The sequence below is a fragment of the Klebsiella sp. A52 genome, assembly GCF_018388785.1.
Taxonomy (GTDB): domain Bacteria; phylum Pseudomonadota; class Gammaproteobacteria; order Enterobacterales; family Enterobacteriaceae; genus Klebsiella; species Klebsiella aerogenes.
The window spans coordinates 516,005-573,675 of record NZ_CP074437.1 but is presented as its reverse complement, the minus strand read 5'-3'; the positions used below and the strand labels follow the sequence as shown (position 1 = coordinate 573,675).

Annotated in this window: 48 protein-coding genes (2 of these 48 running past the window's edge); 37 read left to right on the top strand and 11 right to left on the bottom strand. The window is 54.2% G+C overall.

The annotated features are described in order from the left end of the window. Positions 1-300 carry the 5' portion of a winged helix-turn-helix domain-containing protein gene (locus KGA69_RS02595; protein ID WP_045395843.1) on the bottom strand. Its footprint begins 144 nt before the window's first position, so 300 of the gene's 444 nt are visible here — the first part of the coding sequence; its start codon is at positions 298-300; its stop codon lies beyond the left edge, outside the window. Between the two features lie 390 nt (positions 301-690). On the opposite strand from KGA69_RS02595, the gene KGA69_RS02590 reads away from it, so the two are divergent. The 14 genes from KGA69_RS02590 to nhaR all read left to right on the top strand — a co-directional run bounded on the left by KGA69_RS02590 (position 691) and on the right by nhaR (position 17,459). Then, a complete protein-coding gene (locus KGA69_RS02590) occupies positions 691-2,808 on the top strand; it encodes a glycoside hydrolase family 18 protein (protein ID WP_045395842.1) in 2,118 nt (705 codons plus the stop codon). A gap of 88 nt (positions 2,809-2,896) precedes the next feature. Continuing rightward, positions 2,897-5,962 (top strand): procyclic acidic repetitive family protein, encoded by a 3,066-nt coding sequence (locus KGA69_RS02585; protein WP_213292778.1) that lies wholly within the window; start codon positions 2,897-2,899, stop codon positions 5,960-5,962. A 318-nt stretch (positions 5,963-6,280) separates the two neighbouring features. Further along, positions 6,281-6,973, top strand: a complete 693-nt coding sequence (locus KGA69_RS02580; RefSeq protein WP_045395837.1) for a winged helix-turn-helix transcriptional regulator — start codon at positions 6,281-6,283, stop codon at positions 6,971-6,973. A 315-nt stretch (positions 6,974-7,288) separates the two neighbouring features. After that, positions 7,289-7,831 carry a fimbrial protein BcfA gene (locus KGA69_RS02575; protein ID WP_045395834.1) on the top strand — a complete coding sequence of 181 codons (543 nt, stop codon included), beginning with the start codon at positions 7,289-7,291 and terminating at the stop codon, positions 7,829-7,831. A gap of 70 nt (positions 7,832-7,901) precedes the next feature. Further along, positions 7,902-8,588, top strand: coding sequence for a fimbria/pilus periplasmic chaperone (locus KGA69_RS02570; protein WP_045395831.1), 687 nt, complete (start codon positions 7,902-7,904; stop codon positions 8,586-8,588). Between the two features lie 7 nt (positions 8,589-8,595). Then, positions 8,596-11,199: a fimbrial biogenesis usher protein gene (locus KGA69_RS02565; RefSeq protein WP_161801881.1), complete on the top strand. Its 2,604-nt coding sequence runs from the start codon at positions 8,596-8,598 to the stop codon at positions 11,197-11,199. Positions 11,200-11,229: 30 nt separating this feature from the next. Then, entirely contained in the window at positions 11,230-12,207 is a 978-nt protein-coding gene (locus tag KGA69_RS02560) for a fimbrial protein BcfD (RefSeq protein WP_396280117.1), read from the top strand. Then, the gene (locus KGA69_RS02555; RefSeq protein WP_045395822.1) at positions 12,207-12,743 is read left to right on the top strand and encodes a fimbrial protein BcfE; all 537 of its coding nucleotides are present in this window, start codon (positions 12,207-12,209) and stop codon (positions 12,741-12,743) included. Before KGA69_RS02560 ends, KGA69_RS02555 begins: the two co-directional genes overlap by 1 nt. A 10-nt stretch (positions 12,744-12,753) precedes the next feature. Continuing rightward, a complete protein-coding gene (locus tag KGA69_RS02550) occupies positions 12,754-13,272 on the top strand; it encodes a fimbrial protein BcfF (protein ID WP_045395819.1) in 519 nt (172 codons plus the stop codon). Further along, complete coding sequence (locus KGA69_RS02545; RefSeq protein WP_045395816.1) at positions 13,265-13,963, top strand: pili/flagellar-assembly chaperone; 699 nt, start codon at positions 13,265-13,267, stop codon at positions 13,961-13,963. Before KGA69_RS02550 ends, KGA69_RS02545 begins: the two co-directional genes overlap by 8 nt. Positions 13,964-14,021: 58 nt before the next feature. Further along, positions 14,022-14,861 carry a DsbA family protein gene (locus tag KGA69_RS02540; protein ID WP_045395813.1) on the top strand — a complete coding sequence of 280 codons (840 nt, stop codon included), beginning with the start codon at positions 14,022-14,024 and terminating at the stop codon, positions 14,859-14,861. A 60-nt stretch (positions 14,862-14,921) separates the two neighbouring features. Beyond that, complete coding sequence (locus tag KGA69_RS02535) at positions 14,922-15,212, top strand: hypothetical protein (RefSeq protein ID WP_045395811.1); 291 nt, start codon at positions 14,922-14,924, stop codon at positions 15,210-15,212. Between the two features lie 121 nt (positions 15,213-15,333). Further along, positions 15,334-16,509, top strand: coding sequence for a Na+/H+ antiporter NhaA (nhaA, locus tag KGA69_RS02530; protein ID WP_045395807.1), 1,176 nt, complete (start codon positions 15,334-15,336; stop codon positions 16,507-16,509). Between the two features lie 50 nt (positions 16,510-16,559). After that, complete coding sequence (gene nhaR, locus KGA69_RS02525; RefSeq protein ID WP_045395806.1) at positions 16,560-17,459, top strand: transcriptional activator NhaR; 900 nt, start codon at positions 16,560-16,562, stop codon at positions 17,457-17,459. A 97-nt stretch (positions 17,460-17,556) separates the two neighbouring features. Here the strand turns inward: nhaR and rpsT are convergent, their stop codons facing one another. Then, entirely contained in the window at positions 17,557-17,820 is a 264-nt protein-coding gene (rpsT, locus tag KGA69_RS02520) for a 30S ribosomal protein S20 (RefSeq protein WP_001518655.1), read from the bottom strand. Positions 17,821-18,150: 330 nt separating this feature from the next. Between rpsT and ribF the strand changes: the two genes are divergently transcribed. The 6 genes from ribF to rihC all read left to right on the top strand — a co-directional run bounded on the left by ribF (position 18,151) and on the right by rihC (position 24,956). Continuing rightward, positions 18,151-19,089, top strand: a complete 939-nt coding sequence (gene ribF, locus KGA69_RS02515; protein ID WP_045378895.1) for a bifunctional riboflavin kinase/FAD synthetase — start codon at positions 18,151-18,153, stop codon at positions 19,087-19,089. A 45-nt stretch (positions 19,090-19,134) separates the two neighbouring features. Then, positions 19,135-21,951 (top strand): isoleucine--tRNA ligase, encoded by a 2,817-nt coding sequence (ileS, locus tag KGA69_RS02510; protein ID WP_213292777.1) that lies wholly within the window; start codon positions 19,135-19,137, stop codon positions 21,949-21,951. Further along, positions 21,951-22,448, top strand: a complete 498-nt coding sequence (gene lspA, locus KGA69_RS02505) for a signal peptidase II (RefSeq protein WP_213292776.1) — start codon at positions 21,951-21,953, stop codon at positions 22,446-22,448. Before ileS ends, lspA begins: the two co-directional genes overlap by 1 nt. A gap of 124 nt (positions 22,449-22,572) precedes the next feature. Then, positions 22,573-23,022: an FKBP-type peptidyl-prolyl cis-trans isomerase gene (fkpB, locus tag KGA69_RS02500; RefSeq protein WP_015368326.1), complete on the top strand. Its 450-nt coding sequence runs from the start codon at positions 22,573-22,575 to the stop codon at positions 23,020-23,022. 1 nt (position 23,023) lies between these two features. After that, positions 23,024-23,974, top strand: coding sequence for a 4-hydroxy-3-methylbut-2-enyl diphosphate reductase (gene ispH / locus KGA69_RS02495; protein WP_015368325.1), 951 nt, complete (start codon positions 23,024-23,026; stop codon positions 23,972-23,974). A 67-nt stretch (positions 23,975-24,041) separates the two neighbouring features. Continuing rightward, positions 24,042-24,956, top strand: a complete 915-nt coding sequence (gene rihC / locus KGA69_RS02490) for a ribonucleoside hydrolase RihC (RefSeq protein ID WP_045395797.1) — start codon at positions 24,042-24,044, stop codon at positions 24,954-24,956. Between the two features lie 9 nt (positions 24,957-24,965). On the opposite strand, the gene KGA69_RS02485 is transcribed toward rihC, so the two are convergent. After that, positions 24,966-25,895, bottom strand: a complete 930-nt coding sequence (locus tag KGA69_RS02485) for a LysR family transcriptional regulator (RefSeq protein ID WP_045395794.1) — start codon at positions 25,893-25,895, stop codon at positions 24,966-24,968. A gap of 270 nt (positions 25,896-26,165) precedes the next feature. Between KGA69_RS02485 and KGA69_RS02480 the strand changes: the two genes are divergently transcribed. From KGA69_RS02480 to KGA69_RS02460, 5 genes are all read left to right on the top strand, one after another. Next, on the top strand, positions 26,166-27,221 hold the full coding sequence (locus KGA69_RS02480) for a 4-oxalomesaconate tautomerase (RefSeq protein ID WP_045395792.1): 1,056 nt from the start codon (positions 26,166-26,168) through the stop codon (positions 27,219-27,221). 45 nt (positions 27,222-27,266) lie between these two features. Beyond that, positions 27,267-28,700, top strand: a complete 1,434-nt coding sequence (locus tag KGA69_RS02475; protein ID WP_045395790.1) for an anion permease — start codon at positions 27,267-27,269, stop codon at positions 28,698-28,700. Between the two features lie 91 nt (positions 28,701-28,791). Next, positions 28,792-30,054 carry an SLC13 family permease gene (locus KGA69_RS02470; RefSeq protein ID WP_047065171.1) on the top strand — a complete coding sequence of 421 codons (1,263 nt, stop codon included), beginning with the start codon at positions 28,792-28,794 and terminating at the stop codon, positions 30,052-30,054. A gap of 54 nt (positions 30,055-30,108) precedes the next feature. Beyond that, positions 30,109-32,394 carry a hydratase gene (locus tag KGA69_RS02465; protein WP_045395784.1) on the top strand — a complete coding sequence of 762 codons (2,286 nt, stop codon included), beginning with the start codon at positions 30,109-30,111 and terminating at the stop codon, positions 32,392-32,394. Between the two features lie 176 nt (positions 32,395-32,570). Continuing rightward, on the top strand, positions 32,571-32,936 hold the full coding sequence (locus tag KGA69_RS02460) for a DUF805 domain-containing protein (protein ID WP_047050152.1): 366 nt from the start codon (positions 32,571-32,573) through the stop codon (positions 32,934-32,936). On the opposite strand, the gene KGA69_RS02455 is transcribed toward KGA69_RS02460, so the two are convergent. Then, complete coding sequence (locus KGA69_RS02455) at positions 32,881-33,813, bottom strand: LysR family transcriptional regulator (RefSeq protein ID WP_045395780.1); 933 nt, start codon at positions 33,811-33,813, stop codon at positions 32,881-32,883. The two genes, KGA69_RS02460 and KGA69_RS02455, sit on opposite strands and share 56 nt — an antisense overlap. 92 nt (positions 33,814-33,905) lie before the next feature. Between KGA69_RS02455 and KGA69_RS02450 the strand changes: the two genes are divergently transcribed. Further along, complete coding sequence (locus tag KGA69_RS02450) at positions 33,906-34,535, top strand: alanyl-tRNA editing protein (protein ID WP_045395776.1); 630 nt, start codon at positions 33,906-33,908, stop codon at positions 34,533-34,535. A gap of 5 nt (positions 34,536-34,540) precedes the next feature. Here KGA69_RS02450 and KGA69_RS02445 read toward each other — a convergent pair whose 3' ends face one another. The 6 genes from KGA69_RS02445 to citS form a co-directional block, all read right to left on the bottom strand. Then, entirely contained in the window at positions 34,541-35,245 is a 705-nt protein-coding gene (locus tag KGA69_RS02445; RefSeq protein WP_045395773.1) for a citrate response regulator transcription factor CitB, read from the bottom strand. Next, complete coding sequence (locus KGA69_RS02440) at positions 35,238-36,866, bottom strand: citrate sensor histidine kinase CitA (protein WP_045395770.1); 1,629 nt, start codon at positions 36,864-36,866, stop codon at positions 35,238-35,240. The genes KGA69_RS02445 and KGA69_RS02440 overlap by 8 nt, the downstream gene beginning before the upstream one ends. Before the next feature lie 256 nt (positions 36,867-37,122). Continuing rightward, positions 37,123-38,424: an oxaloacetate decarboxylase subunit beta gene (locus tag KGA69_RS02435; protein ID WP_049047902.1), complete on the bottom strand. Its 1,302-nt coding sequence runs from the start codon at positions 38,422-38,424 to the stop codon at positions 37,123-37,125. 15 nt (positions 38,425-38,439) lie between these two features. Continuing rightward, positions 38,440-40,212 (bottom strand): sodium-extruding oxaloacetate decarboxylase subunit alpha, encoded by a 1,773-nt coding sequence (oadA, locus tag KGA69_RS02430; RefSeq protein ID WP_213292775.1) that lies wholly within the window; start codon positions 40,210-40,212, stop codon positions 38,440-38,442. Positions 40,213-40,227: 15 nt separating this feature from the next. Continuing rightward, positions 40,228-40,476 carry an oxaloacetate decarboxylase subunit gamma gene (locus KGA69_RS02425; RefSeq protein ID WP_045398376.1) on the bottom strand — a complete coding sequence of 83 codons (249 nt, stop codon included), beginning with the start codon at positions 40,474-40,476 and terminating at the stop codon, positions 40,228-40,230. A 157-nt stretch (positions 40,477-40,633) separates the two neighbouring features. Beyond that, positions 40,634-41,974 carry a citrate/sodium symporter CitS gene (gene citS / locus KGA69_RS02420; RefSeq protein ID WP_045397262.1) on the bottom strand — a complete coding sequence of 447 codons (1,341 nt, stop codon included), beginning with the start codon at positions 41,972-41,974 and terminating at the stop codon, positions 40,634-40,636. A gap of 256 nt (positions 41,975-42,230) precedes the next feature. On the opposite strand from citS, the gene citC reads away from it, so the two are divergent. The 9 genes from citC to KGA69_RS02375 all read left to right on the top strand — a co-directional run bounded on the left by citC (position 42,231) and on the right by KGA69_RS02375 (position 53,210). Then, positions 42,231-43,259 (top strand): [citrate (pro-3S)-lyase] ligase, encoded by a 1,029-nt coding sequence (gene citC, locus KGA69_RS02415; RefSeq protein WP_047078153.1) that lies wholly within the window; start codon positions 42,231-42,233, stop codon positions 43,257-43,259. Positions 43,260-43,289: 30 nt separating this feature from the next. Further along, the gene (gene citD / locus KGA69_RS02410; RefSeq protein ID WP_045397268.1) at positions 43,290-43,583 is read left to right on the top strand and encodes a citrate lyase acyl carrier protein; all 294 of its coding nucleotides are present in this window, start codon (positions 43,290-43,292) and stop codon (positions 43,581-43,583) included. Continuing rightward, on the top strand, positions 43,580-44,449 hold the full coding sequence (gene citE, locus KGA69_RS02405) for a citrate (pro-3S)-lyase subunit beta (protein WP_015368307.1): 870 nt from the start codon (positions 43,580-43,582) through the stop codon (positions 44,447-44,449). Before citD ends, citE begins: the two co-directional genes overlap by 4 nt. Positions 44,450-44,459: 10 nt before the next feature. Then, positions 44,460-45,986, top strand: a complete 1,527-nt coding sequence (gene citF, locus KGA69_RS02400) for a citrate lyase subunit alpha (RefSeq protein ID WP_045397271.1) — start codon at positions 44,460-44,462, stop codon at positions 45,984-45,986. Positions 45,987-46,005: 19 nt separating this feature from the next. Next, on the top strand, positions 46,006-46,914 hold the full coding sequence (gene citG / locus KGA69_RS02395; RefSeq protein ID WP_045397274.1) for a triphosphoribosyl-dephospho-CoA synthase CitG: 909 nt from the start codon (positions 46,006-46,008) through the stop codon (positions 46,912-46,914). Positions 46,915-47,140: 226 nt separating this feature from the next. Continuing rightward, on the top strand, positions 47,141-47,962 hold the full coding sequence (gene dapB, locus KGA69_RS02390; RefSeq protein WP_045397277.1) for a 4-hydroxy-tetrahydrodipicolinate reductase: 822 nt from the start codon (positions 47,141-47,143) through the stop codon (positions 47,960-47,962). Positions 47,963-48,417: 455 nt separating this feature from the next. Next, positions 48,418-49,566 (top strand): glutamine-hydrolyzing carbamoyl-phosphate synthase small subunit, encoded by a 1,149-nt coding sequence (gene carA / locus KGA69_RS02385; RefSeq protein ID WP_213292774.1) that lies wholly within the window; start codon positions 48,418-48,420, stop codon positions 49,564-49,566. A gap of 17 nt (positions 49,567-49,583) precedes the next feature. Beyond that, entirely contained in the window at positions 49,584-52,808 is a 3,225-nt protein-coding gene (carB, locus tag KGA69_RS02380) for a carbamoyl-phosphate synthase large subunit (protein ID WP_045397278.1), read from the top strand. Positions 52,809-52,976: 168 nt separating this feature from the next. Then, positions 52,977-53,210 carry a YgdI/YgdR family lipoprotein gene (locus tag KGA69_RS02375; protein WP_015704368.1) on the top strand — a complete coding sequence of 78 codons (234 nt, stop codon included), beginning with the start codon at positions 52,977-52,979 and terminating at the stop codon, positions 53,208-53,210. Between the two features lie 50 nt (positions 53,211-53,260). On the opposite strand, the gene KGA69_RS02370 is transcribed toward KGA69_RS02375, so the two are convergent. Then, a complete protein-coding gene (locus KGA69_RS02370; RefSeq protein ID WP_213292773.1) occupies positions 53,261-56,167 on the bottom strand; it encodes an autotransporter family protein in 2,907 nt (968 codons plus the stop codon). Positions 56,168-56,548: 381 nt separating this feature from the next. Between KGA69_RS02370 and kefF the strand changes: the two genes are divergently transcribed. Next, entirely contained in the window at positions 56,549-57,082 is a 534-nt protein-coding gene (kefF, locus tag KGA69_RS02365; RefSeq protein WP_015704370.1) for a glutathione-regulated potassium-efflux system oxidoreductase KefF, read from the top strand. Beyond that, positions 57,075-57,671, top strand: the beginning of a protein-coding gene (gene kefC, locus KGA69_RS02360; RefSeq protein WP_032715999.1) for a glutathione-regulated potassium-efflux system protein KefC. It continues 1,269 nt past the right edge of the window; the window shows 597 of its 1,866 coding nt (coding positions 1-597); its start codon is at positions 57,075-57,077; its stop codon lies beyond the right edge, outside the window. Before kefF ends, kefC begins: the two co-directional genes overlap by 8 nt.

The window sequence follows — 57,671 nt, the reverse complement described above, 5'->3', positions numbered from 1 at the left end:
TAATCCCTGGCGCGGGATGGTAATGAAGAGATCGTTTATGCCCAACGCCTTGAGGTCTCGTCTGATTAAATACAGTATCTGCGTTAGATTGGCATCATTCACAAAATGACTTCTGCTACCCCATAGCTCATTAGTGATTTTCTGGCGTTCGATAATCTCCAGATGAGCGTTTTCAATAATGAAGCTAAGACATTTAGAACGCATTGCTGTCATTCTAATAACTTGCGAGTTTGAGCTCGTTCTTAGTTCATATTTCTGTTCATTGTAGATGCAGTTGTTATTGATGAGATAAGTTTTCATAACGTCTTCCTTTAGATTTGCACATCCTGATTGTCGTTGGTGAATATATTGCACAAGAAATGGCTCAATCCATTTTTTGTCATCGATTTTATTGTATTGCCATTTGTTGGGGAGACCTTCGTCACATAATCTCATGTAAATTAAATGACGGTTAATTACTACCTAAATTATATTTAATATGCTGTCTGTTTTTTATCTTTCCTGCTGGAAGGCGGGCCTCATTTGCCCAATGATTCCACGTTGATGTTTCCTGAGTAGACATCATTAAAATAATTTTTTAGTGCTGATGAATTGCTGAGGTTTTGTGATTAGCTAATTTGGGGTGAGTAATGGATTATTGGTCTCGCAGAACGAACTGCGATAAATTTTAAACTTAAAAGGAAATTTAAAATGGCTACCAGCAAACTGATTAAAGGCGATACTCTTACCGAAACCAGCAACGCCGCTGATGGTTTTAACCCAGCAACTGAAGTTAGCAACTATAGCTATACATCAGCTCGTGTCGCAAAGCCGGTCTATAACAAATATAAAGCAGCAACCACTAAGCCGAAGGTATTTGGCTATTATACCGACTGGTCTCAGTATGATGGTCGCCTGCAAGGGGACGATTCTAAAGATAACCGCGGTCGCGGCTACGACCTGACCAATATATCCCCGACGGCTTACGATAAAATTATTTTCGGCTTCGTTGGCGTGACCGGTTTCCATAAAAATGATGGCCAATATCGTGACGTCGTGGCTGAAGGCGCGGAACAGTGCGGTAAAGTTAAGTACGAACCGACTTTCCTTGATCCATGGGGTGATTTCCAGTCTTACGTCAACGTTGGACATAGCGTTAGCGGCTGGGATGTTGATCCGAAGACCGTGACTCAAGAAAATTGTAAAGGTCTGCTTGGCGGTCTGCGCGATCTGCAGGCGAAAGCGAAACAGCAGGGCCATAACCTGGTGCTGTCCATGAGCATCGGCGGCTGGACCATGAGTAACGGCTTCCATGAAACCGCAGCGTCTGATTCCGCACGTAAAACCTTCGCCAAAGGCGTGGTGAAACTGTTCAAACAGTTCCCGATGTTCAGCGAAGTGGATATCGATTGGGAATACCCGAACGCCGAAGGCGCTGGCAACCCATTCGGCCCGGAAGATGGTGAAAACTATGCGTTGCTTATTGGCGAACTGCGTAAGCAACTGGATTCCGCCAGCCTGAGCAATGTGAAAATCTCCATCGCCAGCTCCGCGGTCGTGAAGACCTTTGATTACTCCAACGTGAAAGCGCTGATTAAAGCAGGTCTGTATGGCATCAACCTGATGACCTATGACTTCTTCGGTACCCCGTGGGCGGAAAGCGTTGCCCATCACACCAACCTGAATGCGCTGGAAGAGGGCGGTTGGGGTGTCAACACTATCGTGGAGCATCTGCTGTCTGAAGGTTTCCCTGCTGAAAATATCAACATTGGTTATGCCGGCTATACCCGTAATGGCCGTAACGTTGAGCTGGAGTCGCTGTCTCCGCTGAAAGGCACCTATAACCCAGGTAACGGCGATACCACCGGTACTTTCGAATCCGGCACTAATGAATGGTATGACGTGATCTACAACTACCTGGATCTGGAAAACCAGAAAGGCCGTAACGGTTTCAACGTCTACACCGACCAGGTCGCTGATGCTGATTACCTGTATAACCCGGAATCCAAGCTGTTCATGTCTCTGGATACTCCACGTTCAGTAAAAGCGAAGGGCGAATATGCAGCAAGCCTGGGTCTGGGTGGTATGTTTACCTGGACTATCGATCAGGACAATGGCGTGTTGCTGAACGCGGCTCGTGAAGGTCTGGGTTATGAAATTGAATCTGAAGTCATCGATATGGAACCGTTCTACTTCGAAGGCATCAACGTAGAAAAAGATGAATCTGAAGAAGACGATAAGGCAACTGATGTCAATCATGCGCCAAAAGCCGCTATCGAGCTGCTGGTTGTCGGCGGTTCTACCGTCCAGCTGTCAGGCGCGAATTCTTCTGATGAAGATGATGATGAACTGAGCTACAGCTGGGGCGTACCGTCTGAAATTACCGTCGCGGATAAAACTGCGGAAGTGATTGAGTTTGTGGTGCCTGAAGTGAGCGCGAAAACGGCCTTCCAGTTCACTCTGTTTGTGCGTGACTGCTACAACGAACCTTCCACTCAGCAACGTTTTGTGCTGACGGCGGTGCCAGCATTAGCATCTCAGGGCGAACCTGAACCGGCTGATGAAGAAGAAGATGAAACCGACATTATTCCGGTTCCAGACGAAGATACTACACCGGCTGAAGATGACGCCTCTACCGATGATGCGGCAGACCAGGATGCGCCACACGCGCTGTGGGATGCTAACACCGTATACGGCGCAAGCTGGGGTACCTTCGAAACCGTGAGCTGGAAAGGTCACAACTACCAGGTGAAATGGTGGTCCCAGGGCGACCAGCCTGACCTGAACTGCGGTCAGAGCGGCGCATGGACTGACTTAGGCGCTTACTAATACTTCTGCGCTTAACGAGGTATGGGCTCCATGACAAAGCCCCGGTTTTCCGGGGCTTTTTTCCACCAGGGAATGAGGAATCGCGTTGATGACCATTGCAATTAAAAATAGCCAGATTGATGTGAATAGCTGGTACCAGAAAGTCACTTTAACCTTCACAAACGAAAGTAACCGCCCGCTAGATCTGAATCTGGCGACAATTAGCTTTACCGCCTCCGGGCATCCGGATCCGTGGGGCAATACGGGAGGCACGCTAAAAGGAGATCGTTCGTTAACTTTGCGTGACACCGCCCAGGGAACCCTGGAATTCAATGAAATCATCATTAACAACAGTAGTGAACTGCTGCTGCAGGCAGGGGAAAGCGGTACCCTGTTTTTTAGCCTGGCTGCCACCCAGGTACCGGTAAAAATGTCCACCTTTACGTTAACTCTGGCTGACGATACCGCTGATGAAGTTGAGCCAGAACCTGAAGTACCAGCGGATGACACCGCTGATGAGGTTGAACCAGAACCTGAAGTACCGGCGGATGACACCGCTGATGAGGTTGAACCAGAACCTGAAGTACCGGCGGATGATACCGCTGATGAAGTTGAACCTGAAGCGCCCGCCGATGAGGCGATTACCGGCGCAGGACTGACCCTGGTTTCCGGGGAGGTGAAAGCCGCCAGCTGGTATCAACGCATAGCCCTGACGCTGACGAATCAGTATTCGCAGTCCGTCGATATTAATCAGTTGAAATTAGGCTTCACGGCGACAGCGCATCCCGATCCGTACAGCCCATTTAGCGGCACCATGCTGGGGAATCAGGCGGTAACGCTGGCCAGCGATGGCGGTTGGCCGATTGAAAAAAATACCATCACAATCAATAACGACGGCGAGTATCTGTTGGCTTCCGGTAAATCGGCGGTGCTGGAGTTTTATCTTTCGGCCACGCAAACGCCCGTCGCGCTTAGCGATCTGACGGCGACGCTGGCCCATGATCCTGGACGCCAGGGGCAAATCATTGTGCAATTCCCGACGCAGGCGCAGAGCACCTCGCTGAAGCCGGAGATTGAGCTGCAGTATCCGGATGGCCGCCAGCAGCGCTTTGCCGGCGAATGGGGCGCTTCGCTAACCATCGGCGATCTGAGCGCTGGTCGTTATGGTATGACGGTACTGGAGTTGTGTAACGATGAAATGAGGATTTCACCTGTTACTGAAAACTATGCGTTGACACTCTCGTCCGGTAACGCCGTTGAACGGTGCCCGATTGCTTATCAGCCAGCGGTGCTCTTTGCCGCGATCGAGCTGCTGCTTGCGGATGATGAACTGGAAGGCGCGGAAGTCGTCGTTGAGCTGTGGTCGGAAGCAGGTGTACGCGAACGTACCCTGACGCTGATGGCGAACCAACCGCAGCGCGTCACTCGGCTATTAGCAAATCATCAATATGCTATTTGCCTGCAGCCGACGACGATGAACAACCAGTTGCTGACAACGTCTGCGCAGCCTGCGACCTTCGTGCCGAAGGTAGGCACGACGGCTCAGGCAGACGTTGCGCTACAAAAAACGCCCGTTGCGAGCGACAACTTTGTTGAAGTCGCGGTGACGGTATTAGGCTTACCGCAGGGCGCAGCTGCTCAACGCTATCGTTTCTGCTGCGGCAGCTACCAGTACAGTTTCGTGCTGGCAAGCGATACTCGTCAGCAGAAATTACCGCTGCGTTTATCTGCCGGGGAATATAGCGTGCAGGTCGCGGATGTGTATATCGCCGGTACGCCGTGGCGCTGTGATGTCAGCGCGCCATTGCGTTTGCTGCAAAGCGTTAATAATGCCGCGCTTGAGTTTATCCAGGGCGTTCCGCTGCAGGTAAAAGGATGGCCGAATTATCTGGCGCACGGCGGCGTGACGGTGAATGCAGCGGAGACTGTCGATCTTTATCGTGGCGTGCCGTTCAGCGCGCTGTTTAAATATGATGGTTTTGATGGCGGCGGCGATCCGATTCCGGCGGCGGAAGTGGACACTAACGGCGATGGCTTCCTTGATTATGCCTCACTACCGATCCATAAAACCGTGCCTTTGGTTCGCGAGATCGAGGCCGACGCCGGCCGTGCGGTGATGCCGGTGATGGTGGTCTATACCGCCAATGCCAGCGGCGGCAGCGCGGTATCGGACCTGCAGGACGAACAGCGTCTACGCAATCACTTTGGTAGCTTCATTACCCAGTGTCTGGCGGCGCAATCCTGGAAAGATGACCAGCATCCGGTTCCGGCAACCTTTGTCCTGAATCCAGACTTCCTTGGCGCCATGCAGCAGGAGCCTTATGGCTATACCGCGCTGCGTAAGGCCAATAACGTACAGGTCAATGTCCAACTGGCGGCGGCGATTAATGCGCTTCCTTCGATGCCAGGGTTCAGCGCGCCGACGCTGCCGACTTTCAGCAACGATTTGTACGGCTACGTACAGGCGATTAACTATATCGTTCGCCAGTTCGCGCCGGACATCGCTTTCGGCTGGCAGACCAACGTCTGGGCGACGGGCACGGCAGATTGGCTGCTGCGCGCCAATGCCGCGCCGCGGGAACAAGGGGCGGCGATCGCTGACTTCATTAATGAACTGGGCGTGTACGGCGGCGACTATGCGCCAGACTTTATCGCATTTGATAAATTTGAACGCGACTGCTTCAGCCCGGATGCCTTAGCCCACTACGGCTGGAACGCTACCTGCTGGATGAACTATCTGGGCATGGTGAAGGAGACCGCCAGAGCATTGCAGAAACCGGCGATGTTGTGGCAGATCCCCGGCGGCCATATGCCGACGGTTGCGGAAGGGACCAGTAAAATCGCTGCGGCGCATTTTGCGTCAGGCGGTACTTTCTTCATGGGGGATTCGCGGATTGGCAGCGATATCGACACCATTACCCCGGCGCTGTTAAATACCGAGGTGAACAGCACGACCTATGGCGTCGCGACGGTGGGTGATTTTCTGCGCCGCGATGGCGGATACGATTGGAGCCAGATGCAGGCGTTAAATCTGCCGGACTATAACGTTTTTGCCGTGCTGTGGGGCGGCGGTTCGACCGTCAGTATCACCACTATTCATTCCAACGGTGAAGATGGCGGTTGGTTGGCGGAGAAAATAGTGGAGTACTACGCGGCGCCCCGCTACTTTAGTTAATTCCCTGTATTTCATGTAGCGTTAAGGCGGTGATTCAGAAGAGGTACTATTCTGGATCGCCGCCTTTTCACTTTCTTGTTATATCATAAAAAATAATTTCATTTGTAATAGTGTGCGATGTTAAAAATAGTTATTGATATTTTGAGATCTTTGTTGGTTATTTGTTTGAGAATTACCTTATTCAATAAATGATTGATTATTTGTGCTTTCATCATACATTTATTCTATATTTAGTATTTATTTATTATTAATTGAAGGCTAACTAATGTGCGTATATCTTTATTTCTCATATGATTATGGATATTTAATGAAGATATAATGAAATTAACTAGTTTCGAAAATGATAATGAGAATGTCTTGCACTCATATATTTTCTCTCAGCAGGCTAAACCGCATGCAGCGATTGACGCCTTATTTTCAGCGCTCTTGCCCTTTGGTAAATCTTTCGTCGTGCAGTCGGGTGAAGAATTTTCACTATACACAGAGCAGAGCAGCCGCATTGTGTTGCTGGAGTCCGGTATCTTCTCAATTTGCCGCAGTGATCGAGGCTTGAACGTGCTATCGGTTTTCGCCCCGTCAATTGCTGGACTGATAGATAGCTACGGTGTGACATACGATGTTCCCACCCGCCCGGAGCATTTTTTGATTGCTGAAACAGAATGCCGTGGTCGTGCCGTCTCGTTAGCGGATTTTATTAAGGTGACGGATGAGTGCAATCTTTGGCACGACGTAGCTCGTTTTCTCGCTTATCGTCTGATGGTGATGAACGTTCGCGACCGGGAGCTGGTTGGCGTTGATTCTTATCTTAAGGTTCGTGCGTTATTAATCGAAATTGCCGCCTACAACGACGAATATCGCCAGAGCATTAATGTTCTGAACTTTATTCAACGTCGTACCGGAATATCGCGGAGTCGTACCATGAAGCTTCTTTCTGAATTGCGAAAGGGCGGATATATCAATATTGATGGTGGACGTCTGTTAGGGATTAAAAAACTGCCACTGGCTTACTAGTTGCTGTATCTAAATAACAGCTATAACGATTTATTTACTGTAAAAACAGTCAGTTAATGGTGGTCCTATAAAAACAGTTTTTGTCGATTGCAACTCTCTGGCCAATTTATAATAATTAAATAACGGCAGAAATTAATTATCTATCGGCGCTTATAAATAAGCGCTGGTTTGCTATTCATTGAATATAGTATTTCTGTACGCTACAAACTTTAACGTTTTTGCGCCCGGTACCAGCAAGAGATCTCTGTGAAGAGAGCTCGGTACTAAAATTCGTTATTAATTCTATTTTCGACTTGTGTATTTAAAAGGTTATTTATGAAAAAACATCTTTTAGTGATGGCCATGACTGCCATGACGGCGGGCGGTATGAGCTGCGCGGCGAATGCGGATACCGCGACGGTCTCCGGTGGTACGGTGAATTTTACGGGACAGGTTGTGAATGCCGCATGCTCCGTTTCTGCTGACTCTATCGATCAAACCGTTACCCTGAGCCAGGTTCGCACCAGCAAACTGACTGCAGCCGGAATGGTAGCTAATCAGAAAGAAGATTTCTCAATCAAACTGGAAGATTGCGATACCACCGTCAGCCAGAATGCGGCGGTGATTTTTAATGGTCAGCAGGACAGCACGCTCGCGGGTTCGCTGGCGAACACCGCTGGCGCGGGTGCGGCGACTAACGTTGCGCTGCAGTTATACGGACCGGATGGGCAGGTTCTGAATATCGGCGATACCTCCGGCACCATCACCCTGATTGATGGTGAAAACACCGTGCCGCTGAGCGTGGATTATGTCGCTACCGGCGCGGCCACGGCGGGTAACGTCGCAGCGACCGCGACCTTCAGCATGGTCTATTCCTGATTGGTATCCGCATCTCCTCCGTTGTTGTCAGCGGAGGGATGCATTTCATCTTCTCCCTGGTTATCAAATAATGAGTACGCGAATTACCCCGATTTTATTTTCGTTCTTGCTGCTGGCGGCGTTGGGAATGACTCAACTGGCCCATGCGGGTGGCATAGCGCTGGGTTCGACCCGGGTTATTTATCCGCAGGGCGATAAACAGGTTTCTCTGCCGGTGATTAACTCTTCCAGCAATAATGTATTTTTAATCCAGTCGTGGGTGGCGAACGCCGATGGCGGCAGAAGCGCCGATTTTGTCGTTACCCCGCCGCTGTTCGTCATTCAGCCGGGGAAAGAAAATCTGCTGCGTATTATGTACGTTGGCCCCTCCCTGCCGACAGATCGGGAAAGCGTTTTTTATCTCAACAGTAAGGCCATTCCCTCGGTTAATAAAAGTAAACTGGCGGCGAATTCGCTGCAAATCGCCACGCAAAGCGTCATTAAACTGTTTATTCGCCCTAAACACTTGTCTGTTGCCTCGGTAGACGCGCCGGGAATGTTACGCTGTCAGCGTGCCGGTGACCGCCTCAGTATCGCCAATCCTTCCCCGTATTATGTCTCGCTGGTTGATATTCATGTGGGCGGGCAGAAATTAGCCAATGCGATGGTGCCGCCGAAAAGCGAGATAAACTTGCACGGCGGAACAGGGCAGGTGACTTTCCAGTCGATTAACGATTTCGGCGCCACCACGCCGCAGCAAACCTGTCTGAGCCAGTAAGATTGTGTTGAAACTCGATGTCGCCGCTCGCCAGTTGACGGTGGGTAGACTACCTGCGCTTATCAGCCTGGCTCTAATCTCGGCAAGCGTATGTACGCTGCCGCGCGGCTGGGCGGAAAACTATTTTAACCCTGCCTTTTTATCTGACGACCCGTCGAAAATCGCTGACCTGTCGCATTTTGAGGGTAACGGTCAGGCGCCGGGAGTTTATCGGGTCGATGTCTACCTTAATGGCGCATTGCTGACGACGCGCGATATCGCTTTTCGCGCGAACCCGCAAGCTACCGATGGCTCAGGTCTACGCGCCTGCCTGACGCCCGAAATGCTCAACGGCATGAACGTGAATATCAGCGCGTTTCCACCGTTGGCGAAGGCAAGCGTGGGGGACTGCGTCGATCTCGCGGCGGCGATCCCTGCCGCCTCCAGCGCTTTTGACTTTAATCAGCAGCGGCTGAATATCAGCATTCCGCAGGCGGCGCTGAACACCCGGGCGCGGGGCTATATTCCGCCGCAAAACTGGGATGAAGGTATCAATGCATTGCTGCTCAACTATACGTTTACCGGCGCGAATAGCCGGGACCGTAGCGCTGGCGGCACCAATAGCGACAGCTACTTCCTGGGGCTTAACAGCGGCTTAAATCTTGGCGCCTGGCGTTTACGTGATTACTCGACATGGAACTACAACAGCGGTAATCAGCAGAATAAAAGCGACTTGCAGCACATCAGCACCTACGTTGAACGTGATGTAGCGAAGTTAAAAGGCGAACTGACGGCAGGCGACAGCTATACCCCTGCAGGCGTTTTCGATAGCCTGCCGTTTCGCGGGCTACAGCTGGCGTCTGATGACAATATGCTGCCGGACAGCATGAAAGGCTTCGCGCCGACTATCCACGGCATCGCGAAAAGCAATGCCCAGGTGACGATTCGCCAGAATGGCTACACCATCGACCAGCGCTATGTACCGCCTGGCGCCTTCACTATTGACGATCTCTATCCGACCTCCTCCAGCGGCGATCTCAACGTCGAGATCAAGGAGTCCGATGGCAGCATTTCCAGTTATAGCGTCCCTTATGCCGCCGTACCGGTTTTGCAACGCGAGGGGCGGGTGAAATACGCCGCCACCGCGGCGACCTATCGCGGCGATAGCAGCCAGAAGCGGGATGTGAGTTTCGGCCAGGCGACCCTGATGTGGGGGTTGCCCCACGGCTTTACGCTGTACGGCGGAACGCAGTTTGCCTCCGATTACCGCGCGCTGGCGCTGGGTACAGGGGCTAACTTCGGCGACTGGGGAGCGATTTCTGTCGATCTTACCCAGGCTTACAGCACTCTGGCGGATGAGAGCGAACATCAGGGACAATCGCTGCGCTTTTTATATGCCAAATCATTGAACGACCTGGGCACCCATTTTCAACTGTTGGGCTATCGCTACTCGACCTCTGGTTTTTATACGCTCGATGATACTGCGTGGAAGCGAATGTCAGGCTATAACGGCCAGCAGGACGACGACGGCGAGCGCGATGCCGGCGATGAATACAACCTCTATTACACCAAACGCGGCAAGGTACAGGTCAATATCTCTCAGCAGTTCGGGCATTTTGGCTCGCTGTACATCACCGGCAGTCAACAGAGCTATTGGCACACCGATGAAAGCAATAAATTACTGCAAATTGGCTACAGCGACACGCTGGCCGGGGTCTCGTGGAGCCTGTCATATAGCAGCAGCCGCGCGCCCGGCGAGGAGGAACGCGACCAGGCTCTGGCGCTTAATATCTCGCTACCGCTCAGCCAGTGGCTTACCCACGGCGACGATATCACCCAGCGTCGTCATAACGTTTATGCGACGTTTTCCACCAGTAGCGATGGACACGGCGGCGTAACGCAAAATAGCGGTATCAGCGGCACGTTGTTGGATCAAAACAATCTGAGCTACAGCGTGCAGCAGGGCTACCAGAATCAGGGCGTTGGCGAGAGCGGTTCCGCCAGCCTGGAATACGATGGCGCGAAGGGTAACCTGAATGTCGGCTACAACAACAGCAATCATGGCGATTATCGACAACTGAACTATGGCCTCAGCGGCGGCATGGTCGCGCATGCTCATGGTCTTACCCTCAGCCAGCCGTTGGGCGATACCAATGTTCTTATCGCCGTGCCGGGGGCTGGCAACGTTAATATCGAAGATCAGCCGGGGATCCACACCGATGGTCGCGGCTATGCGGTGGTGCCGTATGCCACGACCTATCGCCAGAACCGCATGGCGCTGGACGTTAATTCGCTAAAAGACGATGTCGATATTGATGATGCGGTGATCAATGTCGTTCCCACCCAAGGGGCGCTGGTGCTGGCGAACTTTACCGCTCGAATCGGCGAGCGCGCGCTGTTGACGCTAAACCATGAAGGAAAACCGCTACCGTTCGGCGCCACGGTCACTATTGCTGGCGCGCCTGAAGAAGGCATCGTTGGCGACGACGGTGAAGTGTATCTTTCCGGCCTTAGCCCGCAGGGCACGCTGAAAGCGCAGTGGGGGCCGCAGCCTGACCAACAATGCCTCACTCATTATCATCTCCCCGACGTGAGCCAACCGCTGGCGCGTCAGCATCTGGAATGTCGCTAAATGAAGCCTGTCTCTTTTCTTGTTCTGTTCATGGGGTTGCTGCTGGCCCGCGGTAGTCTGGCAGCCATTTGCCAGAATACCAATGGCTCGCCTGCGACGGTCGATTATGACCTGACGACGACGCTGACGGCAGCGCAAAATCAGGCCGGTTCGACCACTCAGCTGAGTAAAAACCAGGATGTAAACGTGCAGGCGATTTGCCCTGCGGGTTCTTCAGATTCCGGGCGGACGTTTCGTTCGTATGTCGCTTCTTCATCGATAGTGGAAACCAACGGCGACTGGAAATATATGCAGCTGGACGGCACCTATCTTGAAGGGGCGATGCGCATCGAAGACTCGGCGGCAGGGGAATTTTATCCGCCGATTGATTATGTCTATATGGGTTATGACGCCAACGTTAACAATGGCTCACCATTCCCGGTACATGATTCAAACCTGGTATTTCAGCTTAAGGTGGTTAAACCATTTATTGGCACGGTAAATATCGAACCGAAGACCATGTTTAACGTTTATGTCACCACCACCGGGGATGATCCGCTGAGTACCGTGGTATACAGCATTGTCTACAGCGGCAGCGTGACCGTGCCGCAAAGCTGCGAGATTAACGCCGGACAAACCATCCTCGTTGATTTTGGCTCGCTGTACAGCGGTGGTTTCAATCGCGTCGGAGAAAAACCAACCGGTGTCCGTAATAAAAGATTCACCGTGCCGGTGAAGTGCAGTGGGGTGGATTCACAGGTTAGCCTGAGTCTGCGGTTGATAGCCACCGCCGATAGCCACTTAAGCCAGGCTATCGCCACCGATAATCCTGATGTTGGCGTGGTGGTCGAAAGCAGCGATGGCACGGTATTAACACCCAATGACGCCAGCAGCGTCGAGCCTTTTACTACCGATGAAAACGGACAGGCGACCCTTTCCCTGCAAGCGTATCCGGTCAGCACCACCGGCCAGACGCCGGCGGAAGGCGCTTTTACCGCGTTGGCTAACTTACGGGTGGATTTCGATTAATGCGCCTGTTTCAGTACTTCATCTTACTTATCCTGCTGTGCGGTAACGGCTGCTACGCCGACGATAGCGGTTACAACCTGGAATTTACCGGCACGATTGTCGCGCAAACCTGCGATGTCGAAATTTCCAGCCTCAGCCAGAGTATCGATTTAGGTCAGTTCTCGGTGGAGGATTTCCCCTCTACCGGTACGACGACGAAGTTCAAGCCGTTCAACATTAATCTAAAAAACTGCTCGCGGGGCATTACCGGCAGCAAAATCTGGTTTACCGGCATTGCCGACAGCGACAACCCGGCGTTACTGGCGCTGAGTGACACCGGGATGGGTAGCGAAAAAATGCTGGCTGGCGGCGTTGGCGTGGAGATCCTTGATGAGGACCAGGATGCCGTCAGCATCAATAACACCAGCTCGGTGGTCTATCCGCTGAAAACGGGCCGCAACACCTTATCGTTTTATATCCGCTACAAATCTACCCGACCAACCGTGACCTCCGGCAATGCGACGGCGGTGATGTATTTCGATCTGCAATATGAATAGGCGCGCGGCAATGATCAAACAACTGTGCTTCTGCTGTGGGCTTCTTCTGGCGGTAAGCGGCGCGCTGGCGCATGACGGGAGGGTTTATGTGACGGGAACGATTACCGACAACACCTGCACGCTGTCGTCGGATTCCGAAAACATTCAGGTCGATATGGGAACCGTCAGCAACCGCCAGTTTTATCAAACCGGGGCCGGCGCGGAATGGCAGCCATTTTCAATCACGCTGCAAAATTGCGGTAGCACCGCCAGCGGCGTAACGCTGAGCTTTAACGGCGTCAGCGATTCGCAAAGCGGCGACCTTTTCGCATTGGATAGTGGAGCGAACGCGGCCTCTGGTATCGGGATTGCGTTATACGACAAGAACAAACAACAGATCGCGCCGGGGGCGCAAAGCGATGTGCAGGCGCTAAGCGCGGGCGCAGCGTCCCAACGTTTACAGTTTTATGCCCGCTATGTGGCTGATGGCGCCCCGGTGGCGCCGGGTGTAGCCGATGCTTCCGCGACTTTTGTGCTGAGTTATGAATAGACGACTTTTCTGCTGGTTTTGGCTCTGGCTGTTGCCCTTTGGAATAAGTCATGCGGGCGTGGTGATTGGCGGCACGCGTTTTATTTATCACGCTGAGCGGACGACGCTGAGCGTTCCGCTACGCAATACCTCTGAGAGCGACTGGCTGGTGGACAGCCACGTGCTGAGCGGTGGACGCTGGCCAGGCGCTGATAATTTGTCACCCCGTAAACCGCCATTCGTGGTCACGCCGCCGCTCTTCTTATTGCGCGCAGGGCAGGAGAACACGCTGCGTGTCGCGTGGAGCGGCGAGGCGCTGGCGCAGGATCGTGAAACTTTGTTCACCCTGAGTATTGCCGCTATTCCATCGGGAAAAACCGGCGTCAATAGTGTGCAGATGGCCTTTCGCTCGGCGTTAAAGCTGATTTATCGGCCCGTAGGGCTAACCGGCGATCCGCAGCAGGCTTATCGCCAATTAGCCTGGAGCTTAACGGCGGATGGTCTGGCGGTACGCAATGCCGGGCCGTACTACGTCACGCTCTTTTCAACCCGCGTCAACGGTGCGCCTATAGACGCCGCGGGGGTGGTCGCGCCCTTTTCTACCCGCCGCACGTCGTGGTGTCGACAGGCGACACGCTGCGTCGTGCGCTGGCAAAGTCTCAACGATGCCGGAGGAGTAATGCCGCCGGTTACGGTAACGGCGCAACGGTGATGACGATTTTACTCAGCCCCTGTGGGCATCCCCTGAACTTAATAATGAGAACTCAATAATGCGCAAACTTTCCTGTAAATCGGCGGTGTGCATGGCGCTTGGCGGCGTCATCTCTTTTTCCGTACTGGCGGCGAATACCACTCCAGCTGCCAGCGATATTGGACCGGCCGCGGAAGCCTATATCGCCAGCCATCCTGATAAAGTCGGCGAAGCGGTGGCGACGTATCTGGCGGATCATCCGGAATTCCTGATTGCCGCCAGCGAAACGCTACATCAGCGCCAGCAGGTCGCCCAGAAGGAGGCTTATGCGCAGCTGGCGCTGCAGTACCGCTCTGAGCTGCTGAGCGATAGCTCTCCCTCCGTTGGCCCGGCGGATGCCAAAGCAGCGGTGGTGATGTTTTTTGATTACCAGTGTTCCTGGTGCAGCAAGATGTCGCCCGTGGTGGAGGAGCTCGTGAAATCCAATCCTGACACGCGTTTTATCTTTAAAGAGTTCCCGATTTTTTCATCCCGCTGGCCGGTGTCAGGTCTGGCGGCGAGGGTCGGTGAACAAGTGTGGTTGAAGGATGGCGGCACGAAATATTTGGCCTGGCATAATGCGCTGTACGCTACCGGCAAAGTGGAGGGGCAGTTAACCGAGCAGGATGTTTACACGCTGGCGTCGCATTATCTCACCCAGCCGCAAATGACGGCGGTAAAAACCGCCGAGCAGAGCGGGGCGGTGCATGACGCGCTGATGAGCAATCAGGCGCTGGCTCAACATATGAACTTTTCCGGTACTCCGGCTTTTGTGGTCATGCCGCAGGCTGCCGCTCCGGACGCCGGTCGTATCTCGGTAGTGCCGGGCAGTACGTCGCAGGATGCGTTGCAGATGGCGATTCAGAAAGCTAAAGGCTAAGTCTCAGCGACCGGGGCGCGGTTCCCGGTCATCTGCTTCCTCCGACCGAGGATTTCGCGTATGCAATTCAAGAAACGCTGGTTAGGGCTGGCGGCCATTTCACTGTTCACGATCGGCGGCGTGCGGGCGCACACTGTCGGTAATATCCAATTTTTTGGCAACGTAGTTACTGAAAGCTGCTGGAACGAAACGGAAAGTAGCGAGATTTTTTGCCAGCGCGCCGATCGCATCGAACGCCACGTGATTGTGGAAAATATCACGACTTCGCTGGCCTCAGCTTACGCGACGGTGGAAAAAAGCTATCTCGATACCGACAAGCAGCTCACCCTGCTACGGGTGGTCTATGATTAACGAGAGGCGCTTATAGCTCGGAAAAAATGAGTGTAATGGCAACTTAAATCTGATTTTTTCGATGTGTTAGCGGTTGTATCATACTTTTATCGAGTTATTGACCAACAAGGTGAGAGTAAAAGTGAAACATCTGCAACGATTTTTCAGTAGCGATGCTTCCGGGGGCATTATCTTAATCTGCGCCGCTGCGCTGGCGATGATGATGGCCAATAGCGGCGTCACCAGCGGTCTGTATCATGCTTTTTTGGAAACGCCGGTACAGCTGCGCGTCGGTGCGCTGGAAATTAACAAAAACATGCTGTTGTGGATCAACGATGCGCTAATGGCAGTGTTTTTCCTGTTAATTGGTCTGGAGGTTAAACGTGAGATGATCCAGGGGGCGCTTGCCAGCCGCCGCCAGGCGGTGTTCCCGGTGGTTGCCGCGATTGGCGGCATGGTGGTGCCTGCGCTTATCTACTTAGCCTTCAATGCCCAGGATCCCGTTGCGCGGGAAGGGTGGGCGATCCCGGCGGCGACAGATATCGCCTTCGCGCTTGGCGTTTTGGCGCTATTAGGCAACCGTGTACCAACGGCGCTGAAAATTTTCCTGATGGCGCTGGCTATCATCGATGACCTTGGGGCGATCGTTATTATTGCGCTGTTTTATACCAACGATCTATCGGTGCTATCGCTGGCCGTCGCCGCAGGCGCGATTGTGGTGCTGGCGGCGCTTAATCTGAGCGGCGTGCGGCGCACCGGTATCTATATACTGGTAGGCGCGGTGCTGTGGACGGCGGTACTGAAATCCGGCGTACATGCGACCCTGGCGGGGGTTATCGTCGGTTTTATGATTCCGTTGAAGGAGCAGAATGGCAAATCGCCAGCGAAGCAGCTTGAACATGTGCTGCATCCGTGGGTCGCGTTTCTTATCCTGCCGCTGTTTGCTTTTGCCAATGCCGGAGTTTCGCTGCAGGGCGTCACATTCGCGGGGCTGACCTCACTGCTGCCGCTGGGGATTATCGCCGGGCTGTTTGTCGGTAAGCCGCTTGGCATCAGCCTGTTCTGCTGGCTGGCGCTGAAGTTTAAGTGGGCCTCGCTGCCGCCAGGAACCCGCTTCCCGCAGATTATGGCGGTCGGCGTACTGTGCGGAATCGGCTTCACCATGTCGATTTTCATCGCCACGCTCGCTTTTAGCAGCGTGGATCCCGGATTGATCAACTGGGCTAAGCTGGGCATTCTGATAGGGTCTATCCTGTCTGCCGTCATCGGCTACATGATTCTGCGTAAGCGCGAAACGGATCTTACTCACAGCGTGTAACTTCATCGGGAGGGCCTGTGGGCTCTCCCGGACATATCAGGGAGGGATGCATGTCGCATATCAATTACAACCATTTGTACTACTTTTGGCACGTCTACCGTGAAGGCTCGGTCGTCGGCGCCGCCGAGGCGCTCTATTTGACGCCGCAGACGATCACCGGGCAAATAAAAGCGCTGGAAGAGCGACTGCAGGGAAAGCTCTTTAAACGCAAAGGGCGAGGTCTGGAACCGAGCGAATTGGGTGAGCTGGTATTTCGCTACGCGGATCGCATGTTTACGCTGAGCCAGGAGATGCTCGATATCGTCAATTACCGCAAAGAGTCGAACCTGCTATTTGATGTCGGCGTCGCCGATGCGCTTTCCAAGCGGTTAGTGAGCGGCGTGCTGGATGCGGCAGTAGTGGAAGATGAGCAAATTCATTTGCGCTGTTTTGAATCCACCCACGAGATGCTGCTGGAGCAACTGAGCCAGCATAAGCTGGATATGATTATCTCCGATTGCCCAATTGACTCTACTCAGCAGGAAGGGCTGTTCTCGGTGAAAATCGGCGAGTGCGGGGTCAGCTTCTGGTGTATGAATCCGCCGCCGGAAAAAGCATTTCCCGCCTGTCTTGAGGAGCGTCGCCTGCTTATTCCCGGCCGTCGTTCAATGCTCGGGCGCAAGCTGCTGAACTGGTTTAATTCGCAGGGGCTACAGGTGGAAATTCTCGGCGAGTTCGACGATGCGGCGCTCATGAAAGCCTTCGGCGCGGCGCATAACGCGATTTTTGTGGCGCCAACCCTCTATGCTCACGATTTTTATGCCGATGAGTCGATTGTGGAAATCGGGCGCATGGAGAACGTGATGGAGGAGTATCACGCTATTTTTGCCGAACGAATGATTCAGCATCCTGCGGTACAGCGTATCTGCAATCGCGATTATTCATCGCTGTTTGCGCAGCCGCAAAGTTAAGCGCGACTATGGCCGACAGAGGTCGGCCCAGACGAACAACAGACATAAAAAAACCCGCTTTCGCGGGTTTCTTTAACAAAGTTCAGCAAGCGGGCGATTAAGCCAGTTTGTTGATCTGTGCAGTCAGGTTTGCTTTATGACGCGCAGCTTTGTTTTTGTGGATCAGACCTTTAGCAGCCTGACGGTCCACGATTGGTTGCATTTCGTTAAATGCTTTCAGTGCAGCAGCTTTGTCGCCAGCTTCGATAGCTGCGTATACTTTCTTGATGAAAGTACGCATCATAGAGCGACGGCTTGCGTTGTGCTTGCGAGCCTTTTCAGACTGAACGGCGCGCTTCTTAGCTGATTTGATATTAGCCAAGGTCCAACTCCCAAATGTGTTCTATATGGACAATTCAAAGGCCGAGGAATATGCCCGTTTAGCCTTCTTTTGTCAATGGATTTGTGCAAATAAGCGCCGTTTAAGATAACGAGGCTTCATTACGTAGTGATGGCGCAAGATTCTACCAGCTTGTTGTAGTCGAATACAGTCTTTCCACCATAAAAATCGACGGCCGCGTATAGTTTTTCCTGCATTCTTACGCTGAGTGAATGAATTAGCAGGATCTTTCGTAATCGAGGTGCAATCGCTGGTTAACGTCGCCTGTTGTACAAGGTATACTCGGACGATTTTCACTGTTTTGAGCCAGACATGAAGCTGATACGCGGCATACATAATCTCAGTCAGGCCCCGCACGGGTGCGTGCTGACCATTGGAAATTTCGACGGCGTGCATCGCGGGCATCAGGCGCTGCTGCAGCGCCTGCGCGCAGAGGGCCGCCAGCTCGGTCTGCCGGTTGTGGTGATGATTTTTGAGCCGCAGCCGCTGGAGCTGTTTGCCGCCGATAAAGCGCCGGCGCGGATCACGCGGCTGCGTGAAAAGCTGGGTTACCTGGCGGAAAGCGGCGTCGACTACGTGCTGTGTGTCCGTTTCGACCGGCGTTTCGCCGCGTTGACGGCGCAAGATTTTATCAGCGAACTGCTGGTGCGCCAGCTTGGCGTGCAGTTCCTTGCTGTGGGGGATGATTTCCGCTTTGGCGCTGGTCGTCAGGGGGATTTCTTGTTATTACAGAAGGCCGGGGCGGAGTACGGTTTTGACGTCACCAGCACTCAGACCTTCTGTGAAGGCGGCGTACGTATTAGCAGCACCGCGGTGCGTCAGGCGCTGGCCGACGATGACCTCGCGCAGGCGGAAAACCTGCTGGGGCATCCGTTTACCATCTCTGGTCGCGTCGTCCACGGCGATGAGCTGGGGCGCACCATAGGTTTCCCGACGGCGAACTTACCGCTGCGTCGTCAGGTTTCCCCGGTTAAAGGGGTCTTTGCGGTAGAAGTGGCAGGGCTCGGCGATAAGCCATTACCCGGCGTCGCCAACATTGGCACTCGTCCAACGGTCTCCGGCGTGCGGCAGCAGCTGGAAGTTCACCTTCTGGACGTTGTAATGGACCTCTACGGTCGCCATATAGATGTAATACTGCGTAAAAAAATACGTAACGAGCAGCGTTTTGCGTCGCTGGATGAGCTAAAAGCGCAAATCGCACGAGATGAGTTAACGGCCCGCGAGTACTTTGGGCTCACCAGGCAGGGATAATCCTACTGGTATTTATCAAACCGAAATAACGGAACCGAGAATCTGATGAGTGACTATAAATCCACCCTGAATTTGCCGGAAACAGGGTTCCCGATGCGTGGCGATCTCGCCAAACGCGAACCGGGAATGCTGGCGCGTTGGACCGATGATGACCTGTACGGCATCATCCGTGCGGCGAAAAAAGGCAAAAAAACCTTCATTCTGCATGATGGCCCTCCTTATGCGAATGGCAGCATTCATATTGGTCACTCGGTTAACAAGATTCTGAAAGACATTATCGTTAAGTCCAAAGGACTGACGGGTTTTGACTCGCCGTACGTTCCGGGTTGGGACTGCCACGGTCTGCCGATCGAACTGAAAGTCGAGCAGCAATACGGTAAGCCGGGCGAGAAATTCACCGCCGCAGAATTCCGCGCCAAGTGCCGTGAATATGCCGCCGAGCAGATCGACGGCCAGCGTAAAGACTTTATCCGCCTGGGCGTACTGGGCGACTGGTCGCGTCCGTACCTGACCATGGACTTCAAAACTGAAGCCAATATCATCCGCGCGCTGGGTAAAATCATCGGCAACGGTCACCTGCATAAAGGCGCTAAGCCGGTTCACTGGTGCGTTGACTGCCGTTCCGCGCTGGCGGAAGCGGAAGTTGAGTATTATGACAAAACGTCTCCGTCTATCGATGTGGCGTTCCACGCGGTAGATAAAGCCGCGGTACTGGCCAAATTCGGCGTAGTCGACGCCACTGGCCCGGTTTCGCTGGTTATCTGGACCACAACGCCGTGGACCCTGCCGGCTAACCGCGCCATCTCTCTGTCGCCTGAGTTCGACTATGCGCTGGTGCAGGTTGACGGTCAGGCGCTGATCCTGGCGAAAGACCTGGTTGAAAGCGTGATGCAGCGCATTGGCGTGGCGGATTACACCATCCTGGCGGCGGTACAAGGTTCCGAACTTGAACTGATGCGCTTCAAGCATCCGTTCCTCGATTTTGACGTGCCGGCTATCCTTGGCGACCACGTGACGTTGGACGCGGGTACCGGTGCGGTGCATACCGCCGGCGGCCACGGTCCGGACGACTACACTATCAGCCAGAAATACGGTCTGGAAATCGCCAACCCGGTTGGCCCGGACGGTTCTTACCTGCCAGGTACTTACCCGTCTCTGGACGGTATCAACGTCTTCAAAGCCAACGACATCATCGTTGAGATGCTGCGTGACAGCGGCGCGCTGCTGCACGTGGAAAAAATGCAGCACAGCTATCCGTGCTGCTGGCGCCACAAATCGCCGATCATCTTCCGCGCCACCCCGCAGTGGTTCGTCAGCATGGATCAGAAAGGCCTGCGCGCGCAGTCTCTGAAAGAGATCAAGGGCGTGCAGTGGATCCCGGACTGGGGCCAGGCGCGTATCGAATCGATGGTAGCCAACCGTCCTGACTGGTGTATCTCCCGTCAGCGTACCTGGGGCGTGCCGATGTCGCTGTTCGTGCATAAAGAAACTCACGAACTGCATCCGCGTACCCTCGAACTGATGGAAGAAGTGGCGAAACGCGTTGAAGTTGACGGCATCCAGGCATGGTGGGATCTCGATTCCCGCGACATCCTGGGCGATGACGCCGACAGCTATGAAAAAGTGCCGGATACCCTCGACGTGTGGTTTGACTCCGGGTCTACCCACTCTTCGGTGGTTGATGTGCGTCCGGAATTCGCCGGTCACGCCGCGGACATGTATCTGGAAGGCTCCGATCAGCATCGCGGCTGGTTCATGTCTTCGCTGATGATCTCCACGGCGATGAAAGGCAAAGCGCCATATCGTCAGGTACTGACCCACGGCTTCACCGTCGACGGTCAGGGCCGCAAAATGTCCAAGTCTATCGGTAACACCGTTAGCCCGCAGGACGTGATGAACAAACTGGGCGCCGATATTCTGCGTCTGTGGGTGGCTTCCACCGACTACACCGGCGAAATGGCGGTCTCCGATGAGATCCTCAAACGCGCCGCGGACAGCTATCGTCGTATCCGTAACACCGCGCGCTTCCTGCTGGCGAACCTTAACGGTTTCGATCCGGCAAAAGACATGGTCAAACCGGAAGAGATGGTCGTTCTGGATCGCTGGGCGGTCGGCTGCGCGCAGGCGGCTCAGGAAGATATCCTCAAAGCCTACGAATCCTACGACTTCCACGAAGTGGTACAGCGCCTGATGCGCTTCTGCTCCATCGAGATGGGTTCGTTCTACCTCGATATTATCAAGGACCGCCAGTACACCGCGAAAGCGGACAGCGTGGCGCGCCGCAGCTGCCAGACCGCGCTGTTCCACATTGTGGAAGCGTTGGTGCGCTGGATGGCGCCGATCATGTCCTTCACCGCGGACGAAATCTGGGGCTACCTGCCGGGCGAGCGTGAAAAATACGTCTTTACCGGCGAGTGGTATGAAGGCCTGTTCGGCCTGGCCGACGACGAAGCGATGAACGACGGTTTCTGGGATGAACTGCTGAAAGTGCGCGGCGAAGTCAACAAGGTGATTGAGCAGGCGCGTGCGGACAAGAAAGTTGGCGGTTCTCTGGAAGCGGCGGTTACGCTGTATGCCGATGCCGAACTGGCGGCCAAGCTCAACGCGCTGGGCGAAGAATTGCGATTTGTCCTGTTGACCTCCGGCGCTAACGTTGCCGATTATGCACAGGCGCCGGCTGATGCCTGGCAGAGCGATCTGCTGAAAGGGCTGAAAGTGGTCCTGAGCAAAGCCGAAGGCGAGAAATGCCCACGCTGCTGGCATTACACCAGCGACGTCGGCAAGGTGGCGGAACACGCGGAAATCTGCGGTCGCTGTGTCAGTAACGTCGCCGGTGACGGCGAGCAACGTAAATTCGCCTGATGAGTAAATCGATCTGTTCAACGGGGCTACGCTGGATGTGGGTCGTCGTAGCCGTGCTGATTATCGATCTGGGCAGCAAATTCCTGATCCTCCAGAACTTCGCTCTGGGGGAGACGGTATCGCTGTTTCCATCGCTTAATCTGCATTATGCGCGCAACTACGGCGCGGCTTTTAGCTTCCTCGCCGATAGCGGCGGCTGGCAGCGCTGGTTCTTCGCCGGGATTGCGGTCGGCATCTGTGTGGTGTTGACGGTGCTGATGTACCGTTCGAAGGCGACGCAAAAGCTGAACAACATTGCCTACGCGCTGATCATTGGCGGCGCGTTAGGGAATTTGTTCGACCGCCTGTGGCACGGCTTTGTGGTCGATATGATCGACTTTTACGTCGGCGACTGGCATTTCGCCACCTTCAACCTTGCCGATAGCGCCATCTGCATCGGCGCGGCGCTGATTGTGCTGGAAGGCTTCTTGCCTTCCAGTGATAAAAAAACAGCATAAAAAATTGCCGGATGGCGACGCTAAAGCGTCTTATCCGGCCTACAGTATACATCGGCCCTTGTTGCCCGGTAAGCGCAGCGCCACCGGGCAAACAAGCGGCGGTAATGTAAAAGAGCAAACCTGCATGTCTAACTCTGTACAGAGCAACAGCGCGGTGCTGGTGCACTTCACGCTAAAACTGGATGATGGCTCCACCGCCGAGTCCACGCGCGGCAACGGTAAACCGGCGCTGTTTCGTCTCGGCGACGCCTCGCTTTCCGAAGGGCTGGAACAGCATCTGCTGGGGTTGAAAGCCGGCGATAAAACCACTTTCTCGCTGGAACCTGACGCCGCCTTTGGCGTACCTAGCCCGGATCTGATCCAGTACTTCTCTCGCCGCGAGTTTATCGACGCCGGCGAGCCGGAAATCGGCGCGATTATGCTCTTTACCGCAATGGATGGCAGCGAAATGCCCGGTGTGATCCGCGAAGTGAACGGCGACTCTATTACCGTTGATTTCAACCATCCGCTGGCCGGGCGCACCGTTCATTTTGATATTGAAGTGCTGGAAGTCGATCCGGCGCTGGAGGGGTAAGATGCAGATCCTGTTGGCTAACCCGCGCGGTTTTTGCGCCGGCGTTGACCGCGCTATCAGCATTGTCGAAAACGCGCTGACGCTGTACGGCGCGCCAATCTACGTTCGTCACGAAGTCGTCCATAACCGCTACGTCGTCGATAGCCTGCGTCAGCGTGGAGCGATTTTTATCGAACAGATTAGCGAAGTGCCGGACGGCGCGATCCTGATTTTCTCTGCTCACGGCGTTTCACAGGCGGTACGCAATGAAGCGAAGAGTCGTGACCTGACGGTTTTCGACGCCACCTGTCCGCTGGTGACCAAAGTCCATATGGAAGTCGCCCGTGCCAGCCGCCGCGGCGAAGAGTCGATTCTGATCGGCCACGCCGGGCATCCGGAAGTTGAAGGCACCATGGGTCAGTACAATAACCCGGAAGGGGGCATGTACCTGGTTGAGTCGCCGGAAGATGTGCTGACGCTGGAAGTGAAAAACGATGCCCGACTGTCGTTTATGACTCAGACCACGCTCTCCGTCGACGATACTTCTGACGTTATCGACGCGCTGCGCGAGCGCTTCCCGAAAATCGTCGGCCCGCGTAAAGACGATATTTGTTACGCCACGACTAACCGTCAGGAAGCCGTACGCGCGCTGGCGGAACAGGCTGACGTGGTGCTGGTGGTCGGTTCGAAAAACTCCTCTAACTCTAACCGTCTGGCCGAACTGGCGCAGCGGATGGGGAAAGCGGCTTATCTTATCGACGATGCCACCGATATTCAGGAACAGTGGGTGAAATCCGCTGCCTGCGTTGGGGTAACGGCGGGCGCATCGGCCCCGGATATCCTGGTGCAGAACGTGATTGCCCGCCTGCAGGAGCTGGGCGGCGGCGAAGCGGTGCCGCTGGAAGGCCGTGAAGAGAATATCGTTTTTGAAGTACCGAAAGAGCTGCGTGTGGATGTCCGTGAAGTAGAGTAAGTTCTTTCATCCATCAGTATGAGAAGATGCCAGACTTAACGTCTGGCATTTTTTTTGGGAGAAAACCATGCGCTTACCGATTATTCTCGACACCGATCCGGGTATTGACGACGCGGCGGCGATCGCCGCCGCGCTCTTCTCACCGCAGCTGGATTTGCAACTCATGACGACGGTCGCGGGTAATGTCTCGGTGGAGAAGACGACCCGCAATGCGCTGCAGTTGCTGCATTTCTGGAATGCTGATGTACCACTGGCGCAAGGGGCATCGATGCCGCTGGTGCGTCCGCTGCGCGATGCCGCCTCGGTGCACGGCGAATCCGGCATGGAGGGCTATGATTTCGTCGAGCATAACCGCCAGCCGCTGGCTAAACCGGCTTTTCAGGCAATTCGCGATGCGCTGATGCACGCGCCGGAACCCGTGACACTGGTGGCCATCGGCCCGCTAACCAATATTGCTCTGCTGATTACGCAGTATCCTGAGTGCCTGTTTAATATTCGTCGACTGGTGCTGATGGGCGGCTCGGCCGGTCGCGGCAACTTTACCCCTAACGCCGAGTTTAATATCGCCATCGATCCGGAAGCCGCCGCGAAAGTCTTCCAGAGTGGGTTGGACATTGTGATGTGCGGACTGGATGTCACCAATAAGGCGCTGCTGAGTGCGGACTATCTGGCAACCCTGCCGACGCTCAATCAAACCGGTAAAATGCTTCATGCGCTGTTTAGCCACTATCGCAGCGGCAGTATGAGCGGCGGCCTGAGAATGCACGATCTCTGCGCTATCGCGTGGTTGGTTCGCCCGGATCTATTTACGCTCAAACCCTGCTTTGTAGCGGTGGAGACGCAGGGGACCTGGACGGCCGGCACCACCGTGGTGGATATCGAAGGGCGTTTGGGACAACCGGCCAACGCCCAAGTGGCGCTGGATTTGGATATCACTGGTTTTCAACGTTGGGCGGCGGAGGTTTTCGCTCTCGCGCCGTGACAGGTAAAGCTAGTGTGAATCGACCACATTACACCATAACTCGCTCGCTTCATCCGTCCACATGAGTAGCAATAATGAAGCGAAGCGTTCAGCCGCCGCGGAAAGAGGACGGTTTTTAACGCGAATCATACCAAGCGTGCGCCTGATGACCGGTTCAACCAGCGGCACGCTGACGACAGCGCTGTTAGCGTGATGCGGCATGGCCAGGCAGGGCAGAGCCGATATGCCAAGCCCCGCCTCGACCAGACCCAGAGAGGTGGATAAATGTCTGACTTCGTAAAACCAATCTAACCTCCACGGTTTATCCTGCAGGCAACTTTCAATAAGTTGCCGATTACCGCTTGAGCGTCTGACGCCTATTAATCTCTGCGAGACGAGCTCGCGCCATTCCACTAATTTTTTACTGGCGAGCGGATGATCCTGCCGGCAAGCCAGCACGAAGGGTTCGTTGACCAGCGGGCTAAATTCGATGTCGGGATGTGTGATGAAGTTCATATTTATTCCAAAATCGACTTCGCCTTTTCTCACCGAAGTCATGCAATTTTCTATACCTTGTTCATAAATTCGAACTTTGATGTGGGGATAGCGCTGATTAAATTGAACGATAGCACGTGGTAAAAAATAAAATACCGCCGTCGGGATACAAGAAAGCGTTACCGTATCATGCACATTCGAAGTCAGATTGCTGATGTTGAAAATGGCGGCATCTAGGCTGGCAATCAGTGATTTCGCTTTAGGAAGAAGCATTTGTCCTGCCTGGGTGAGCATGATTTTTCGGGTGGTTCGTTCGAAAAGCGGGGTATTAAGATTACTTTCTATTTTCTGTATTTTTCGGGTTAGGGCGGGTTGCGTCAGGTTAAGTACTTCAGCGGCTTTGCTAAATGAACCCAGTTCGGCAACAGTGACAAAGGCTTTCATACCGGATAGTTCATTGTTCATTGTTACTCCGTAATCTGAGATGAATTATTAATATGTAGAATGGCCTTGTTAATTATTACCGTGCCGATAGTTATTATTAATGTTTTGTAGGTATAAGTCTTATTTTCATATTTTATCAATCACTATCCGCCTTGCAAGTAGAATCAGATGGTGAACGGTTGTGCGATTAATGAATAATAAAGTAAATAAAAAACTTTAAATACATTAAGTTCATTAAATTCAAGCCCCGTTTATTTATTCTTTTTCTTCTATATTTGTAAGGAGCGTGTTATGAAACAAATTCCGTGTGTTCTCATGCGTGGAGGAACGTCAAAAGGGGCTTTCCTTTTAGCGGATGATCTACCTGAAGATATTCAAAAACGTGATGAGGCGTTATTAACCATCATGGGTTCAGGCCATGAACTGGAAATTGATGGTATTGGCGGTGGTAGCCCGCAAACCAGTAAAGTGGCTATTGTCAGTCAATCGTCCAGCCCACAAGCAGACATTGACTATTTATTTGTGCAGGTCATTGTCAATGAACGGCGGGTCGATACCACGCCTAATTGCGGTAATATGCTGTGCGCGGTAGGTGGATTTGCTATCGAAAAAGGTCTCATCGCGGCGAGTTCACCGGTAACGCGGGTGCGTATCAGAAACGTAAATACCAATACCTTTGTCGATGCTGACATTCAAACACCGAACGGCCAGGTCGTTTATGAAGGGAATACCCATATTGATGGCGTTCCCGGGCAGGCGGCTCCCGTTGCTCTGACATTTCTAAACGCCGCCGGGGCGAAGTCGGGCCAACTTTTCCCCACCGGTAACCGGGTCGATATTTTTGATGATATTCGCGTCACGTGTATTGATATGGCGATGCCGATGGTGATTATCCCTGCACACAGTCTCGGTAAAACCGGATATGAATCTGCTGCTGAATTAGACAAGGACAGTGCATTTTTCCAGCGTCTTGAATCTATACGTCAACAAGCTGGCGCGGCAATGGGGTTTGGCGATGTATCCAACATGGTTATACCTAAACCGGTACTGGTTGCTCCACCGCAACACGGCGGAACAATGAGCGTGCGTTATTTCATGCCCCACAGCTGCCATAAGTCTCTGGCGATTACGGGTGCTATCGGTCTGGCGAGTTCTTGTGTTATCGCCGACACCGTGGTTAATGAGCTTACGCGAATGTCTGGTGAAGGATTAATTAGCGTTGAACACCCTAGCGGCAGCATTGAGGTGAACTTAAGTAACGCGAATGGAAATCCTGAAAATATTCGCGCATCGGTTATTCGTACCGCACGTAAGATTCTTTCTGGCATGGTTTATCTCCCTGAATAACTTAATCAGTGTTCTTCTATAATTTTATTCAGGTAAGGGATCGAAATGGATAAAAAAACAGTATGCAAGCTATTAGTGCTTGTCGCCATCCCATTGCTTATTAGTCTATTTCCGGCTCCAGCGGGATTGACCAAACTGGCTTGGGTGCTATCAGGGATTTATCTGGCGGCGATTGTTGGTTTGGTTATTAAGCCGTTTTCTGAACCGGTAATATTGTTAGTCGCTGTCGCCACATCAATGGTCGTTATTGGTAATTTAGGTGATGGCGTAATAAAATCATCGAGTGTATTAAGTGGCTATGCATCGGGAACTACCTGGCTGGTTTTCTCAGCGTTTACCTTAAGTGCTGCCTTTGTTATTACTGGTTTAGGTAAGCGGATTGCTTATATTCTTATTGGCAAGATAGGGAGTACCACGCTTGGCTTAGGCTATGTTACCGCCTTTCTTGATCTCATCCTTTCCCCCGCGACACCGTCGAATACGGCTCGCGCCGGCGGTATCGTCTTACCTATCATCAATAGCGTGGCTGTTGCGTTAGGCTCGGAACCGGAGCATACGGCAAAACGCGTTGGCCATTATTTGATGATTAACGTCTATATGGTTACCAAAACGACCAGTTATATGTTCTTTACCGCAATGGCTGGGAATATACTGGCGCTCAAAATGATTGAAGATATTTGTCATATCAAATTGAGCTGGGGCGGATGGGCATTAGCCGGAATATTACCTGGCATTATTATGCTGTTATTAACACCGCTCATTACCTATAAGTTATATCCACCAGAGTTAAAGAAAGTGGATAATAAGGCAATTGCCAAAGAGGGTCTTGAGTCTTTAGGGCCGATGACCTTACGTGAAAAAATGCTCTCCTGCCTGTTTGTCATGGCATTAGCCGGTTGGGTATTTAGTAAGTCGCTTGGCGTTAACGAATCAACGGTAGCTATTTGTGTCATGGCATTGATGCTGGTGTTAAAAATCGTCACCTGGGATGATGTGATAAAAAATAAAGGGGGATGGAATACCCTGATTTGGTACGGCGGGATCATTGGCTTGAGTTCACTATTATCTAAAGTGGGCTTTTTCTTGTGGTTAGCTGAATTGCTGAAGGACAATATATCGTTTGGCACTCATAGCACGCTGGCTTTTGTCGTTATCGTAGCATTAAGTATATTAGTGCGTTATTTCTTCGCCTCCGGCAGCGCTTATATTGTGGCGATGGTCCCGGTCTTCGCTATGTTGGCGAATGTTTCCGGTGCGCCAGTGATGTTAACCGCATTAGCCCTGCTGTTTAGTAATTCGTATGGCGGTATGGTCACCCATTATGGCGGGGCCGCTGGCCCGGTGATATTTGGCGTTGGTTATAATGATATTAAATCGTGGTGGATTGTCGGCGGTATATTGGCGCTGCTGACGTTCATCCTGCATATCACCATCGGGGTATGGTGGTGGGAGTTATTAATGTACTGGAAGGTAATCTAATAAATTAAATCTTGATTTTGACCTTTTTTATAATCTGCGTTCATGGAACAAGGATATATTTTAAAAACGCTAAATGGAGTGTCGCATTTTTATGTCTCCAGTAACAATTACATTGTCACTATTGTTATTTTCAATTGTGATGTTTATTTGGGAGAAGATCCCGCTGGCGGCGACCGCGATGATCGTATGCATTGTCCTGGTCGTAACCGGCGTGTTTGATGTGAAAACGGCCTTCTCGGGGTTTATTAACCAGAATGTCATTTTATTTGTCGCCATGTTTGTGGTTGGCGGCGCCTTATTCGAAACTGGCGTCACAGATAAAATTGGAGGAATAGTTACCCGTTACGCACGCTCGGAGAAGCAACTCATCGTTATTATCATGTTGGTTTGCGGAATACTCTCCGGCTTTCTGTCTAACACGGGAACGGCCGCGGTACTGATCCCCGTAGTTATCGGCGCCGCGGTGAAGTCTGGCTATGCGCAATCTCGTTTGTTGATGCCATTAGCGTTTGCGTCGGCGCTGGGTGGAAACTTATCGCTTATTGGCTCGCCGGGTAATTTGATCGCCCAGTCGGCGCTGGAACAAGTCGGGCAACGCTTCGGTTTTTTCGAGTATGCCAAACTGGGTATCCCTATGCTGCTTTGCGGGATCATCTACTTTTTGACAATAGGTTATAAATTGTTACCGGCACAATCTGTGCGTACCGAGGGAAAAGCAGAAAAGAGCAGGAAAGTTGACTGTCCTAAATATAAGCAAGTTATTGCGGTTTTAGTGTTGGTATTTACCGTACTGGGCATGATTTTTGAGAGCGTCATTGGTTTGCCAATTGCAATTATTGGTTCAATTGGCGCCTTATTTTTGGTTATTACGCGAGTGATTACTGAAAAACAGGCCTACCAGTCAATTGACTCACAGACGATTTTTCTGTTTGGCGGTACTTTAGCTTTAGCGAAAGCACTCGAAACCACTGGCGCGGGTGAAATCATGGCCCGTTCTATTATCGATCTGCTGGGTCAACAGGCTTCGCCGTTCTTACTGTTAAGTGCTGTGTTAATCATATCCTGTGTATTAACGAACTTCATGTCGAATACCGCAACAGCGGCCTTGCTGATTCCTATTGGTCTGTCTATTGCGAATTCCATGGGGGCCGATCCGCGAGCGGTGCTAATGGCTATTGTCATTGGTTGTTCATGTGCTTATGCGACCCCGGTGGGGACGCCGGCGAATATGATGATTTTTTCCGCCGGAGGATATCGGTTTATGGATTATGTCAGGGTCGGATTACCGCTGATTATTATATCTGTGGTGGTGAGCTTTATTTTACTGCCGATATTTTTTCCTTTCTATTCGTAATAATACGGATAAAAGCATCGCCTAATTATTTAATCTATCTGAAGGACACAAGTCATGATTAAATTACATGATAGTGGGGTATATTTATCCCATCAGCATGGGATTATCCCAGAACAGGAATGCGCCAATCCTGTCGCCAAAGAGATTGCACGAAAGGGAACCATAGCATGGTCAATTTTGTCATCTCATAGCCACTCGGGAGATGAACAGAAATTAAAAATTAAATTTGATTCTATGACCTCCCATGACCTTACCTTTGTTGGCATCATCCAGACGGCAAAAGCCTCCGGCATGACCCGCTTTCCATTGCCGTATGTTTTAACCAACTGCCACAATTCACTTTGTGCGGTGGGAGGAACCATTAACAGCGACGATCATATTTTTGGTCTCACTTCCGCGCAGAAATATGGCGGGATTTACGTTCCGCCACATATTTCGGTTATTCACCAGTATATGCGTGAAATGATGGCTGGTAGCGGCCAAATGATACTGGGATCGGATAGTCATACGCGTTATGGCGCGCTGGGGACGATGGCCGTCGGTGAAGGCGGCGGTGAGCTAGTTAAACAACTGCTGGGAAACACCTGGGATATTGATTATCCCGATGTCGTCGCGGTGTATTTAACTGGCAAACCTGCCGCTGGCGTTGGCCCTCAGGATATTGCGCTGGCATTAATCGGCGCGGTATTCAAAAACGGTTATGTGAAGAACAAAGTGATGGAATTCGTTGGTCCCGGCGTGGCCAGTATGTCGACCGACTATCGAAACAGTATTGATGTCATGACTACTGAGACGACCTGCTTATCCTCTATCTGGCAGACCGATGAAGAGACGCGGCATTTTTTACGCCTTCATGGTAGAGAGAAAGATTATCGTGCGCTGTCAGCAAAAGAGATGGCCTACTACGATGGTTGTATCGAAATCGATTTAAGTACCATCAAGCCGATGATCGCGCTACCGTTTCATCCAGCCAATGTCTATGAAATTGATACACTTAATCAGAATTTACCGGACATTTTACGCCAGGTTGAAATTGAAGCTGAGAAAATCTCGCTGGGGCGCGCGAAGCTGTCTCTGTTAGACAAAATAGAGAACGGTAAATTACGCGTTCAGCAGGGTATTATTGCTGGTTGCGCCGGGGGAAACTATGTCAACGTCGTACAGGCGGCGAATGCCCTGAGGCATCACTCCTGTGGCGATAATATTTTCTCGCTTTCCGTTTACCCCTCCTCACAACCGGTGCTGATGGCGTTAACGAAGAAGGGAATGATCAATGACTTAATGAGTGCGGGCGCCATTATTCGTACCGCGTTCTGCGGTCCTTGCTTCGGCGCCGGTGATACCCCGATGCATAATGGCTTAAGTATCCGTCATACGACGCGTAACTTTCCGAACCGTGAAGGTTCCAAGCCGGGAAATGGGCAGATGTCGGCGGTGGCATTGATGGACGCGCGTTCAATTGCCGCGACGGCCGCTAACGGGGGATTGTTAACCTCGGCGGCGGAGCTCGATTGCTGGCATGATGCTCCGGAATATGAATTTGATGTTTCCCCCTATAAAAACCGGGTTTATCAGGGATTCGTTAAAGGCGCTACGCAGCAGCCGCTAATCTATGGCCCGAATATAAAAGATTGGCCGGAAATGAATGCATTAACGGATAATGTTCTGTTAGTGGTCGCCGCAAAGATAATGGATCCGGTAACGACTACCGACGAGCTGATACCGTCAGGGGAAACATCATCGTTTCGTTCGAACCCCCTGGGGCTGGCGGAATTTACGCTCTCCCGTCGCGATCCGCAGTATGTGGGGCGGGCTAAAAAAATTGCCGTTATGGAGCAACAACGCGTTAAGGGTGAAGATCTTTGCCGTTTAAATCCACAGCTGGAAAATATATTTTCCCAGATACGTCTGCTACCGGGTCAGGAAAATATTAGCGCGGCACAGACTGAGATAGGTAGCATGATCTATGCGGTCAAACCCGGTGATGGCTCAGCGCGAGAGCAGGCCGCTAGCTGCCAGCGCGTGCTTGGCGGGCTGGCCAATATTAGCCAGGAGTATGCGACCAAGCGCTATCGTTCCAACGTGATTAACTGGGGGATGCTGCCGCTGCAGATGAAAGAGGCGCCTGATTTCGAGGTCGGCGATTTTATCTATATCCCGGCAATAAAAAGCGCACTAACCGGTGAGTTTAGTGATATCACCGCTTTTGTCGTCAGCGATAATCGACCTGTGAAGCAGATAACGCTTTATATGGAGAAATTAACCTCGTCGGAGCAGGAGATTATTAAGGCCGGTGGTCTTATTAATTATAATAGAAATCAATTAATCCTCGCTAATTAATATCTGGTCATGCTGGCAGTGTTTCTCTGCCAGCAATCTTTTCAACATTAATATGTCGTTTCTTGTGCCAGCACATTAAATTATGCTGAAGCGTTGTTTAGGCTAAGGAGTGTTTGGTTTGAAGGGGGCTCCGATGTGCCCCGCTGTCATTAATTCGTTCTCATGGAGAGAATATCATGACCTATGGACAGGCCTATCTTAAAGGCTGGAAACAGGCTTTTAATTTCGTTGGACGCTCTGACCGCCGTGAGTTCTGGTCATTTTTTCTTATCAACGCCCTGATTGTGGCAACCCCTTTACTCATCTGGTATCTGGCTACGCTTTATGACTACCGGTATGGCGTTTTGAGTCTGTTTCTCTTCCCGTTGGCTTTTGTGCTTCATTTACCGATGATTATCCCAATATTGGCGGTAGGTTTTCGCCGGATGCATGATATTGGCCGCTCTGGTTTCTGGTTTTTACCGGGGATCGTTTTCCCGGTGTTTATTATTTTATCTTTGGCAATGTGCTGCCTGCGTTCAGCGCCGGAACCGTCTCGCTAAGAAAATCAATCATTGCCCGCATTCTGGCGGGCATATGCTTATGCCCCGCCCATAACAGCCACAGATTGCCAGAGTAGCTGCTGATAAACTCCCACTCCGCCAGCACCTGCACGATTTCACCCTTTGCCAGCGCTTCACGGGCGGTAAACAGTGGCAGACTGCCAATCCCCAGATGCTGTTTAACCGCATCAAGACGCACCGCAGTGTGGTTAGCGGCGTAGCGTCCGTACGTCTGCACCGTTTCGTTTTTGCCTTCGCGGCGAAATTTCCAACGCGCGTCGGCGGGCGTTTCGCCAAGACTGATACAGCTATGCGCGCGCAGATCCTGCGGGGTACGCGGCATTCCGTGGCGCTGTAAGTACTCTTTAGTGGCGCAGATGACATGAACGATCGGCATCAGCGGTTTGCCATGCAGTCCAGGGGAAGGGGTATGGGTAATACGCAGCGCGAGATCGATGCCGTCATCAATAAAGTCGAGATCGCGATCTTCTAAACGTAAACAGACGTCAACCTGCGGATAACGGTTGAAAAAGTCGATCATTAGCGGATGGATGACAAAGCGCCCGACGGCTTTTGGTACGCTCAGCGTGAGTTTACCCTGCGCCACCGTCTGGGTACTTCCGGCGCAGTCCATAGCCTGGCGCGCCGCTTCCAGCATTTCCAGCGCATGTTCATACACCGCTTTCCCGGCATCGCTCAGCCGCAGCTTGCGGGTGGTTCGGTGCAACAGTTTGCAGCGCATCTCCTGTTCCAGCCGCGAGACGCTGCGACTGACGGCGGATGGCGTAATCCCGCTCTGACGGGCGACGGCGGAAAAGCTGCCTTGTTCGACAATCTGTACGAAGAGGGCGAGGTCGGGGAGAAGGTTCAGATTCATTTGTGCCCTCAAAGCAAAAGTGCATTGGTTGTGGAGGCCATTATCGCGGTCAATATTATCAATATACTGTGCTGACAGAGAGGAGAACAATCATGACTGAACGTATTTATTACGCCAGCGACGCCACCGAAGGGTGCGCACACATTATCAGCTGCAGCGCTGAAGCCGATGGTGGTTATGCCATTGAACTTGATCGCACGTTGTTCCATCCGCAGGGCGGCGGGCAGCCGTCCGATCGCGGCTGGATCGATGAGCAGCCCGTAATGGCGGTCACGACGCGCGGCGATAGTGTCCTGCATATCGTTGCCCAGCCGCTGCCGTTAGGCGAGGTGGAGCTACGAATTGATGCGCCTGTGCGGCAACGGCATGCCCGTTTGCACTCTGCTGGTCACTTGCTGGGACTGGCCGGCGAGCAGTTCGGCTGGCGACCAGTGAAGGCGCATCACTGGCCGGGAGAGGGACGGATTACGTTTGCTGCCGGCGCTGGCGCCGCGTTACCGGAAGCCAGCGCGCTGCTGGCGCAGGTGAGCGCGTGGCAGAAGCAAGATTTACCGCGCCGCATCACCTTCGCTAATGGCCTGCGCGCCGTAGGATTCGGCGAACTGGCAGCTTATCCCTGTGGCGGTACCCATGTCGCTAGTCTGGCGGCGTTGGGAAATATCGTCATCAGCCAGCTGAAAATGAAAAAAGGGCAGATGATCGTCAGCTATACCCTCGAATAAGCGTTTCAGACGTGCTCAGGGTAGGGATGTTTGCCGCGATAAATGCGTTCCGGCCGGCCGACTTTGCCATAACTGATTTCCGCTTCCAGAAAATCGTTTTTAACGCCTTGTTCGAGATAACGGCGGGCAGTGGTTTTACTGCTGCCGAGGATGCGGGCCAGAGAGTCGGCGGTATGCACGACTTCCGGGTCGGAGAACAGCTGCAGCACGCGGTGAAAGGTGCTTTCATCGATCCCGCGCAGCGGCGCGTCAGCAGGTTCAGTGTGCTCGCGAGCCTGGATATTAAACAGGGCGTCGACGTGGGTCTGGCTGGCCTGTTCGCTCGAACGCAATGAGCTGCGGTAGCGGGCGAAACGCTCGAGCGTATGTTGTAAACGTTGATAGTGTACGGGCTTAATCAGGTAATCGAATACTCCCAGTCGCAGGGCTTCGCTGATGGTCTCCATATGATTATCGGCGGTAATGAAAATGATTCGCCCTTTGTAGTTAGTGCTGACAGCGTGGCGAATCAGATCCAACCCCTTGCCGTCAGGGAGAAAGTTATCCAGCAGGATCAGCTGCGGCTGGTAGAGACGCATCAGCTTTTTCGCGCTTTCCAGTTTATCCGCGATGCCGATTACGTTGAACTGGGGGAACTGTTTGATGGTATCCACCAGGATTTCCGCCAGCATAGGTTCGTCTTCAACGATAAGAGTAGTAATGCTATCCATGATGTTCATCTCGGGTCAGGGGGATATAAAGGGTAAAGATGGTGCCAAAGGGAATGTTATTTTCGACGACGATAGTGCCGCCTGCTTGTTCTACGTAACTGCGCACCAGCCAGAGCCCAATACCGTGCTCGGCGCTGGCGCTACTGGTGACGCCACGCTCAAAGATGCGATCGCGTAGCGTCTCGTCAATGCCGCATCCCTGGTCGGCGATCTCGACGATCAGTTCATGACCGTCGCTATTTATTAAACACTCGATCTGCTTCGATCCCTGCGGCTGGCGTAACGAGGCATTGTAGGCGTTATCGAGCAGATTCCCTACGATCGAGATCCATTCGCTGGGAGAAAGCGCGGTGGGAAGGATATCGACGAAGCAGGCGGGGTCGAATACCAGTTCAAGACCAAGCTCTTTGGCCCGATAATATTTACCGATCAGCAGCCCGGCAAGGTGGTTATCCTGGAAATTACGCGCAATAAAATCGAGCACCTTCTGGTGGCTTTCTGACTGTTGCTGAATCAGATCCAGCGCGTGATCGTAGCGTTTAAGAAACAACAGTCCGGCGATGGTCGAGATCAGGTTGCGGTGTTCATGCTGCACGGCGCGCAGATTATCGGCGTACTGCTGTACCTGGCTGAGCTGCAGACTGAGGGTGTTGATATCGTCTTTACTGCGAAAACTGATGACCCAACCTTGTGGGGCATTATTTAAGATCACCGCCATCCGGCTGGCGATCACTTTGATCTGATTAAAAGTGACGATCGCGTCTTTCTTATTCTCATGCGGCGCATCGTAGAAGAAGGCCTCTTGCGCAATGACGCTACTGATCTTTTTACCGATCAGTACGGGCTCCGGCTGGCTTAGATTAAGCAGACGACGGGCGGTCTGATTAATGGCGGTTATCTTATAATTTGAGTCGATGGCGATGAGCCCTTCAAACACCGATTCAAAGAGCACGCTTTGCTGGATGAGCAGCTGCGAGAGCTGCTGGGGCTCCATATTGAGCATTTGCTTTTTGATATGCAGCGAGAAGCGCCGAGCGCAGTACAGCAGCAATAGCAGGATAATCGCCATCGGGATCAGTAGCGAGCTTATCTGCAGGCTGAGCCAGTTTTCTAACTGTTCAATGGTATAACCGACCGACACGATGCCGATGACTTTCCCGGTGGCGTCCTGCACCGGCGATTTACCCCGTAATGATGAACCTAGCGAACCTTTGCGTACCGAGACATAGCTTTTGGCGTTATACAGCGCCTCATCGCTATCGCCACCTTCCATTGATTTACCGATTTCGTCCGGGTTGACGTGATAAAGACGCTGTCCGTTGGCATCGCCGACGGTGATGTAGGTGGCGTCTGAGAATGAACGCATGGGGTCGATAAGCTCTTTAATTCTGGCGAGATCGCGCTTCTGTACCGCTTCTACCAGCTCCGGCATTGCTGAAATCTGCATCGCCTGAATCAATGCCCGTTGCCCGACCTGGTAATGAAGACGTTCTTCGGTAATATCTGTTAGATACCAGGACATACCCAGCATGACGACAGTTGAGGTAAATAATATCAGCAGGAAGATGCGGTTCTGAAAGGACCGCCGCGCAAACCAGTGGGTTATTTTTCGGGTGTACATAGGGCCGATAGACATTAAATGGCTAGTTTCCTCGTTTGGCGGTCCGGGTACCTGCAGATGGCGCACAGATCCAAAAAATTCAGAAAAACGCCCGCTCAAAAGCCATTGAGTCGGGCGCTGGTTTGGTAGCCCGGATAAGGCGCCAGCCGCCATCCGGGAACCTCTCCCCGGTGGCGCTGCGCTTACCGGGGCTACAAACCGGAGCGGACGGGTAGCCCGGATAAGGCGCCAGCCGCTATCCGGGAAGGATGCCGGCCTACATCGCCAGCACGTACTTGAGCATCACCCCGGCGGCGATCGCCGAGCCGATCACCCCGGCCACGTTCGGGCCCATCGCGTGCATCAGCAGGAAGTTCTGCCCGTCCGCTTCCAGACCCACCTTGTTGGACACCCTCGCCGCCATCGGCACCGCCGACACCCCCGCCGAGCCGATCAGCGGATTGATTGGGTTCTTACTGAACCTGTTCAGCAGCTTGGCCATCAACACCCCGGCGGCGGTGCCCACGCAGAAGGCGATCACACCCAGCAGCAGGATCCCCAGCGTCTGCGGCTGCAGGAACTTGTCCGCCACCAGCTTGGCCCCCACCGACAGCCCGAGGAAGATGGTGACGATATTGATCAGCGCGTTCTGCACCGTATCGCTCAGACGATCCACCACCCCGCTTTCGCGCATCAGGTTGCCGAAGCAGAACATTCCCAGCAGCGGCGCGGCGTCCGGCAGCAGCAGCGCTACCAGCAGCAACAGCACCGCCGGGAAGAGGATCTTCTCGCGTTTACTCACCGTACGCAGCTGCACCATGCGGATCTTTCGCTCTTTGTCGCTGGTCAGCGCCTTCATGATCGGCGGCTGGATCAGCGGCACCAGCGCCATGTAGGAGTAGGCGGCCACCGCGATGGCTCCCAGCAGCTCCGGCGCCAGCTTGCTCGACAGGTAGATGGCCGTCGGGCCGTCGGCGCCGCCGATGATGCCGATGGCCGCTGCCTGCGGCAGGGTGAAGGAGATGAAGCCGAAGTAGTTCAGCGTCAGCGCCCCGAGCACGGTGGCGAAGATCCCGAACTGCGCCGCCGCCCCCAGCAGCAGGGTGCGCGGGTTGGCCAGCAGCGGGCCGAAATCGGTCATCGCCCCGACGCCCATAAAGATCACCAGCGGCGCGATACCCGAGCCAATCGCCACCTTATAGAAGATGGCCAGCACTCCGGAGGAGTAGCCCATGTCCACCGCCAGCGTCTCCATCTGCCCCTGCACCGACGGCAGGGCCAGCGCCAGCGCCTCCTTGATGGCGTGGACGTCCGGCGCGCAGTTGAGCTTCGCGGCAATCACCGCCAGCTGGACCGGGTCGTGGTGGGCCAGTAGGTTTTCCAGCGCGCTCAGCGCCAGCCCGGCCTCCGGGATATTGGAGAGCAGGCCGCCGAAGCCAATCGGCAGCAGCAGTAACGGCTCGAACTTTTTCGCAATCGCCAGCCACAGCAGCAGCAGGCTGACCAGCAGCATCACCGCCTGGCCGGCTCCCAGGTGCATCAGCCCCATGCCCTGAATCAGGGCGTTCAGACTTTCCATTTGTGCTCCTCGTCCTTACGCCAGCTGCAGCAGGGTGTCGCCGACCGCCACCGCATCGCCGGATTTCACCGCGATACCGCGTACGGTACCGGCCTGCGCGGCGCGGATTTCGGTTTCCATCTTCATGGCTTCCAGAATCAGCAGCACCTCGCCTTCCGCCACCGCCTGGCCTTCGCTGGCCAGTACCTTCCAGATAGTACCCGCCAGCGGCGCGGTCACCGGGGTGCCGGCGCCTGCCGGGGCCGGGGCGGCTGCCTGAACCGGTGCGGAAGACGGAGTGGCCGCCGTCAGCTGGCTGACGTCGCCGCCGTCGCTGACTTTGACCACGAAGGCTTTGCCTTCCACTTCCACGGTGTAGACACCGGAGGCGGCGGCTTTTGCCGGCGCGGCAGATTTTGCTTCTTCCACCTGCGGCACGGGCTCAAAGGCCGCCGGGTTGTGGCGGTTTTCGAGGAACTTCAGGCCGATTTGCGGGAACAGCGCCACGGTGAGCACGTCGTCGATGGCGTTTTCGGCAAGCGTGATGCCCTTTTCCTGCGCCTGGCGTTTCACGTCGGCTTCAAGCTCCGCCAGCTCCGGCTTCAGCAGGTCCGCCGGGCGGCAGGTGACGGCGTCGGCGCCATCGAGCACCCGCGCCTGCAGGGCGGCGTTAACCGGCGCCGGGGTGTGGCCGTATTCGCCTTTCAGGATACCGGCGGTCTCCTTCGCGATGGTTTTGTAGCGCTCGCCGCCCAGCACGTTAAGCACCGCCTGGGTGCCGACAATCTGCGAGGTCGGGGTCACCAGCGGGATGAAGCCGAGGTCCTCGCGCACGCGGGGGATTTCCGCCAGCACCTCATCCAGACGGTGGGCGGCGCTCTGCTGTTTAAGCTGGCCCTCAAGGTTGGTGAGCATCCCGCCCGGCACCTGGGCGACCAGGATACGGCTGTCGGTGCCTTTCAGCTGGCCTTCGAAGGCGTGGTATTTTTTGCGCACCTCGCGGAAGTACGCGGCGATGCTCTCCAGTTTGTGGATATCGAGGCCGGTGTCGTAGCGGGTCCCGGCGAGGGTGGCCACCAGCGCTTCGGTGGCCGGGTGGCCGTAGGTGGCGCTCATCGAGGAGATGGCGGTATCGACGCCGTCGACGCCGGCTTCAATAGCCTTCAGCAGCGCCATCTCCGCCATGCCGGTGGTGGAGTGGCAGTGCAGGTGCAGGGTGACGGCAAAGCGTTTTTTGATTTCGCTGACCAGCTCAAAGGCGGCATGCGGGGTGAGGATACCGGACATGTCCTTGATGGCGATGGAGTCGACGCCGGTCTCCAGCAGCTGTTCGGTGAGGTCGAGCCAGGTCTGCAGGGTGTGCGCCGGGCTGGTGGTGTAGCTGAGGGTGCCCTGGGCGTGGGCGCCGTGGCTGCGCACCGCCTGCAGGGCGGCTTTCATGTTGCGCGGGTCGTTCATGGCATCGAAAACGCGGAACACGTCCATGCCGTTTTTGACGGCGCGCTCGACAAAGCGCGCCACCACGTCGTCGGCGTAGTGGCGGTAGCCGAGCAGGTTCTGGCCGCGGAGCAGCATCTGCAGCGGGGTTTTCGGCATCGCCTTTTTCAGTTCGCGCAGGCGGACCCACGGGTCCTCGCCGAGGAAGCGGATGCAGGCGTCAAAGGTGGCGCCGCCCCAGCATTCCAGCGAGCGGTAGCCGACGTCATCCAGCTGAGCGGCGACGGGGAGCATATCGTCAAGGCGCAGACGGGTGGCGAACAGGGACTGGTGGGCGTCGCGCAGGACGACATCGGTAATGGCAACGGTCATGAATTCCTCCGTGAATTAAGGATTAAGGCGGCGATGGTGGTGAATGGCGGCGACAATCGCCGGTTTTAAGCGGGCGAAGTCGTCGGCGGGCGCGACGGCGGCCGGCGCCGCTTTGGACGCGGCAGGCGGCTCAGGGAACAGACGGGTAACGGCGAGAGACATCCCCCGGATGGCGAAAATGAGCAGCAGCAGGAACGCCAGCACGAAGCCCATGCCAAGAAACATCAGGGTGAAGCCCTCGCCTAACAGCGCAGCATCAGTCATACAAAATCTCGTATAAGGGCACGATGACGCGTTGGTTGGCGAGGTTGTCGACGCTTCCGGCTAAGGAGCAGGGTGGATTTCCCGCAGCCGCCCCCGGCGCTGGTCCCTGACTGGGTCAACTTCTTCGGCCGCTCAACGGCGCCATCGTGCGTGTGGGTTAAATCATCATGCCGAACACGATGCTGGCGATGACCAGCACAATACCGCCGCCCAAACGGGAGGAGATTTGTGCATAAGAGATAAGGCTCATACGGTTACAGGCGGAAAGGACTTCCAGGTCGCCGGAACCGCCGCGGTTAGCCATACACAGGCCTGCGGTGATCGCTGATTCAATCGGGAAGAAGCCCATCATCCAGCCGCCGATCGCCGCGCCGAGCACTGCGCCGATAACGATTACGGCGGCGATAACGACGTTATAGACAGTAATGGCATTGATGATTTCCTGCAGGTCGGTGTAGCAAACGCCGACGCCGACCATCAGTACCCACAGCAGCTGTTTAGAGAAGAAATCAGACAGACGCTTGGCGCCGGCTTTGATTTCCGGTGAGCACAGGCCGGAGGCGTTCAGCGCCGCAACGATCAGTACCATCCATGCGAAGTAGTGAATCGAAACGCCGCCAATGCTTGGCAGGATTTTCTTCGCGACGACGTATGCCAGCAGGAAACAGGTCGTGGAAAGCACCAGACCGACGGCGGTTTCACGATGCGTGATTTGTCCCGCTTTCTCGTCTTCTTCGACTTTGAACGAGGCTTTACGCACCAGTTCGCCTTCGCCGCTCAGCCAGGTGTATTTTTTGCCGATGATATCGAGGACTGCGGCGAAGACGATGGCGAAAATGTTAGCGATGGTCAGAATAGCGATGGCGGTTGAGTAGTACTCATCACGTGAACGACCGGTGACGGAGTGATAAATCTCCGACAGCGGAACCGCGCCCGCGCCGTTGCCGCCGCCCATGATCGGCAGGACGTACAGCATCATGATGCGATCTACCGGAATACCGAACACCAGGCCGATAGCGATGCCGAAAATCGACGCGCCGACAATGCCCATCAGGATGGTTGGAATATAGCCGAGCAGCGATTTCAGCAGCAGACGGCGGTTTACCGACAGAATCGCCCCGGTAATTAATACCGCGATGAATAAGTTAAGGAAGTTACTCTCATCCATAACGTTGCTGATAGCATCGATTTCTTTTTGCGTGAAAATACCGGCATAAACAAAATAAGCGGCGACCAGGAAAATCATTACCGGGGCGCCACCTATATATTTGTTGAATATTGGTAGACGTTTGCCAATTTCGCCGAATATGGCGCCGATAATAAACATGATGGCAAAGCCGCCAACGATGTCGGTGGGTAAAGCGTTATAAAAATGTGAAAGTAATAGCGTAATTAACGCAAACGCGTAAAGGGGGAGCGGCATGCCGAAGATTTTAAATCCCAGCAGGTCGCTAACGCCCTTTTTCTCCGTTGCCGGAGCCTGACTCATGTTGGTCATAAACGTTTTCCTGTTTATTGATGGAGTAGTAATACCGGCGCATAGTAATAAATAGACTTAGTGGTAAGGTGTGATTGCCTTCACTGAATACTCGTGTTTTTTATTAATTTAATTATTTTTATTATTCTGAATTAATTAACAACATAAAAACCATAAAGCTAATTAAGCCACGGGGAAAACTGTGACTTAAATACAAGTATCAATAGTCGAACGCTGGCGAAATACAGTTCGTTTTAGAATAACGAAGCGCTAAAAAATGACTCTGATATTAAAACGCGTTCAGCTATTAAAGGATCAACCGCGGCGAGAGGCGATCGATCGGTTTCTTCATCAGCATCAGTTGTCGTTAGAAACCGATTGCGAGATGGCAATCGTTGCGGAGTATCGGCAACGGCTGGTCGGCTGCGGCGCCATTGCCGGTAATGTACTGAAATGCATCGCCGTCGATCCCTCGCTACAGGGGGAGGGGCTGAGCCTTAAATTATTGACCGAACTCCTGACGCTGGCCTATGAACTTGGGCGTAGCGAACTGTTTTTATTTACTAAGCCGAGCAATGCCGCGCTGTTCTCCGGCGCCGGCTTCTGGCCGATAGCCCAGGCGGGCGATCGCGCCGTATTGATGGAAAACAGCCGCGAACGTCTGACTCGTTACTGCCGTCAGCTGGCAATGTACCGTCAACCGGGAAAAAAAATCGGCGCTATTGTGATGAACGCCAATCCCTTCACCCTTGGTCACCGCTGGCTGGTGGAACAGGCGGCACGGCAGTGCGACTGGCTGCATCTGTTTGTGGTCAAAGAAGATGCGTCCTGCTTTTCCTATCACGATCGCTTCAAGCTGATCGAACAGGGGATTACCGGTATCGACAAAGTGACGCTGCACCCCGGTTCGGCGTATCTGATTTCGCGGGCGACGTTCCCCGGCTATTTCCTGAAAGAGCAGGGCGTGGTCGATGACTGTCACAGCCAGATTGACCTGCAGCTCTTTCGCGAACGTCTGGCCCCGGCGCTGCAGATTACCCATCGTTTTGTCGGCACCGAGCCGCTATGTCCCCTGACTCGTAATTACAACCAACGCATGAAGTCACTGCTGGAAGCGCCAGGCGAGGCGCCGCCCATTGAAGTGGTTGAGCTGACGCGAATCGAAAAAAATGGCGGGCCCGTGTCGGCCTCCCGAGTGCGCGAACTTTATCGGCAGCGCAACTGGCAGGCGGTCGCGGCGCTGGTGCCGCCGGGAACCCTCTCTTTTCTGATGAAACTGGCGGAAAGCGAACATCAAACCGCCTGATTTTTATGCCCTAACTAAGGATTTTCCCCTATGGAAATGAAGATTGACGCCCTGGCCGGCACGCTGGAATCCAGCGATGTAATGGTCAGGATTGGACCGGCTGCGCAGCCGGGCATTCAGCTGGAAATCGACAGCATTGTGAAACAACAGTTTGGCGCCGCGATTGAGCAGGTGGTCAGAGAAACGCTGGCGCAGCTTGGCGTGAACCAGGCCAACGTGGTGGTCGATGATAAAGGCGCGCTGGAATGCGTACTGCGGGCCCGCGTACAGGCCGCAGCGCTGCGGGCGGCGCAACAGTCCCAATTACAATGGAGCCAGCTATGAAACCACGTCGCAGTATGCTGTTCATCCCTGGCGCCAATGCCGCCATGTTAAGCACTTCATTTGTTTACGGCGCTGATGCGGTGATGTTCGACCTTGAAGATGCCGTTTCGCTACGTGAAAAAGATACCGCTCGCCTGTTGGTACATCAGGCGCTGCAGCATCCGCTGTATCAGGATATCGAAACCGTGGTGCGTATTAACCCGTTAAATACGCCATTTGGTCTTGCCGACCTTGAAGCGGTGGTCCGCGCGGGCGTGGATATGGTGCGTCTGCCGAAAACCGACAGTAAAGAAGATATCCATGAGCTGGAAGCGCATGTTGAGCGGATTGAGCGCGAATGCGGCCGGGAAGTGGGCAGCACCAAACTAATGGCGGCTATTGAGTCGGCGCTGGGCGTGGTGAATGCGGTAGAGATTGCCCGCGCCAGCCCGCGTCTGGCGGCGATCGCGCTGGCAGCTTTCGACTACGTCATGGATATGGGCACCTCCCGTGGTGACGGTACTGAACTGTTCTATGCCCGCTGCGCCGTGCTGCATGCCGCGCGCGTTGCCGGCATCGCCGCCTATGACGTGGTGTGGTCGGATATCAACAACGAAGAGGGCTTCCTGGCGGAAGCGAATCTGGCCAAAAATCTCGGCTTTAACGGCAAATCGTTGGTTAACCCGCGACAAATTGAACTCCTGCATCAGGTCTATGCCCCGACGCGCAAAGAGGTCGATCACGCGCTGGAGGTGATTGCCGCGGCGGAAGAAGCCGAAACGCGCGGTCTTGGCGTGGTATCGCTGAACGGCAAGATGATCGATGGACCGATTATCGACCATGCTCGCAAAGTGGTGGCGCTCTCGGCTTCCGGTATTCGTGATTAAGGGGAATAAGATGAAAGAGACAGTAACAATGCTTAATCAGCAGTACGTGATGCCGGAAGGGTTAGCGCCTTATGCGGGCGTGACGGCGAAAAGCCCGTGGCTGGCCAGCGAAAGCGAAAAACGTCAGCGTAAAATCTGCGATTCGCTGGAAACGGCGATCCGTCGCTCCGGCTTGCAAAACGGCATGACCATTTCGTTCCACCACGCGTTTCGCGGCGGTGACAAAGTCGTCAATATGGTAGTGGCGAAGCTGGCGGAAATGGGCTTTCGCGATCTGACGCTGGCGTCCAGTTCGCTGATCGACGCCCACTGGCCGCTGATCGAGCATATTAAAAACGGCGTGATCCGCCAGATCTATACCTCTGGCCTGCGCGGCAAGCTGGGCGAGGAGATCTCCGCCGGGTTGATGGAAAACCCGGTGCAGATCCACTCCCATGGTGGTCGCGTACAGCTGATTCAAAGCGGCGAGCTGTCGATTGATGTTGCGTTTCTTGGCGTCCCCTGCTGCGATGAGTTTGGTAATGCCAACGGCTTTAGCGGTAAATCACGTTGTGGTTCGCTGGGCTATGCGCGCGTTGATGCGGAACATGCCAAATGCGTGGTGCTGCTGACCGAAGAGTGGGTGGGCTACCCTAACTACCCGGCCAGCATCGCTCAGGATCAGGTCGATCTGATTGTTCAGGTGGACGAAGTCGGCGATCCGGAAAAAATCACCGCTGGCGCGATCCGTCTGACCAGCAACCCGCGCGAGCTGCTGATCGCCCGTCAGGCGGCGAAAGTGGTTGAGCATTCTGGTTACTTTAAAGACGGTTTCTCGCTGCAGACCGGTACCGGCGGCGCCTCGCTGGCGGTGAGCCGCTTCCTCGAAGATAAAATGCGCCGTAACGGCATTACCGCCAGCTTCGGCCTCGGCGGCATCACCGGGACGATGGTTGACCTGCACGAAAAAGGGTTGATTAAAACGCTGCTCGATACCCAGTCGTTTGATGGCGACGCGGCGCGTTCATTAGCGCAGAACCCGAATCACGTAGAGATTTCCACCAACCAGTATGCCAGCCCGGGCTCTAAAGGCGCCTCCTGCGAGCGCTTAAACGTGGTGATGCTCAGCGCGCTGGAAATCGATACCGACTTTAACGTTAACGTGATGACCGGCTCTAACGGCGTGCTGCGCGGCGCATCCGGCGGCCATAGCGATACCGCCGCCGGCGCGGATTTGACCATCATTACCGCGCCATTAGTTCGCGGCCGTATTCCCTGCGTCGTGGAAAAAGTGCTGACCCGCGTCACGCCGGGAGCCAGCGTAGATGTGCTGGTCACCGACCACGGCATTGCGGTAAACCCGGCCCGCCAGGATCTGATCGACAATTTGCGCAACGCGGGCATTCCGCTGATGACTATTGAGGAACTGCAGCAGCGTGCGGAACTGTTAACCGGCAAACCGCAGCCGATCGAGTTTACCGATCGCGTGGTGGCGGTGGTGCGCTATCGTGATGGCTCCGTTCTTGATGTCATTCGTCAGGTGAAAAACAGCGACTAAACGCAGAGGGGGAAGGGCAATGAGCGAAGTGTTAATCAATCCGCCGCGTTCTCTGCGCGTGACATCGCTGAACGCTGAAGAGGTGGTCAGCGCGGTAGAACGCGCGCTTTTAACCGAAGTTCGCCTGACCCCAAAGCCCGGGTTGGTGGACATTCGTAACACAGGCGCCCATCACGATATGGACCTGGCCTCTTTTGAGGCCAGCACCGCGGTCGTGGCTCCGTGGATGGAGAAATTTTTCATCATGGGCCACGATACCGCGGCTATCGTACCGGAACAGGTGTTAATGATGCTGCGTCCTGTAGGGATGGCCTGCGAGAACGATATGCTGGAGGCCACCGGTGGAGTGAATACCCATCGCGGGGCAATCTTCGCTTTCGGTTTGCTGAGCGCGGCGGCGGGAAGGCTGGTATCGAAAGGCGAACCGATTGAACAGCATCGGCTTTGCGATCAGGTGGCGCGATTCTGTCGCGGCATGGTTATGCAAGAACTCTCTTCCGCCAGCGGCGAACAGTTAAGCAAAGGCGAGGCCCATTTTTTACGTTATGGACTCTCCGGCGCCCGCGGCGAGGCCGAGAGCGGCTTTCGTACCGTGCGTACCCAGGCGCTGCCGGTGTTCAATCGCATGATGGAAGAGACCGGCGACAGCAACCTGGCGCTGCTGCAAACCTTGCTGCATCTGATGGCGTGGAATGATGACACCAATCTGGTCTCGCGCGGCGGGCTTGCGGGCCTGAACTATGTGCAGCAGGAGGCGCAGCGGCTGTTGTGGCAGGGCGGCGTCATGGCTGACGGCGGGCTGGAGGCGCTACGCCAACTCGACGACGAGCTGATTGCTCGCCATCTCAGCCCCGGCGGCAGCGCCGATTTACTGGCGGTAACCTGGTTTTTATCCGCTTTCCCCGCAGGTGCGCTTTTCCCCCTTTGATTGAGTACACAACGCCTTAGCCCGCGTCGCGCGGGCGGGGCGCTACCGTGTCCCCTCCCAATTTTCACTACATAAACGCCGAATCGCGGCACAATCATATAGTTTTTACTGATATCGACCGCCGTTTGTCATAAATTTCTAATTATCGGCGTTTTTGAGTAGCGGCTATGCAATGGGCTGGTTACTCTGAAAACAATTCACGTGAAGTTAACAAAAGAGAATAGCTATGCAAGATGCACAAATCCGCGTGGCCATCGCCGGCGCGGGCGGCCGGATGGGACGCCAGTTAATTCAGGCTGCGCTGCAGATGGAAGGCGTGGCGCTTGGCGCGGCGCTGGAGCGCGAGGGTTCAAGCCTGGTGGGCAGCGATGCGGGCGAGCTGGCGGGCGCAGGCAAATCAGGCGTTACCGTCCAAAGCAGCCTGGCGGCGGTAAGCAATGATTTCGATGTTTTAATCGATTTTACCCGCCCGGAAGGCACGCTTAACCATCTGGCTTTCTGCCGTCAACACGGCAAAGGGATGGTGATCGGCACCACCGGTTTTGATGATGCCGGAAAGCAGGCGATTAGCGATGCCGCACAGGAAATCGCCATCGTCTTTGCCGCTAACTTTAGCGTTGGCGTCAACGTGTTGTTAAAGCTGCTGGAAAAGGCGGCAAAGGTAATGGGCGATTATACCGATATCGAAATCATCGAAGCGCACCATAGGCATAAAGTGGACGCGCCATCAGGTACCGCGTTGGCGATGGGCGAGGCGATCGCCGGGGCATTGAACAAAGATTTGAAGGACTGCGCCGTCTATAGCCGCGAAGGCCATACCGGCGAACGCGTTCCGGGTACTATTGGTTTTGCTACCGTTCGCGCGGGCGACATCGTCGGCGAACATACGGCGATGTTCGCTGATATCGGCGAACGTATCGAAATTACCCATAAGGCCTCCAGCCGGATGACGTTTGCCAATGGTGCTGTTCGTTCAGCTTTGTGGCTGAAAGATAAGAAAAGTGGTCTTTTCGATATGCGTGATGTGCTTGAACTGAATGCTTTATAATGATTATTACCCATCGTGATGTGGTTATTGCATTCAATATGTAATTGATTGCAAAGGGCAATATTTTATTGCCCTTTTTTATTTTGACTGCTTTTGTGTTTTTTTCTTATGAAGGCTTTAAAAAACTATATCTTCCTGATGTTTTTGGTTATTGAATTGTAAATTTTGACCATCTGGTCCACTTTTTTACCCTCCGCTGGCTGATTTTACAGTTTTCCTCGCCCGCAAGCGTTTTCTCAACCAGGTTAGTTGATCTTTTTACCGTGAAAATAGCCCATTGCGCGCCAGTGACGTAAAATAAGGTTAAAAATATCCGCTTTAAGTTGACTTTTACCTGACATCTCTCCAGAATGCCGCCGTTTGCCAAAATTCTGCGGGCAAAAATTTGCATTGATTCAGATCTATGTCTGAATTAATATGCAAATAAAGTGAGTGAATATTCTCTGGAGGGTGTTTTGATTAAGTCAGCGCTTTTGGTTCTGGAAGACGGAACCCAGTTTCACGGTCGGGCCATCGGGGCAACCGGCACGGCGGTTGGGGAAGTCGTTTTCAATACTTCAATGACCGGTTATCAAGAAATCCTCACTGATCCTTCCTATTCCCGCCAAATCGTCACTCTTACTTATCCCCATATTGGAAATGTCGGCACCAACGCCGCCGATGAAGAATCTTCTCAGGTACATGCACAAGGCCTGGTCATTCGCGACCTGCCGCTGATTGCCAGCAACTTCCGCAATACCGAGGACCTTTCTTCTTACCTGAAGCGCCATAACATTGTGGCCATTGCCGATATCGATACCCGTAAGCTGACGCGTTTACTGCGTGAGAAAGGCGCGCAGAATGGCTGCATCATCGCCGGCGATAATCTTGATGCCCAGCTGGCGCTGGAAAAAGCCCAGGCGTTCCCTGGCCTGAACGGTATGGATCTGGCGAAAGAGGTCACTACTGCAGAAACTTACGCCTGGAAGCAGGGGAGCTGGACACTGGCGGGCGACCTGCCGGAAGCGAAGGCGGAAAGCGAGCTGCCGTTCCACGTCGTGGCTTATGACTTCGGCGCCAAGCGCAACATCCTGCGGATGCTGGTCGATCGCGGTTGTCGCCTGACTATCGTACCGGCGCAAACGTCGGCAGAAGATGTGCTTAAGCTGAATCCGGACGGTATTTTCCTCTCCAACGGCCCTGGCGACCCGGCGCCGTGCGATTACGCCATCGCGGCAATAGAAAAATTCCTCACCACCGATATTCCGGTCTTTGGCATCTGTCTTGGCCATCAGCTGCTGGCGCTGGCGAGCGGCGCGAAGACCATTAAGATGAAATTTGGTCACCACGGCGGCAACCACCCGGTTAAAGATATCGATAACAATGTAGTGATGATTACCGCCCAGAACCACGGCTTTGCCGTTGACGAAGCGACGCTGCCTGCCAATCTGCGCGTGACCCACAAGTCACTGTTCGACGGCACCCTGCAGGGGATCCATCGTACCGACAAGCCGGCGTTTAGCTTCCAGGGTCACCCTGAAGCGAGCCCGGGCCCGCACGATGCCGCGCCGCTGTTCGACCACTTTATCGAGTTAATTGAGCAATACCGTCAGTCCGCGAAATAATCAGGAGTAAAAGAGCCATGCCAAAACGTACAGACATAAAAAGTATCCTGATTCTGGGCGCGGGCCCGATTGTTATCGGTCAGGCGTGTGAGTTTGACTACTCGGGCGCCCAGGCCTGTAAAGCCCTGCGCGAAGAGGGTTACCGCGTTATTCTGGTGAACTCCAACCCAGCGACTATCATGACCGACCCGGAAATGGCCGATGCGACCTATATCGAGCCGATTCACTGGGAAGTGGTACGTAAAATTATCGAAAAAGAGCGCCCGGACGCGGTACTGCCGACTATGGGCGGCCAGACCGCGCTGAACTGCGCGCTGGAGCTGGAACGTCAGGGCGTGCTGGCTGAGTTCGGCGTGACTATGATTGGCGCGACCGCCGATGCGATCGATAAAGCGGAAGACCGTCGTCGCTTCGATGTGGCGATGAAGAAAATCGGCCTCGACACCGCGCGTTCCGGCATTGCGCACACCATGGAAGAAGCGCTGGCGGTGGCCGCTGACGTTGGCTTCCCATGCATCATCCGTCCGTCCTTCACCATGGGCGGCACCGGCGGCGGTATCGCCTATAACCGCGAAGAGTTCGAAGAAATCTGCGAACGCGGCCTGGATCTCTCTCCGACCAACGAACTGCTGATTGATGAATCGCTGATCGGCTGGAAAGAGTACGAGATGGAAGTGGTGCGCGATAAGAACGATAACTGCATCATCGTCTGCTCGATTGAAAACTTCGATGCCATGGGGATTCACACCGGCGACTCCATCACCGTCGCCCCGGCGCAGACCCTGACCGACAAAGAATACCAAATCATGCGTAACGCCTCGATGGCGGTGCTGCGTGAAATCGGCGTGGAAACCGGCGGTTCTAACGTACAGTTCTCGGTGAACCCGAAAGATGGTCGCCTGATCGTTATCGAAATGAACCCGCGCGTATCCCGCTCTTCGGCGCTGGCCTCGAAAGCGACCGGCTTCCCGATTGCCAAGGTGGCGGCGAAGCTGGCGGTGGGCTACACCCTTGACGAGCTGATGAACGACATCACCGGCGGCCGTACTCCGGCCTCCTTCGAACCGTCCATCGACTATGTTGTGACCAAAATTCCACGCTTTAACTTTGAAAAATTCGCTGGCGCTAACGACCGTCTGACAACGCAGATGAAATCCGTTGGCGAAGTGATGGCGATTGGCCGCACGCAGCAGGAATCGCTGCAGAAAGCGCTGCGCGGCCTGGAAGTGGGCGCCACCGGCTTCGACCCGAAAGTCAGCCTCGACGATCCGGAAGCGCTGACCAAAATCCGCCGCGAGCTGAAAGACGCGGGCGCCGAGCGTATCTGGTACATCGCTGATGCCTTCCGCGCCGGTCTCTCCGTCGACGGCGTCTTCAACCTGACCAACATCGACCGCTGGTTCCTGGTACAAATCGAAGAACTGGTGCGCCTGGAAGAGAAAGTGGCGGCAGTGGGCATCAACGGCCTCGACGCTGACTTCCTGCGCCACCTGAAGCGTAAAGGCTTTGCCGATGCGCGTCTGGCTAAGCTGGCGGGCGTGCGCGAAGCGGAAATCCGCAAGCTGCGCGACCAGTACAACCTGCACCCGGTCTACAAGCGCGTGGATACCTGCGCGGCGGAATTCGCCACCGATACCGCCTACATGTACTCCACCTATGAAGACGAGTGCGAATCCAACCCGTCCGTAGACCGCGATAAAATCATGGTTCTCGGCGGCGGCCCGAACCGTATCGGCCAGGGTATCGAGTTTGACTACTGCTGCGTACACGCCTCGCTGGCGCTGCGCGAAGACGGGTACGAGACCATCATGGTCAACTGTAACCCGGAAACCGTTTCGACCGACTACGACACCTCCGACCGTCTGTACTTCGAGCCGGTAACGCTTGAGGACGTACTGGAAATCGTGCGTATCGAGAAGCCAAAAGGCGTTATCGTGCAGTACGGCGGCCAGACCCCGCTGAAGCTGGCGCGTGAACTGGAAGCCGCGGGCGTACCGGTTATCGGCACCAGCCCGGACGCTATCGACCGCGCCGAAGACCGCGAGCGCTTCCAGCATGCGGTTGACCGTCTGAAGCTGAAGCAGCCGGCGAACGCCACCGTGACCGCGCTTGAGCAAGCGGTTGAGAAGGCAAAAGAGATCGGCTATCCGCTGGTGGTACGCCCGTCTTATGTGCTCGGCGGCCGCGCGATGGAAATCGTCTACGACGAAGCTGACCTGCGCCGTTACTTCCAGACCGCCGTGAGCGTTTCTAACGATGCGCCGGTGCTGCTCGATCGCTTCCTCGACGATGCGGTTGAAGTCGATGTTGACGCTATCTGCGACGGCGAAATGGTGCTGATTGGTGGCATCATGGAGCACATCGAACAAGCGGGCGTGCACTCCGGCGACTCCGCCTGTTCTCTGCCTGCCTACACCCTGAGCCAGGAAATTCAGGATGTGATGCGCGAGCAGGTACAGAAGCTGGCCTTCGAGCTGCAGGTTCGCGGCCTGATGAACGTACAGTTCGCGGTGAAGAACAACGAAGTGTACCTGATTGAAGTGAACCCGCGCGCGGCGCGTACCGTACCGTTCGTCTCGAAAGCCACCGGCGTACCGCTGGCGAAAGTGGCGGCGCGCGTAATGGCCGGTAAAACGCTGGCGCAGCAGGGCGTCACTAAAGAAATCATCCCGCCGTACTATTCGGTAAAAGAGGTGGTGCTGCCGTTCAACAAATTCCCGGGCGTTGACCCGCTGTTAGGGCCGGAAATGCGCTCTACCGGGGAAGTGATGGGCGTGGGCCGCACCTTCGCGGAAGCGTTCGCCAAAGCGCAGCTGGGCAGCAACTCCACGATGAAGAAACAGGGGCGCGCGCTGCTCTCCGTTCGCGAAGGCGACAAAGAGCGCGTTGTCGACCTGGCGGCAAAACTGCTGAAACAGGGCTTCGAGCTGGATGCAACCCACGGTACCGCGATTGTACTGGGTGAAGCCGGTATCAACCCGCGTCTGGTGAACAAGGTACATGAAGGTCGTCCGCACATTCAGGACCGTATCAAGAATGGCGAATATACCTACATCATCAATACCACCGCAGGTCGTCAGGCGATTGAGGATTCCAAGCTGATTCGCCGCAGCGCGCTGCAGTACAAGGTGCATTACGACACCACCCTGAACGGCGGTTTCGCCACCGCGATGGCGCTGAATGCCGATGCGACCGAGAAGGTCATTTCGGTGCAGGAAATGCACGCGCAAATCACCAAATAAGCGCACCGGCCGGGCCGGAAAGCGAAACAGAGGGGCTGACGATATCGTCAGCCCTTTTTTTTTACGGCAACCATCTTCGGAGAGTTCTGCTTTTATCTGCCTGCCAGGTCAGGCTAACTATAGTTAGCACGATAACGATACCAATTGATGAAAAGACAGGAGGATACAATGCGGAACAAAATTCTGGTGGCATCCGCGCTGGCGGCAACGGCGATGGTATTTGTGGCAGGTTGCTCATCAAATCAGTCGCTCAAAACGACAGATGGCAAAACAATTGTGACCAGCGGTAAGCCGCAGGTTGATGATGATACTGGCCTGGTATCCTACAAAAATGCGGAAACCGGTCGCGTGGAGCAGATTAATCGCGACCAGGTGAAGTCAATGGACGAGCTGGATAACTAAAAAAAAGCAGTGGCTCCGGCCACTGCTTTTTACCTTTCATTGTACGGCGATTACCAGCGGTGATTCAGCAGAATGTGGCCGCCATAAGCGGCGTAGCTGTTTTCACCCCATTCGCCGCTGGCGCGCAGCGAGATTGTGGTCGTCTCGTTCACATTGCCGGTTACGCCCAGCTCTAGCTGACCGCGGTCGTCCGGCGTATCGTTGCTGACTTTTTCGCCATTGAACGCCAAATCGTTTTGACCCGCGCCTTTCAGCCAGTTCACCGCGACATACGGCTGCCAGGCTTTAACATCTCGCTGCTCAAAGTAGCTGGTCTTCACGCCGAGACGGCCAAACAGGCTGTTGTTGTCCAGGGTTGATACCCGCACGCCATCCGGGTCGGTATGATTTTCCTGATCGAGATAGCTGTAGATCACCTGCGCCTGAGGTTCGATCTTCCACGTACGCGCGCTTTCTGAAGGGATCACCCACGCATGGCCGACTTCAACAGAGGCGGCAAAACCTTTACTGTCATACTTTTCATTATTGCGATTGCTGGTGACGGTGTTGTTATACCAGCTGTATGATGCCCAGGTATCGATGTAGCTGCCGAGACGCAATTTCGGGTCTTCCTGCCAGGTGGCGTACAGGCCAACGTTGAAACCGTCAACTTTACCCTGCGCGGTACGCACATTGTGTTTTGCATCTGAATCCGTTTTCGCCTGACCTGCACCAAACATGCTGCCCGCGCGCAGTATCCCTTTGTCCATCGGCTTACTCATGAAGTCGCTGCCTGCCTGGAGCACGGTGGTGGTGGTGTCGTAGCTGACTTTATCGCCGCCGGCATCGTTCTCATGATAGCGGCCCTTCACGTACATCCAGGTATTCAGGTCGTCTTCGTTGCGGAAAGTGAGCTGGTCGCGATCGTCACGTTTATGCAGGAACATACTCTGCGCCGCGAGATAGTTACCCAGATAAGCGCCAACTTCCGGGGCCATTACTTCTGGCAGGGGTTGACCGCCATTATCGGTGCCGCTACCGCCATCGGTGCCGCTACCGCCATCGGTGTTGCTACCGCCATCGGTGCCGCTACCGCCATCAGTGCCGCTACCGCCATCGGTGTTGCTACCGCCATCAGTGCCGCTGCCGCCATCGGTACCGCTGTCACCATCGTCAGTATCATCCGACGGATCGTCTGACGGGGTCGCTTTGGATTCCAGATACCAGTTACCGTTGTCGTGTTGATACAGACCATACTCATAAGCCCCGGCGACAACCGGTTTGGATAAAGTTAACTGTGCTTCTGAACTGCCGCCGACGCTGACAACCTCCATACCATTAACGGTTTGCGCGCCCAGCCCGCCGATATTGGCGATGCTGACACCAGACTGGCCGTAGCTGCTTCCGGTAATTGATAAATGGTCGGTCGGCGCGCTGTCTTCGCCCAGGGTGCTGTTCATTACGATCTGGCTGCCGGCGGAACCGGTATAGTCGCCGTTAATGGTAAAATTGTTGCCAACGCTATTATCGGCGGCGCTGAGTAACAGCGTACCGCTGTTGGTCACATTGCCGTTAATCGTATCGACGCCGGATGTTCTTAGCGTTGCGTTACCGTCAACCGCATTCCACGCCGCGAGGATACCGCCGCTGAGGATATCAATGTTGTTATTCACTTCGCCGGCGCTGGCAAATTGCGCGCCATTTTCGATGGTGATGGTGGCGTCGCTGCCGGCGACGCCGAGAGTGGCGCCTTCCGCGACCAGAGTGGTGCCGCTTTTCAGAAGGGTATTACCGGTGTAGCTATTGGTGCCGGTTAAGGTCAGGGTATTGGTATCGACTTTTTCCACGTTGCCGCTACCGATGATGCTGGTGGCAAACGTAGAGTCGCTTCCCTGATTGAAGATCAGTGTGCCGTTGTTGGTCATGCTGCCGGTGAGGGTCGCGGTTTTCTGCCCGTTCCCCAACTGTAGCGTGGCCGCTTCCGCTACCAGCGTGTTGCCGCTATTCGCGACAGCGCCCGCCAGCGTTAACTGGCCGCTATTAACCTGGAGGGAATCGCCGCTGCCGATGATGTCGAGGTTGCCGGTGAGCGTCCAGTTTTCGCCGTTCATTTTCACTGAGGCAAAGCCGTCGCCGTCATTAAGGCCGACAAAGTTGCTGTCTTCCGAACCAGAACCCACCAGTGAGAGTGCGTTACCCGCAGAGCCCGTGGAGATGACATCGCCGATGAGGGAAGAGCCGGTATTGAGCACCAGGCTGTTATTTTTGCTGCTGGCAAACATGACGGCCGCGCCGCCGCCACCAAGTAATCCACTGTTAATGATGTCGGCTTTCGCGCTATCAACAACGTTGATCCCGTTCTCGCTGCCCTGCACGGTGCCGCTGTTGTTGATTTTGCTGTTGCCGTCGCTTAACGCAATACCATCGCCTGCGGTACCGGTGATGGCGCCGATGTTATCTAATCCGACGGCAATTTGCGAACTCAGGCCGTTTTTCCCGGTGATCACGCCGGTATCGGTATTGGTGATGCTAATTGCCGATGACTCTTCACTAATGAAAATACCGTTGTTGGCGCCAGTAATGATACCACTATTATTAAAGGTACCCGCCATTGATTGCATGTTAACGGCATTATCGGTTTCAGATGAAATAATTGCATTTTCATTATTGTTTATTTCAACGGATTGCCCATCGATGTTAATATTCAATCCGATTCCCATTCCGGAAATATTGCCATCATTGGTGATTTTTTTGACGTTCATTCCGCTAACGGAAACTGCCGGGGTGTTCTCCGTGGATGAGACGGTGACATCCCGATTAATAACGTATTCGGTATCAGCCGAGAAGTCTTGCGGCACGGAGGTTGACTGGTCAATTGTGGCTGCGCTGACGACTATTGGCGTAACCATTAATAAGGTGGGAAATATCCTTGCCAGCGTTTTGGTTGTTCTGTTTAGTTCAAAATGTTTGTTGCTCATATACACATCCATTGCGTGAATAGCGTTTCCGGATAACGCTATCTATTAGAGATTGTTTTTAGTATAAAGTCGCGGGGCTCAAAATGAAGAGCGTAAAATTATTGGTTGCTCAATGCAGGGTGTATAGTTTTATTTTTTAAATAATGTATTAATTCCATCTTAAAATATATTGTGGTTGTATTATTCCTAATGATAAATTCGTATGGCGAATTCTTCTTACCTTTATTTTCCTTTAATTCTCTTTTTTTAGCCTAAATTTTGTAATGACCAACAGGTTGATCATCTGCTGCGATTGACTTTTCTCTCGTCATTACCCCCTTTCAGTGAGCGAGTTAACTGTCTACACTCACTGCTACAAGAATACAAAAGACAGGCCCATTCATGATTCTGATAATTTACTCGCATCCTTATCCGCATCACTCGCATGCGAATAAACGGATGCTTGAGCAAGCAGGGACGCTTGATGGCGTAGAGATACGCTCCCTCTATGAGCTATATCCCGACTTCAATATCGATATCGCTGCCGAGCAGGCGGCGCTGGCGCGCGCCGATCTGGTTATCTGGCAGCATCCAATGCAGTGGTACAGCGTACCGCCGCTGCTAAAACTGTGGATGGATAAAGTGCTGTCTCACGGCTGGGCGTACGGCCACAATGGTATTGCGTTGCATGGTAAATCGCTGATGTGGGCGGTTACTACCGGCGGCGGCGAAAGCCATTTCGATATTGGTTCATTCCCCGGCTTTGACGTGCTGGCGCAGCCTCTGCAGGCGACGGCGCTGTACTGTGGCATGAAATGGCTGCCGCCGTTTGCCATGCACTGTACCTTTATCTGCGATGACGAAACGCTGCAGGCGCAGGCCCGTCATTATCGTCAACGCTTAATCGAATGGCAGGAGGCGCATAACAATGGATAGCCATACGCTAATACAGGCGCTGATCTACCTCGGATCCGCTGCGCTTATCGTGCCGATCGCCGTGCGTCTGGGGCTGGGGTCGGTACTGGGGTATTTGATCGCCGGCTGCGTTATCGGCCCGTGGGGACTGCGACTGGTCACTGACGCAGAGGCGATTCTGCATTTCGCCGAAATCGGCGTCGTACTGATGCTGTTTGTCATCGGTCTTGAGCTGGATCCGCAGCGCTTATGGAAGCTGCGCGCCTCGGTATTTGGCGGCGGTGCGCTGCAAATGGTGGTGTGCGGCGCGTTTATCGGCCTGTTCTGCATGCTGCTTGGCTTGCGCTGGCAGGTTGCGGAGCTGATCGGGATGACGCTGGCGCTGTCGTCGACGGCGATTGCGATGCAGGCGATGAACGAACGTAACCTGACGGTGACGCAGCTGGGACGCAGCGCCTTCGCCGTGCTGTTGTTCCAGGATATCGCCGCTATCCCTCTGGTCGCGATGATTCCGCTGCTGGCGGCCAGCGGCGGTTCAACCACGCTGGCCGCGTTTGCGCTGTCGGCGTTAAAAGTGGCCGGCGCGCTGGCGCTGGTGGTGCTGTTAGGG

Coding starts and splice junctions, on each gene's coding strand:
- KGA69_RS02450 (WP_045395776.1), top strand. CDS start 33,906: ATGACTGAACGTATTTATTACGCCAGCGACGCCACCGAAGGGTGCGCA.
- carB (WP_045397278.1), top strand. CDS start 49,584: ATGCCAAAACGTACAGACATAAAAAGTATCCTGATTCTGGGCGCGGGC.
- KGA69_RS02580 (WP_045395837.1), top strand. CDS start 6,281: ATGAAATTAACTAGTTTCGAAAATGATAATGAGAATGTCTTGCACTCA.
- dapB (WP_045397277.1), top strand. CDS start 47,141: ATGCAAGATGCACAAATCCGCGTGGCCATCGCCGGCGCGGGCGGCCGG.
- KGA69_RS02375 (WP_015704368.1), top strand. CDS start 52,977: ATGCGGAACAAAATTCTGGTGGCATCCGCGCTGGCGGCAACGGCGATG.
- ispH (WP_015368325.1), top strand. CDS start 23,024: ATGCAGATCCTGTTGGCTAACCCGCGCGGTTTTTGCGCCGGCGTTGAC.
- KGA69_RS02560 (WP_396280117.1), top strand. CDS start 11,230: ATGGGGTTGCTGCTGGCCCGCGGTAGTCTGGCAGCCATTTGCCAGAAT.
- oadA (WP_213292775.1), bottom strand. CDS start 40,212: ATGACCGTTGCCATTACCGATGTCGTCCTGCGCGACGCCCACCAGTCC.
- ribF (WP_045378895.1), top strand. CDS start 18,151: ATGAAGCTGATACGCGGCATACATAATCTCAGTCAGGCCCCGCACGGG.
- KGA69_RS02575 (WP_045395834.1), top strand. CDS start 7,289: ATGAAAAAACATCTTTTAGTGATGGCCATGACTGCCATGACGGCGGGC.
- citF (WP_045397271.1), top strand. CDS start 44,460: ATGAAAGAGACAGTAACAATGCTTAATCAGCAGTACGTGATGCCGGAA.
- citE (WP_015368307.1), top strand. CDS start 43,580: ATGAAACCACGTCGCAGTATGCTGTTCATCCCTGGCGCCAATGCCGCC.
- KGA69_RS02445 (WP_045395773.1), bottom strand. CDS start 35,245: ATGGATAGCATTACTACTCTTATCGTTGAAGACGAACCTATGCTGGCG.
- nhaR (WP_045395806.1), top strand. CDS start 16,560: ATGTCGCATATCAATTACAACCATTTGTACTACTTTTGGCACGTCTAC.
- ileS (WP_213292777.1), top strand. CDS start 19,135: ATGAGTGACTATAAATCCACCCTGAATTTGCCGGAAACAGGGTTCCCG.
- citC (WP_047078153.1), top strand. CDS start 42,231: ATGACTCTGATATTAAAACGCGTTCAGCTATTAAAGGATCAACCGCGG.
- KGA69_RS02370 (WP_213292773.1), bottom strand. CDS start 56,167: ATGAGCAACAAACATTTTGAACTAAACAGAACAACCAAAACGCTGGCA.
- KGA69_RS02570 (WP_045395831.1), top strand. CDS start 7,902: ATGAGTACGCGAATTACCCCGATTTTATTTTCGTTCTTGCTGCTGGCG.
- KGA69_RS02435 (WP_049047902.1), bottom strand. CDS start 38,424: ATGGAAAGTCTGAACGCCCTGATTCAGGGCATGGGGCTGATGCACCTG.
- KGA69_RS02545 (WP_045395816.1), top strand. CDS start 13,265: ATGAATAGACGACTTTTCTGCTGGTTTTGGCTCTGGCTGTTGCCCTTT.
- fkpB (WP_015368326.1), top strand. CDS start 22,573: ATGTCTAACTCTGTACAGAGCAACAGCGCGGTGCTGGTGCACTTCACG.
- KGA69_RS02465 (WP_045395784.1), top strand. CDS start 30,109: ATGATTAAATTACATGATAGTGGGGTATATTTATCCCATCAGCATGGG.
- KGA69_RS02460 (WP_047050152.1), top strand. CDS start 32,571: ATGACCTATGGACAGGCCTATCTTAAAGGCTGGAAACAGGCTTTTAAT.
- KGA69_RS02475 (WP_045395790.1), top strand. CDS start 27,267: ATGGATAAAAAAACAGTATGCAAGCTATTAGTGCTTGTCGCCATCCCA.
- KGA69_RS02550 (WP_045395819.1), top strand. CDS start 12,754: ATGATCAAACAACTGTGCTTCTGCTGTGGGCTTCTTCTGGCGGTAAGC.
- KGA69_RS02440 (WP_045395770.1), bottom strand. CDS start 36,866: ATGTACACCCGAAAAATAACCCACTGGTTTGCGCGGCGGTCCTTTCAG.
- KGA69_RS02455 (WP_045395780.1), bottom strand. CDS start 33,813: ATGAATCTGAACCTTCTCCCCGACCTCGCCCTCTTCGTACAGATTGTC.
- KGA69_RS02480 (WP_045395792.1), top strand. CDS start 26,166: ATGAAACAAATTCCGTGTGTTCTCATGCGTGGAGGAACGTCAAAAGGG.
- KGA69_RS02485 (WP_045395794.1), bottom strand. CDS start 25,895: ATGAACAATGAACTATCCGGTATGAAAGCCTTTGTCACTGTTGCCGAA.
- citD (WP_045397268.1), top strand. CDS start 43,290: ATGGAAATGAAGATTGACGCCCTGGCCGGCACGCTGGAATCCAGCGAT.
- rihC (WP_045395797.1), top strand. CDS start 24,042: ATGCGCTTACCGATTATTCTCGACACCGATCCGGGTATTGACGACGCG.
- KGA69_RS02425 (WP_045398376.1), bottom strand. CDS start 40,476: ATGACTGATGCTGCGCTGTTAGGCGAGGGCTTCACCCTGATGTTTCTT.
- kefF (WP_015704370.1), top strand. CDS start 56,549: ATGATTCTGATAATTTACTCGCATCCTTATCCGCATCACTCGCATGCG.
- KGA69_RS02540 (WP_045395813.1), top strand. CDS start 14,022: ATGCGCAAACTTTCCTGTAAATCGGCGGTGTGCATGGCGCTTGGCGGC.
- citG (WP_045397274.1), top strand. CDS start 46,006: ATGAGCGAAGTGTTAATCAATCCGCCGCGTTCTCTGCGCGTGACATCG.
- KGA69_RS02555 (WP_045395822.1), top strand. CDS start 12,207: ATGCGCCTGTTTCAGTACTTCATCTTACTTATCCTGCTGTGCGGTAAC.
- citS (WP_045397262.1), bottom strand. CDS start 41,974: ATGACCAACATGAGTCAGGCTCCGGCAACGGAGAAAAAGGGCGTTAGC.
- KGA69_RS02535 (WP_045395811.1), top strand. CDS start 14,922: ATGCAATTCAAGAAACGCTGGTTAGGGCTGGCGGCCATTTCACTGTTC.
- KGA69_RS02590 (WP_045395842.1), top strand. CDS start 691: ATGGCTACCAGCAAACTGATTAAAGGCGATACTCTTACCGAAACCAGC.
- lspA (WP_213292776.1), top strand. CDS start 21,951: ATGAGTAAATCGATCTGTTCAACGGGGCTACGCTGGATGTGGGTCGTC.
- KGA69_RS02470 (WP_047065171.1), top strand. CDS start 28,792: ATGTCTCCAGTAACAATTACATTGTCACTATTGTTATTTTCAATTGTG.
- KGA69_RS02585 (WP_213292778.1), top strand. CDS start 2,897: ATGACCATTGCAATTAAAAATAGCCAGATTGATGTGAATAGCTGGTAC.